The organism is Psychrobacter sp. A3, assembly GCF_028823565.1.
In the GTDB taxonomy this organism is placed as follows: Bacteria; Pseudomonadota; Gammaproteobacteria; order Pseudomonadales; family Moraxellaceae; genus Psychrobacter; species Psychrobacter celer.
In genome coordinates this window covers 1-43,891 of record NZ_JAPEHS010000013.1, presented here as the reverse complement: position 1 = coordinate 43,891, position 43,891 = coordinate 1, and the positions used below count along the sequence as shown (strand labels likewise).

The 43,891-nt window shown below is 46.6% G+C and carries 40 protein-coding genes and 3 pseudogenes; 28 read left to right on the top strand and 15 right to left on the bottom strand.

Annotated elements, in window-relative coordinates; genetic code table 11:
- Positions 1-309 precede the first annotated feature (309 nt).
- The 12 genes from NK638_RS03740 to NK638_RS03685 all read left to right on the top strand — a co-directional run bounded on the left by NK638_RS03740 (position 310) and on the right by NK638_RS03685 (position 11,910).
- Positions 310-708, top strand: coding sequence for an ATP synthase subunit I (locus NK638_RS03740; protein ID WP_274631990.1), 399 nt, complete (start codon positions 310-312; stop codon positions 706-708).
- 718 nt (positions 709-1,426) lie between these two features.
- Complete coding sequence (gene atpB, locus NK638_RS03735; RefSeq protein ID WP_192993458.1) at positions 1,427-2,293, top strand: F0F1 ATP synthase subunit A; 867 nt, start codon at positions 1,427-1,429, stop codon at positions 2,291-2,293.
- Between the two features lie 33 nt (positions 2,294-2,326).
- Entirely contained in the window at positions 2,327-2,575 is a 249-nt protein-coding gene (gene atpE / locus NK638_RS03730) for a F0F1 ATP synthase subunit C (RefSeq protein WP_010197960.1), read from the top strand.
- Positions 2,576-2,692: 117 nt separating this feature from the next.
- On the top strand, positions 2,693-3,163 hold the full coding sequence (locus NK638_RS03725; protein ID WP_274631989.1) for a F0F1 ATP synthase subunit B: 471 nt from the start codon (positions 2,693-2,695) through the stop codon (positions 3,161-3,163).
- A gap of 13 nt (positions 3,164-3,176) precedes the next feature.
- Complete coding sequence (locus NK638_RS03720; protein WP_198336749.1) at positions 3,177-3,800, top strand: F0F1 ATP synthase subunit delta; 624 nt, start codon at positions 3,177-3,179, stop codon at positions 3,798-3,800.
- A 93-nt stretch (positions 3,801-3,893) separates the two neighbouring features.
- Entirely contained in the window at positions 3,894-5,438 is a 1,545-nt protein-coding gene (gene atpA / locus NK638_RS03715) for a F0F1 ATP synthase subunit alpha (protein ID WP_274631988.1), read from the top strand.
- A gap of 210 nt (positions 5,439-5,648) precedes the next feature.
- On the top strand, positions 5,649-6,530 hold the full coding sequence (gene atpG / locus NK638_RS03710) for a F0F1 ATP synthase subunit gamma (protein ID WP_071002802.1): 882 nt from the start codon (positions 5,649-5,651) through the stop codon (positions 6,528-6,530).
- Between the two features lie 38 nt (positions 6,531-6,568).
- Positions 6,569-8,002 carry a F0F1 ATP synthase subunit beta gene (gene atpD, locus NK638_RS03705; RefSeq protein ID WP_105244311.1) on the top strand — a complete coding sequence of 478 codons (1,434 nt, stop codon included), beginning with the start codon at positions 6,569-6,571 and terminating at the stop codon, positions 8,000-8,002.
- 104 nt (positions 8,003-8,106) lie between these two features.
- On the top strand, positions 8,107-8,523 hold the full coding sequence (locus tag NK638_RS03700) for a F0F1 ATP synthase subunit epsilon (protein ID WP_075101883.1): 417 nt from the start codon (positions 8,107-8,109) through the stop codon (positions 8,521-8,523).
- Positions 8,524-9,096: 573 nt separating this feature from the next.
- Entirely contained in the window at positions 9,097-9,813 is a 717-nt protein-coding gene (locus tag NK638_RS03695; RefSeq protein WP_071002805.1) for a response regulator, read from the top strand.
- A gap of 177 nt (positions 9,814-9,990) precedes the next feature.
- Positions 9,991-11,679: an ATP-binding protein gene (locus NK638_RS03690; RefSeq protein WP_274631987.1), complete on the top strand. Its 1,689-nt coding sequence runs from the start codon at positions 9,991-9,993 to the stop codon at positions 11,677-11,679.
- A gap of 51 nt (positions 11,680-11,730) precedes the next feature.
- Positions 11,731-11,910 (top strand): hypothetical protein, encoded by a 180-nt coding sequence (locus NK638_RS03685; RefSeq protein ID WP_198336745.1) that lies wholly within the window; start codon positions 11,731-11,733, stop codon positions 11,908-11,910.
- A 46-nt stretch (positions 11,911-11,956) separates the two neighbouring features.
- Here the strand turns inward: NK638_RS03685 and NK638_RS03680 are convergent, their stop codons facing one another.
- Positions 11,957-13,447: an ATP-binding protein gene (locus tag NK638_RS03680; RefSeq protein ID WP_274631986.1), complete on the bottom strand. Its 1,491-nt coding sequence runs from the start codon at positions 13,445-13,447 to the stop codon at positions 11,957-11,959.
- A gap of 250 nt (positions 13,448-13,697) precedes the next feature.
- Here NK638_RS03680 and rpsP point away from each other — a divergent pair, with 250 nt between their 5' ends.
- From rpsP to rplS, 4 genes are all read left to right on the top strand, one after another.
- The gene (gene rpsP, locus NK638_RS03675; protein ID WP_075101887.1) at positions 13,698-13,967 is read left to right on the top strand and encodes a 30S ribosomal protein S16; all 270 of its coding nucleotides are present in this window, start codon (positions 13,698-13,700) and stop codon (positions 13,965-13,967) included.
- Between the two features lie 190 nt (positions 13,968-14,157).
- Positions 14,158-14,691, top strand: a complete 534-nt coding sequence (gene rimM, locus NK638_RS03670; protein WP_274631985.1) for a ribosome maturation factor RimM — start codon at positions 14,158-14,160, stop codon at positions 14,689-14,691.
- Between the two features lie 120 nt (positions 14,692-14,811).
- A complete protein-coding gene (trmD, locus tag NK638_RS03665) occupies positions 14,812-15,582 on the top strand; it encodes a tRNA (guanosine(37)-N1)-methyltransferase TrmD (protein ID WP_274631984.1) in 771 nt (256 codons plus the stop codon).
- Positions 15,583-15,779: 197 nt separating this feature from the next.
- Positions 15,780-16,202: a 50S ribosomal protein L19 gene (rplS, locus tag NK638_RS03660; RefSeq protein WP_105244305.1), complete on the top strand. Its 423-nt coding sequence runs from the start codon at positions 15,780-15,782 to the stop codon at positions 16,200-16,202.
- Between the two features lie 245 nt (positions 16,203-16,447).
- Here the strand turns inward: rplS and NK638_RS03655 are convergent, their stop codons facing one another.
- Entirely contained in the window at positions 16,448-17,008 is a 561-nt protein-coding gene (locus NK638_RS03655) for a DUF4442 domain-containing protein (RefSeq protein ID WP_105244304.1), read from the bottom strand.
- 440 nt (positions 17,009-17,448) lie between these two features.
- Between NK638_RS03655 and NK638_RS03650 the strand changes: the two genes are divergently transcribed.
- Positions 17,449-18,975, top strand: coding sequence for a DUF3360 family protein (locus tag NK638_RS03650; protein WP_274631983.1), 1,527 nt, complete (start codon positions 17,449-17,451; stop codon positions 18,973-18,975).
- A gap of 142 nt (positions 18,976-19,117) precedes the next feature.
- The gene (gene uvrC, locus NK638_RS03645) at positions 19,118-20,962 is read left to right on the top strand and encodes an excinuclease ABC subunit UvrC (RefSeq protein WP_274631982.1); all 1,845 of its coding nucleotides are present in this window, start codon (positions 19,118-19,120) and stop codon (positions 20,960-20,962) included.
- Positions 20,963-21,060: 98 nt separating this feature from the next.
- On the opposite strand, the gene NK638_RS03640 is transcribed toward uvrC, so the two are convergent.
- From NK638_RS03640 to lgt, 3 genes and pseudogenes are all read right to left on the bottom strand, one after another.
- A complete protein-coding gene (locus tag NK638_RS03640) occupies positions 21,061-21,636 on the bottom strand; it encodes a dihydrofolate reductase (RefSeq protein ID WP_274631981.1) in 576 nt (191 codons plus the stop codon).
- Positions 21,637-21,684: 48 nt separating this feature from the next.
- Positions 21,685-22,551, bottom strand: coding sequence for a thymidylate synthase (locus tag NK638_RS03635; RefSeq protein ID WP_274631980.1), 867 nt, complete (start codon positions 22,549-22,551; stop codon positions 21,685-21,687).
- Positions 22,552-22,632: 81 nt separating this feature from the next.
- Positions 22,633-23,507, bottom strand: a pseudogene (gene lgt, locus NK638_RS03630) (prolipoprotein diacylglyceryl transferase).
- Positions 23,508-23,776: 269 nt separating this feature from the next.
- Here lgt and NK638_RS03625 point away from each other — a divergent pair.
- Both NK638_RS03625 and NK638_RS03620 read left to right on the top strand, forming a co-directional pair.
- Entirely contained in the window at positions 23,777-25,411 is a 1,635-nt protein-coding gene (locus tag NK638_RS03625) for a DUF4139 domain-containing protein (protein WP_274631979.1), read from the top strand.
- A gap of 76 nt (positions 25,412-25,487) precedes the next feature.
- The gene (locus NK638_RS03620; RefSeq protein WP_274631978.1) at positions 25,488-26,315 is read left to right on the top strand and encodes an NRDE family protein; all 828 of its coding nucleotides are present in this window, start codon (positions 25,488-25,490) and stop codon (positions 26,313-26,315) included.
- 99 nt (positions 26,316-26,414) lie between these two features.
- On the opposite strand, the gene NK638_RS03615 is transcribed toward NK638_RS03620, so the two are convergent.
- Positions 26,415-26,933, bottom strand: coding sequence for an RNA pyrophosphohydrolase (locus NK638_RS03615; protein WP_075101928.1), 519 nt, complete (start codon positions 26,931-26,933; stop codon positions 26,415-26,417).
- A 463-nt stretch (positions 26,934-27,396) separates the two neighbouring features.
- Between NK638_RS03615 and NK638_RS03610 the strand changes: the two genes are divergently transcribed.
- Positions 27,397-27,810, top strand: a complete 414-nt coding sequence (locus tag NK638_RS03610; RefSeq protein ID WP_192993195.1) for an OsmC family protein — start codon at positions 27,397-27,399, stop codon at positions 27,808-27,810.
- 14 nt (positions 27,811-27,824) lie between these two features.
- Positions 27,825-28,250, top strand: a complete 426-nt coding sequence (locus tag NK638_RS03605; protein ID WP_274631977.1) for an MAPEG family protein — start codon at positions 27,825-27,827, stop codon at positions 28,248-28,250.
- Positions 28,251-28,330: 80 nt separating this feature from the next.
- Here NK638_RS03605 and NK638_RS03600 read toward each other — a convergent pair whose 3' ends face one another.
- The 7 genes and pseudogenes from NK638_RS03600 to NK638_RS03570 form a co-directional block, all read right to left on the bottom strand.
- Positions 28,331-29,383, bottom strand: coding sequence for a tRNA dihydrouridine synthase (locus tag NK638_RS03600; protein ID WP_274631976.1), 1,053 nt, complete (start codon positions 29,381-29,383; stop codon positions 28,331-28,333).
- Positions 29,384-29,454: 71 nt separating this feature from the next.
- On the bottom strand, positions 29,455-30,954 hold the full coding sequence (locus NK638_RS03595; protein ID WP_274631975.1) for a UvrD-helicase domain-containing protein: 1,500 nt from the start codon (positions 30,952-30,954) through the stop codon (positions 29,455-29,457).
- Between the two features lie 253 nt (positions 30,955-31,207).
- Positions 31,208-32,078: pseudogene (gene tatC / locus NK638_RS03590) on the bottom strand (twin-arginine translocase subunit TatC).
- Complete coding sequence (gene tatB / locus NK638_RS03585; protein ID WP_274631974.1) at positions 32,078-32,722, bottom strand: Sec-independent protein translocase protein TatB; 645 nt, start codon at positions 32,720-32,722, stop codon at positions 32,078-32,080. The pseudogene tatC and the gene tatB overlap by 1 nt, the downstream one beginning before the upstream one ends.
- A gap of 62 nt (positions 32,723-32,784) precedes the next feature.
- Positions 32,785-33,051, bottom strand: coding sequence for a Sec-independent protein translocase subunit TatA (gene tatA / locus NK638_RS03580; RefSeq protein ID WP_274631973.1), 267 nt, complete (start codon positions 33,049-33,051; stop codon positions 32,785-32,787).
- Between the two features lie 399 nt (positions 33,052-33,450).
- Positions 33,451-34,290 carry a bifunctional phosphoribosyl-AMP cyclohydrolase/phosphoribosyl-ATP diphosphatase HisIE gene (gene hisIE / locus NK638_RS03575; protein WP_274631972.1) on the bottom strand — a complete coding sequence of 280 codons (840 nt, stop codon included), beginning with the start codon at positions 34,288-34,290 and terminating at the stop codon, positions 33,451-33,453.
- A gap of 125 nt (positions 34,291-34,415) precedes the next feature.
- Entirely contained in the window at positions 34,416-34,847 is a 432-nt protein-coding gene (locus tag NK638_RS03570) for a thioesterase family protein (RefSeq protein WP_274631971.1), read from the bottom strand.
- 512 nt (positions 34,848-35,359) lie between these two features.
- Between NK638_RS03570 and rpmI the strand changes: the two genes are divergently transcribed.
- The 5 genes and pseudogenes from rpmI (at position 35,360) to NK638_RS03545 (ending at position 40,498) form a co-directional block, all read left to right on the top strand.
- Positions 35,360-35,557, top strand: a complete 198-nt coding sequence (gene rpmI / locus NK638_RS03565; protein WP_011281253.1) for a 50S ribosomal protein L35 — start codon at positions 35,360-35,362, stop codon at positions 35,555-35,557.
- 131 nt (positions 35,558-35,688) lie between these two features.
- Positions 35,689-36,045, top strand: coding sequence for a 50S ribosomal protein L20 (gene rplT / locus NK638_RS03560; protein WP_075101938.1), 357 nt, complete (start codon positions 35,689-35,691; stop codon positions 36,043-36,045).
- 340 nt (positions 36,046-36,385) lie between these two features.
- Positions 36,386-37,433 (top strand): annotated as a pseudogene (gene pheS / locus NK638_RS03555) (phenylalanine--tRNA ligase subunit alpha).
- 101 nt (positions 37,434-37,534) lie between these two features.
- Positions 37,535-39,952, top strand: a complete 2,418-nt coding sequence (gene pheT / locus NK638_RS03550; protein WP_274631970.1) for a phenylalanine--tRNA ligase subunit beta — start codon at positions 37,535-37,537, stop codon at positions 39,950-39,952.
- Positions 39,953-40,198: 246 nt separating this feature from the next.
- Entirely contained in the window at positions 40,199-40,498 is a 300-nt protein-coding gene (locus NK638_RS03545) for an integration host factor subunit alpha (protein ID WP_075101941.1), read from the top strand.
- A gap of 225 nt (positions 40,499-40,723) precedes the next feature.
- On the opposite strand, the gene NK638_RS03540 is transcribed toward NK638_RS03545, so the two are convergent.
- The gene (locus NK638_RS03540) at positions 40,724-41,083 is read right to left on the bottom strand and encodes a hypothetical protein (protein ID WP_075101942.1); all 360 of its coding nucleotides are present in this window, start codon (positions 41,081-41,083) and stop codon (positions 40,724-40,726) included.
- Positions 41,084-41,806: 723 nt separating this feature from the next.
- Between NK638_RS03540 and ypfJ the strand changes: the two genes are divergently transcribed.
- Positions 41,807-42,694, top strand: a complete 888-nt coding sequence (gene ypfJ / locus NK638_RS03535; protein ID WP_274631969.1) for a KPN_02809 family neutral zinc metallopeptidase — start codon at positions 41,807-41,809, stop codon at positions 42,692-42,694.
- A gap of 471 nt (positions 42,695-43,165) precedes the next feature.
- Here the strand turns inward: ypfJ and NK638_RS03530 are convergent, their stop codons facing one another.
- A complete protein-coding gene (locus NK638_RS03530) occupies positions 43,166-43,405 on the bottom strand; it encodes a hypothetical protein (protein WP_075101944.1) in 240 nt (79 codons plus the stop codon).
- Positions 43,406-43,891: the final 486 nt, after the last annotated feature.

Below are 43,891 nucleotides of genomic sequence, written 5' to 3'. Positions count from 1 at the left end.
ATGACATTTTTAGAGTGTATCGACTATAAGATAAACACAGGAGAATGCTGGCATAGCGCTACTCCCTTTATTTAGAATGAATGATAACGGGCGCAGGCTTGCCGCTCTTGATGGCAGCCATGAGCAGTGGTTGGGGTAGGGGAGAGATAAAAGGTAGATTTTGCTTGCTTAACGGCTGCAGGCTCCTTATAATAAGTGGCGTTTTATTTTGGTTAAAAGGTAACACCTGTAGAGTGAGTCATTCACGGATAAAAAGGCTGCGAGTATTTCTGCTGTCTTATCCCAATGCTATAAGGCTATAGGCGTACCATGACCAAACCTGCCAAACGCACCCAAAAAGACAAGATTGGTATTTATATCAAACGCCAAGCCTGGTTGTTATTTATCTTGATCATTGTCGCTTGGATGATAGATATAAGCTGGCTACATAGTCAGCTCATCATCGCAAAGAGCACCGCAATCGGTGCACTACTGAGCTTTATCACACAGGCTGTATTTGCTTTTTTTGTTTTTTGGTACACCGGATATCGCGCGCGCAGACACATTGTCAGCCTGCTATATCGAGGTCAGATGGCCAAATGGCTATTGACTGTTTTTGGTTTCGCACTAATTTTTATTACCGTACAACCCCTATCTGCGCCAGCGCTGTTTATCGGTTTTATGGTAATGCAAATTAGTCACAGTTGGATGTTGTGGCACATACGCTAGTGCTGGTAGCTCATGATGGTATCGATGATGATCTATCTGTGAAGGTTACTGATTAAATAGTACTAGGCAAGTCACCCTGCCGTCCAATTTCTCTATGACTGATTCTATAAAGTCAAAAAATGACATGTGCTTTATTTCTATTGATATGACTTTTATCGATAGGAATATAAAGATAGCGATATAGGCGACGAAGATTCATTGATAAGCGCAAAATGACGATGAAAACAACACAACGTCTTAATAAGCTTTGGGTTTAGTATTAAATATTTCTACCCAGCAAATGAAGCAAACCTATACGACTAAAGGTCAGTGGCCGCTAACTTATTCATACAGTGGATAAAAAAGTCATAATTGACTTTACACGAATACAACGCTGCATTAATATAGGCAGCGAAATATTTTGCTTATAAGCGCCGAATTGAGCGATAGCTACAAAAATGTGGCAGTAAGCAAGCACATATATAATAATTTTGCGTATACATGCAAGGGCTATTACTGAATTATCATAAGCCCTTTTTTGATAGCTAAAATTTAACTTACGCCATCAAACATCGCATCGTAATAGAACTATGGGTTGGATGTTATTGGTTACATGAGTGCTTTGGTTTGTTCTATATATTTGCTTAGTCGCAACATACATAGAAAGACCACACCTCATCAGATGACAACCATATTTTTGGTAGTTGATTAAATCGTTGATTAATAAGAAGCTTACATTATGGCATCCGAGCAAACATCATCAGAATATATCTCTCACCACTTAACGAATTGGACGTACGGTTATCTGCCGGGCGAGGGCTGGAAAGTCGCTCATACTGCTGAAGAGGCAGCGCAAATGGGCTTTAACGCTATCCATCTTGATTCTATGCTATGGTCAATTGGTCTGGGTATTTTATTTTGTGCCATCTTTTGGATGGTTGCCAAAAAAGTCACCTCAGGCGTGCCAAGCAAGACGCAAGCAGCGGTTGAGATGATCGTTGAGTTTGTTGATAACAACGTTCGTGATTCTTATAGTGGTACCTCAAAATTGATCGCGCCTTTGGCGTTGACTATTTTTGTTTGGATCTTCTTGATGAACTTGATGGATTTGATCCCTGTTGATTTCATTCCAGGTCTAGCTGGCCAAGTTGGCGCTGCTATGGGTCATGATCCCCATCATGTTTTCTTTAAGATTGTTCCAACGACTGATCCTAATATCACGCTTGGCATGTCGTTCTCTGTCTTTGCACTGATTATCTTTTACAGCATTAAAGAAAAAGGCGTGGGCGGTTTTATTGGTGAGCTAACGCTACACCCATTTAGTGCCAAAAACCCAATCGTACAAGTGATTTTGATCCCCATCAACTTCATCCTAGAAGCAGTTACTCTGATAGCCAAACCTGTATCACTTGGTTTGCGTCTATTCGGTAACATGTATGCTGGGGAATTGATTTTCATACTGATTGCTCTAATGCCGTTTTGGATTCAATGGGCGTTATCGGTACCGTGGGCTATCTTCCACATCTTAGTTATTACACTTCAAGCGTTCGTATTCATGATGCTGACGATAGTTTATATGTCGCTTGCATCATCAACTGAACATTAATTAGACATTCAATAGGTAAATGAGGATACATCAATGGATCCAGTATTAGGTGGTTACACAGTTATCGCAGTAGCGCTACTTATCGGTCTTGGCGCACTTGGCACAGGTATTGGTTTTGCTATTCTAGGTGGTAAATTCTTAGAAGGCGTTGCACGCCAGCCAGAGCTTGGCTCACAGTTGCAAACTCGTATGTTCATCGTAGCAGGTCTTCTTGATGCTATTCCGATGATCGGTGTTGGTATTGCTATGCTGTTGTTGTTCGCTAACCCTCTAGCAGGTTAATCCGAAAGCTCAGTTGTAAGTGTTTGGTATTCAAAGATTTATTATCCAATATAGTCAAGATTTGACTGCCAAACATGATCAATGAAACTGATTTTTCATTAACAAAGAGGTGATCACGTGAATATCAATTTTACCCTCGTCGGTCAAGCCATTGCTTTTGCAATATTTGTGATTTTTTGCATGAAATTCGTGTGGCCACCACTTATCGGGGCCATTAATGAGCGTCAGCGTAAAATAGCTGAAGGCTTGAATGCCGCAGAAAAAGCAAAAGCAGACTTGGCGACCGCAGAGCAAGATGCCCAGCAGGAGCTTGATCTTGCGAAGACTAAAGCCGCGGCTTTAATCGAGCAAGCCAATAAGAGTGCCAACCAGCTTGTTGAAGATGCAAAAGCGCAAGCGCAAGCAGAAGGTGAGCGCATTCGCCAACAAGCACAAGCATCTATCGACCAAGAAATCAATCAAGCGCGTGAATCATTGCGTGCGCAAGTTGCTGAACTGGCTGTACTTGGTGCTGAGAAGATTTTGCAAGACAAAGTCGATGAGCAAAAACATGCCAGTATGTTAGACCAACTGGCGGCGAAGCTGTAATTGTGAGGATATCATGGCTGACTTATCAACCTTAGCACGACCGTACGCTAAAGCCGCGTTTGACTATGCCAACGAAAATGGTGTGGTAAATGAGTGGGAAAATTTCTTATTTATTGCCAGCCGCGTTGTCAATGACAAGTCGTTCAGTACTTGGCTGGACAATCCAGCTGTTTCTGCTGAGCATAAGTCAGCTGCTTTGGTCGATCTTTATGATACACAAGTAGCGGGTTCTAATGACTCTGCTTTTAAGCAGCTATTAGATAAGAACCGGGGTGCTCAACCAAGCGCTGACACCAGCTATCCTAAAGTATCAGTAGCACTTAGTAACTTCGTTAAACAGTTATCAGAACAAGAGCGTCTGGCGCTGCTTCCTGAAGTTTATGAGCATTATCGCCGTCACAAGGCCATAAGCTTAAAGCAGCTTGACGCATATGTGACCTCTGCCTATCCATTGACCGACGCCCAGCGTGAAACGATTCAAAAACGTCTTGCTGCCTCGTTAAATGCGAGTGTGGTGATTCACGAGTCGGTCGATCCAAGTCTATTGGCAGGCGCTACGATCAAAGTCGGTGACAAAATCATTGATGATTCGATGCGCGGCAAGTTACAACAGTTAAAAACACAGCTAACTGCCTAATGCCACTCAGTAGCGCAGCCAAATAAAATCTGCGTGAGCGTAAGAGCATTTAAGTCAGTGGGCGGGTTATCATAAATTAAAGGAAACAAGGCAATGCAACAATTGAATCCAGCGGAAATCAGTAACCTGATTAAGCAGCGTATTCAAGACCTTGATGCGGGTGCAACTGCAAAGAATGAAGGCACGATTGTCAAAGTATCTGACGGTATCGTGCAGATTCATGGTCTTGAAGATGCCATGTACGGCGAAATGATTGAGTTTGAAGGCGAAATCTATGGAATGGCGCTTAACTTAGAGCGTGATTCTGTCGGCGCGGTAGTACTTGGTGATTACCTAAAGCTGCAAGAAGGTCAAAAAGCCTATTGTACTGGTCGTATCCTTGAAGTACCAGTAGGTCCTGAGCTGCTAGGCCGTGTTGTTGACGCCTTGGGTAATCCTATTGATGGCAAAGGTCCTATCGATGCCAAAATGACTGATAAAGTCGAAAAAATCGCTCCAGGCGTTATCGACCGTCAATCAGTCGATCAGCCAGTGATGACCGGTTATAAAGCCGTTGATACCATGATCCCAATCGGTCGTGGCCAGCGTGAGCTTATCATTGGTGACCGTCAGACGGGTAAAACAGCCATGGCCATCGATGCGATCATCGCCCAGAAAGCTTCTGGCATCAAGTGTGTGTACGTCGCAGTCGGTCAGAAACGCTCTACTATTGCCAACGTCGTACGTAAGCTTGAGCAAACTGGTGCGCTAGAATATACCACTGTTGTAGTCGCTTCGGCATCAGAGCCAGCAGCACTACAGTACCTTGCACCATACTCAGGCTGTACGATGGGTGAGTACTTCCGTGATCGCGGTGAAGACGCCCTAATTGTCTTTGATGACTTATCAAAGCAAGCGGTTGCGTATCGTCAGATTTCACTATTGCTACGTCGTCCGCCAGGTCGTGAAGCATACCCAGGTGATGTATTCTACTTACACTCACGCTTACTTGAGCGTGCATCACGCGTCAACGCTGATTACGTAGAAAAGTTCACTAACGGTGAAGTGAAAGGTAAAACCGGTTCTTTGACCGCTCTACCAATCATCGAAACCCAAGCTGGTGACGTATCTGCATTCGTACCAACCAACGTGATCTCAATCACTGATGGTCAGATCTTCCTAGAGTCTAGCTTATTCGCCTCAGGTATCCGTCCAGCAGTCAACGCTGGTATCTCAGTATCTCGTGTTGGTGGTTCTGCGCAGACTAAGATCATCAAAAAGCTCTCTGGTGGTATTCGTACCGCACTGGCTCAGTATCGTGAACTAGCAGCATTTGCTCAGTTTGCCTCTGATCTTGATGATGCGACTCGTGAACAGCTTGATCATGGTGAGCGCGTGACTGAACTGATGAAACAAAAACAGTATCAGCCAATGTCAATCTCTGAGCAAGCAGCGGTTATCTATGCGTCAAACGAAGGCTTTTTAGCTGATGTGCCAGTTGAAAAGATTGGTGATTTTGAAGAAGCCTACTTACGCTATATGCATGATGAGCAAAGTGAATTGATGCGCGAGATTGATGACACTGCGAACTACAACGATGATATCGCAGGTCGTTTAAAGTCAGCAGTACAGACTTTTAAACAAAATCACAGTTATTAATTTAATGGGTTAAGCCGATCTGGTGATGACTGATCGTTTAAAAAGTGGCGCGTTGTCTGATACGCTTTTTGCTAAGACAAAAGCGCCACTGTCTTAACCACCGTCGGTATTAGATCGCGTTATGCACAAAATATTGCCTTTTTTAAAGGTGAGTGTTTATCAAATGCTGCATGCGCCAATGCTTTTTAACCCTCTTATATTGGAATCATTATGGCAAGCTTAAAAGAGATACGTGCCAAAGTCACCAGTATTAAAAGCACCCAGAAAATCACTCGTGCCATGCAAATGGTAGCAGCGAGTAAGATGCGCCGTGCTCAAGAGCGCATGGAAGTGGGTCGCCCGTATGCTGATAGTATGCGCCGGGTTATTTCACATTTGGTGCATGCCTCATCAGACTACAAACATCCGTATATGGTATCGCGTCCAGTCAATAAGGTTGGCTATATTGTCATCACCTCTGACCGTGGCCTAGCGGGTGGTTTGAATATTAACTTATTCAAAGCTTTAACTAAAAGTATCCAAGATTATCAAGATCAGTCAGTACAAGCTGAGTTTGCAGTCATCGGTGCCAAAGGTGTCAGCTTCTTCAAAAACTTTGGTGGTAATGTTACATCGGCTGTGACCGATTATGGTGACAAACCGACGTTTGAGCAATTAAATGCACCAGTTCAGGCCATGCTTGAGGACTACAGTAACGGTAAACTTGACCGTATTTATGTCGTCTACAACCGATTCGTCAATGCGATGACTCAGAAGCCAACGGTTAATCAGTTGGTGCCTCTACCAGAGCAGTCATTTGATGATGAAGACAGTGGTCTACAGACAGAACTTAGCTGGGATTATATCTACGAGCCTGATATCAAAACATTGATTGATGAATTGCTTGGTCGCTATATCGAGTCGATTGTTTATCAAGCGGTAATGGAAAACATTGCCTCCGAGCAGTCTTCACGTATGGTTGCGATGAAAGCGGCAACAGATAATGCTGGTGACCTTATTAACGATTTACAGTTGGTTTATAACAAGCTGCGTCAAGCGGCGATTACCCGAGAAATCTCGGAAATCGTTGGCGGTGCTGCTGCTGTTTCATAATTGACTACACCTATATATAGAAGTTCAAGGAGAACGCAATGAGTAGCGGTCGTATTGTACAGATTATTGGCGCGGTTCTTGACGTTGAGTTCAACCGTAATGAAGTTCCTCAAATTTTTGATGCCTTGCAAGTAGATGGTACCGAAACCACCCTAGAAGTGCAGCAACAGCTAGGTGATGGTATCGTACGTACTATTGCGATGGGATCAACTGAAGGCCTAAAGCGTAACTTACCTGTTACTAATACTGGTGCACCGATTTCTGTGCCTGTTGGTACTGGTACGCTAGGTCGCATCATGGATGTTCTTGGTCGTCCTATCGATGAAGAAGGTCCTGTTACTGCTGACGAGAAATGGTCTATCCACCGTGAAGCACCAAGTTATGCTGAGCAATCAAACAGCACTGAGCTGCTAGAGACGGGTATTAAAGTTATCGATCTACTTTGCCCGTTTGCTAAAGGTGGTAAAGTTGGTCTGTTCGGTGGTGCTGGTGTTGGTAAAACCGTTAACATGATGGAGCTGATCAACAACATCGCTCTGAAACATTCAGGTTTGTCCGTGTTTGCTGGTGTTGGTGAGCGTACTCGTGAAGGTAATGACTTCTATCACGAAATGCAGGAAGCTGGCGTTGTAAACACCGAAGACTTTAGTAAATCTAAAGTTGCGATGGTATACGGCCAGATGAATGAGCCACCAGGTAACCGTCTACGTGTTGCACTGACGGGTCTGACCATGGCTGAGTACTTCCGTGACACCAAAGATCCTGCCACTGGTAAAGGTCGTGACGTACTGCTATTTGTTGATAACATCTACCGTTATACACTAGCCGGTACTGAAGTATCAGCACTACTTGGTCGTATGCCATCAGCGGTTGGTTATCAGCCAACACTCGCTGAAGAGATGGGTCTGCTGCAAGAGCGTATTACTTCAACGCAATCAGGCTCTATCACTTCAGTGCAAGCCGTCTATGTACCAGCGGATGACTTGACGGATCCATCACCAGCAACGACGTTTGCTCACTTGGATGCGACAGTCGTACTAAGCCGTGACATCGCCTCACAAGGTATCTATCCTGCGGTTGATCCACTAGATTCAACCTCACGTCAGCTAGATCCACAAGTCATCGGTGAAGAGCACTATAACGTCGCTCGCGGTGTGCAAGAAGTGTTGCAGCGCTATAAAGAGCTAAAAGACATCATCGCCATCCTAGGTATGGACGAGTTGTCAGAAGAAGACAAACTGGTTGTTTATCGCGCTCGTAAGATCCAGCGCTTCTTATCTCAGCCATTCCATGTTGCCGAAGTCTTTACTGGTGCGCCTGGTAAATATGTACCACTACGCGATACCATTGCCAGCTTTAAAGCAATCATCGCTGGTGAATACGATGACCTACCAGAGCAAGCGTTCTACATGGCTGGTAGCATCGAAGAAGTAGTGGCCAAAGCAGAAAAAATGAAATCTACTGCAGCGTAAGTTGCGTTAGCAATTGCTAAAAGGCAAGTGGGCTACTATCTGTCTACTTGCCAGTAGATAACGCATCGCAGTTTTGATTGAGTTTTGATCGTAAGGAGTTAAATATGGCAACGTTACAATGTCGCGTCGTAAGTGCTCGTGAGGAGTTGTATTCGGGCGAGATCAGCATGCTAATAGCTACGGGTACCGAAGGCGAGATTGGTGTATTGCCAGGTCACACACCGCTTATTACTTTGCTAAAACCGGGTGCGATGCGCGTGCAAACACCAAACGGTGAAGAAGAAGTGATTTATGTTTCAGGTGGCGTTTTAGAAGTTCAGCCAAAGATGGTCACTGTACTGGCGGATACCGCCATGCGTGCACACAATCTTGATGAAAGTAAAATCATCGAAGCGCGTAAAAAAGCGGAGCAAATGCTGGTCAATCAGTCTGATACGGTTCAGACCAATGCCGCTTTGGCTTCTTTAGCAGAGTCTGTGGCACAGCTACAAACGATTCGTAAATATAAAAACCGCGCGTAAAGCAGAGTTTTGGTTAGATATTTTTAGCTTGGATCTTCAAGCAACAATAAGACAGTCCTTTATGGGCTGTTTTTTTATGTCTGTCATATATTCGGTATCAGCTAAAATCATATGACAAAAGTAATCAATATCGCGGTTTGCTGCTGACTTTATTAACAGAGATAAAAAGACACTGGCGACAATGAGAATATCTGGTTATATTAGAGACGATAATATGTAAATGCTGCGTGAGCGTTGAAAACATGATTGCTATTGTCATAGGTGCTGAGCGACGTGTAAACAGTGATGCGTCAATATCTATGCCAGTATTAAAGCGCTAAAAAAGTCTTTAAACCGTTAATTTGCATGGAAAAGGTGGAGTTTTTGGACGTAAACTAAAGTTTTAATCATTATAGTTTATAGGTTTTGTTACCGACTATAGGCTATAGTATAGGAAGCTGTACGTTTAATAGTATACTGTGCTACCAAGTTGTAACAGCTATACAAACATCAATCGTGCCACAATATGGTGCTATTAATTTTACCGCTCTTACTTTTACCGCTTTTAAATGAGATGTATTAGAGGATATAACAATGACAACGACTGAAGAAGACAACACCCCCCGAATCTTGATTGTTGAAGATGATGAGCGTCTGGCCATGTTGACCCAAGACTACTTGGTCAAAAATGGTCTAGAAGTCGCCATCGAAACCGATGGCAATCGTGCGATTCGCCGTATCGTCAACGAACAGCCTGATATGGTGGTGCTTGATGTCATGCTTCCTGGTAGCGATGGGTTGACAGTGTGCCGTGAAGTACGTCCCCATTACCAAAATCCAATTTTGATGCTGACCGCCCGTACTGAAGATATGGATCAAGTACTCGGCCTTGAGATGGGCGCGGATGATTATGTTGCCAAACCGGCGCAGCCACGCGTCCTACTTGCTCGTATTCGTGCGTTGCTACGTCGCTCAGAAAACGCGCCATCAGAAGATGTGCCACAGCGTTTAGAGTTTGGTGAGTTGGTCATCGATAATGGTGGTCGTTCAGTCACGCTTAGTGATGAGCTGGTAGATTTTACTAGCGCCGAATATGACCTATTATGGTTACTTGCATCGAATGCTGGTCGCATTTTATCGCGTGAAGATATTTTTGAGCGCCTGCGCGGTATTGAATATGATGGTCAAGATCGCTCCATTGATGTGCGTATCTCACGTATCCGTCCAAAAATCGGTGATGATCCAGAAAACCCAAAACGTATCAAGACTGTCCGTAGTAAAGGTTATCTGTTTGTTAAAGAAGGCAACTAATCAGCTCACATCTGAGTGAAGACAGATTGTCTCGCATTCTCACAAAAAAACCTCCGCTAAATTTTAATTTTTAAACTTAAATACAGCGTTATGTGGTTTAATTAAGCCATCATAATGTAGCAGCACTATGCTGGGTACTATCAGCGGATTTTATTTACTAAGTTGGTCACGGCACGTATGTCATTAGTTTCTTCTTTAAAACACAGTATTTTCGTTCGGATTTATGCCGGGCTGCTTATCGTTTGTTTATGCGTGGCCTTGTTCGCGCAGTTATTGATGGACACTATCAATAAAGAGCGGGTGCAGTCCTATCGAGAAACCATGGCCAAGGGGGCGTTTCATTTGGTCAGTGAAGGAATTGCGCATCAGGACAATGAGCAGCAGCGAGCGTATTGGTTATCAGATGCCAGTAGCTTGTTTGGCTCGACATTTAGTGTCATACCGATTGATAAAGTGGACTTCACCGCCAGCGAGCTACGCCGTCTTGAAAATGACAATACCGTGGTTCGTTATAACAATCAGCCGGTATATGCAGATGTTTATTATCGTCTGCCCGACAGCCAGAGCATCTTGACCGCGAGGGTATCACAGGTGACCGAACAGCAAGTGCGTGCTATTGCTGTGTTTTTGTTAGATGATTTGTCTTATCACATGACTTTATCGGATAAGCGTGCACGCCTCGCTGAGCTAGAAGACAAGTTTTCTTTTCCGCTTGCGTTTCAGGCGGTCAACACCCTCGATCTGGATTCTGATCAGATAGCGCGTTTGCGCCGTGATGAGGTGGTCATCTCTTTGCAGGATACCAACAGTAGTAAGAGCAACTCAGCGATCAGAGTGATAGTGCCCTCCGAAATCAATGACATGGCTATCTTGATCGGCCCGATTCCTTTGTTTAACTGGTTTCCGCTCAATCTGATCATCAGTATGATTTTGATCAGTATGTTCCTTATTAGTTTGGGTGTGTATGCGCTGATTTTTCCGCTTGAGCGTAAGCTACAACTGATACAAGTGGGCGTCAACGAAGTCAGTAAAGGCAATCTAGATATCCAAGTACAGGTCATTGGCCAAGATGAGATTGCGCGTTTGGCAGCGACATTTAACGCCATGACCTCACATATCAAGCGTTTGATTGAGTCACAGCGTGAGCTGACACGCGCGGTCTCGCATGAGCTGCGTACGCCTGTTGCCCGTATAAGGTTTGCCGTCGATATGCTGGCCGATACTGATGATGAGGACTCGCGATTTATGCAGCGTGACTATATCGATGAAGATATTGAGTCGCTAAATGGTTTGATTGACGAGATTTTGACGTACGCCAAGCTAGAAGAAGGCTCGCCAAAGCTTGATCTAGAGCCTGTCAATCTTCGAGAGCTGCTAGAGCAGGTCGAGCGCGAAACCAACGCGCTAGGTAAACCCATCAAGATAGTCACCAACTTGCCAAATGCAAAGGTGACCGCAATTGCCGATCGTCGCTATTTGCACCGCGTGATTCAGAACCTGGCAGGCAACGCTCTACGCTATGCAGAAACCACCATTATCATTAGTGCTGGCGTTAAAAAGGGCAATGCCTTTGTCAGTGTCGAAGATGACGGTCATGGCATCCCAGAAGAAGACCGCGAAAAGGTGTTTATCCCATTTTCGCGCTTGGATGACAGTCGCACCCGTGCATCGGGTGGCTATGGACTTGGTCTATCTATCGTTTCGCGCATTGCTTTTTGGTTTAACGGTAGTATGAAGGTAGATGAAAGCCGTGAGCTTGGCGGCGCAAGGTTTGTCATGACTTGGCCGATTAAGCCCTTGACACAGATATTGGCGGCAGATGAGTTGACGCAAGAAAGAAGTGAGCGTGATATTGAAAACCAATGATAAGCAAAGACAGCCAGTGATCAGCAGAGCAATAGTAGAGGAGGGCAAAGGATGCCATACTTATTTGGTGGGTTGGTGATAGTAAATGCGATTACCTTGGGGTATTATTTATTTGTGCAGCAGCCGAGTAGCACTCAGACCGTAGAGGCGGCCAAAGCGGAGATTACCCAGCCGCTGGCCTTTACCAATAGTGCTAAGCACATCCCGCCGGTGATTGGTAGCAAAGACTGAGATTTAAGACCAAGGGCCGGCTTGAGTCTGCCCCGAACCCTAACTTTTAAGGGTTAGGCGGCTTGTCTGTGGCCTGTTTCTCATCAGATGGCTCTGAGGTAGTGGGCGTATCGGCGGCTAAGGTTTCATCGCCAGCCACCTTAGAGAGTAGCGGGATACGTACGCACACTTGTAAACCGCCATCAGGGTGATTGATGGCCTCAACCGTACCATGATGTAACCCTGCAATACGGCTGACGATGGCTAAGCCTAGACCACTGCCTTGTGTGGTACGTGCCGTCTCGCCGCGCTCAAATGGTTGCATGATTCGCTCTAATTGGTCTTCTGCCACGCCATCGCCGCAATCGCGCACACAGATTACCAATTGTTCTTGTGCTTCTTGGTTTACTACGTTTTCCGTCACCACATCGGTTTCTTCATCTACAGCGGTTTCGACAAAGGTCGGTATGACGGTTGCCGATAGATAAATGGGCGGTTTGCCGTAGCGATTGGCATTATTTATAAGGTTGATAATCAAACGTTTGATAGAAAGCGGCCTGACGGGTACCACTTTATGGCACTCAGATTGATAGATAAACTCCATTGGCGCAAATTGCACCATGATTTCATTAAATATGGTGTCCAGATTGGTTAGGCTCACAGGCTCATCGGAGCCATCTTTCATAAACGAGATAAACTGCTCCAAAATCGCATCCATATCTTCAATATCATAAATCAGCCCTTCACGAAAAAAATCATCCGGCAGCATCTCAGCGGTCAACCGCATTCGGGTCAGCGGCGTCCGCAAATCATGTGAGATACCGGCAAGCATGATGGTACGCTCTTTTTGCGCTTGGCTGAGCGTGGTAAATAGGCGATTAAAGGCCATATTGACCTGACGTATCTCTGTTGGGCCTTTTTGAGTGGGCAGGGTGGTGGCGTGACCAAGACGAATGTAATTGGTCGCGGCGCGCTGCAGATAGCGCAGCGGGCGGTTTAATTGTCGCGCTAGTAAAACAATGGTGAGCAAGGACAAGATAGGTAAACCAATCAAAAATAACACTAGCAGACTTGGGCTATACTGTGAGTAATACACCACAGGCTCACGAATCCAAAAACTGTCGTCACGGCTGTCTTGTACCCATAATTGCGGTGTGGGCTTAAATTTAAAATACACCTCAACAGGTCGCCCTAATTGAGCGCCAATCTCTCGCTGCAACACGTTGGTAAAGATACCGACAAAGGCTTTATCAGCTACCTCCGGAAAGTCGCTTGGATTATCCACCACCACCACATGTGAGTGCCGATAAATCCACTGGCGTACCTCAGGACGCGCTTGCCAGTCTTTATTGGCGCTATTCATCAGCTTTAGCTCGCTGGTCAAATAACGCGCATGATTTTTGAGCTCTGGCAAATACAGACTGCGCCAAAAAAACAAAATCGATAAACTGACACTGATCAGCACGATAAAGGCGACCATCAAAGTCGTCAGCCAAGTGTTGGAGTAAGAGCGCGCAAGCCAGCCTTTGCGACGGGTTGGTAGATTTGATGGAGTCATAACAATCCAGTAGGTTACATGAGGCGTTATAAAGTATAGCGTTATTTGGTCTAGAAAGGATGTCATCCACCAAAAATAACGGCGCAATAGCAGAGGATTGCCATATGCAAATCCTAGAAGGATTTTACATCGATAGCCATTTAAGCTATTGTTAATAAATAATTAAATAAGCACAGTTTATGTTTTCAATAAATCAAGACTGTGATATAATTATGCCCTTTTTGGTATACCTGCGAAAGAGAGAATTCACATGGTTGTTATTCGTTTAGCACGGGGCGGTGCCAAGAAACGCCCATTTTATCAAGTAGTTGTTGCTGATCAACGTCGCGCGCGTGACGGTCGCTATATTGAAAACATCGGCTTTTTTAACCCACTCGCTAAAGAGTCTGAAGAAGCAGTACGCCTAAACATGGAAGCGTACAATGCGTGGATCGCCAAAGGTGCCCAGCCTTCAGATCGCGTTGCTTCATTAGCAAAAGCTTATAGCAAGTCTGCCGCTCAAACTGAAGCCACTGCTTAAGTTTGTTGGTCGCTGAGGTGCCTATAGTTTGACTATGGCAGTCTCAATAGACTTGAGAACACATAGCGTAACTGGTCTGACCAGGGTGCGCCATTAACTGTTTATCGCTTTTAACGCAGTTTTCAATGATTGTTGCTTTAATCGTGATTGTTTTACTTACTGTTTGTTAGTCATTACTAGGTTAGCCGTTATGTCATCTGCTCCAGACGCTAGTACCCTTATGAAAATCGGTCAGCTTAAAAAGCCTTATGGTATTAAAGGCTGGCTGTGGGTATTTAGTGATACAGAGGATCGGACGGCGATATTTGACATGCAGCCGTGGTGGATGAAAACTGCCACTGGCATGAAGCCTTTGACGGTGAAAGCATGGCGTCAACAAGGCACAGGAATCGTCGCTCAGTTTGAGCAGGTACCTGATCGCAATGTTGCGGAGACGATGAACGGTGTGACCGTTTGGATCGAGCAAGACGTCTTGCCAGAAACGGCTGAGGATGAATATTATTGGTCAGACTTGATCGACTTGCGCGTGATAAACGAGCAAGAAGAGTATCTGGGCGATATCACCGAAATGTTTGAAACTGGCGCGCATGACATCATGCGCGTGAAAGCAAACTCAGACAGCTTGGATGGTGAAGAGCGCCTGATTCCATGGCACAAACAAACCGTCATTGAGGTCGATATGACTGAAAAAACGGTGCTGGTGGCATGGCCAAGTGACTATTAATTAAATAGATATTAGTCAAATATCTATTAATCAAGTAGCTAATAACTAGTAATAGTACGAGTAAGACAATTTTTGGCGTTAGCGCCAGTATGATCACTGCGTCAATTAAGTAGATATCAGATGTATTTTGCCGTCATTAGTATTTTTCCTGAGATGTTTGCCACGATTTGTGATTTTGGTATCACAGGAAGGGCAGTCGCTGGAGAGCACGTGACGATTGAGTGCATTAATCCACGTGATTATACCACCGATAACTACCGCCGCATTGATGAGCGCCCGTATGGTGGCGGTCCTGGCATGGTAATGATGGCCGAGCCATTATCAAAAGCCATAGAGGATGCGCGCTTGCGAGCGAGTCAGCACGGCTGCCGTGTCGATAGTGAGCACTGTCCGGTGATTTATATGTCGCCACAAGGACAGACGCTCAGTGAGAGTAGTGTGGTCAGCATGGCTGAGTACGATGGCATGATTATATTGTGCGGTCGTTACGAGGGTATTGATGAGCGCTTACTATCACGATATGTCGATAGGGAAGTGTCATTGGGGGATTATGTGCTGACAGGCGGTGAGCTGCCTGCCATGGTATTGATGGATAGTGTGATACGTCGTTTGCCTGATATCATGGGCGATGATCAGTCCGCTGAGCAAGACTCGTTTGTCGATGGTTTGCTTGATTGTCCGCATTATACCAAGCCGCATGAGTTTGCAGGTATGAGCGTCCCTGAGGTATTACTCTCAGGTCATCATGCCAATATTGCTAAGTGGCGTTTTGCTCAGCAAGTCAGTCGCACGCAAGCGCGTCGGCCAGACTTATGGCAGGCGTTTACCCCAACGGCAGAGCAAGCGAAGTGGCTAAAGGCACTGGTAAAAACAGATAAAAATAGGGGTTAACCTTTCGTTTTATCGTTTTTGAATTTGATAAACAGTTAAACAATAAAATTTTGAGCAATAATAAAACGAGTCATCATATTGTGGCCGTTGGTTATAACCCATTTACGTTGCGTCTTTTCATAATAAGATGCAATTCATTATTACAAACAGGTGATATGCGTGAAGCCTCTATTATCTAATGTGAGGAGATAACTCTCATGAGCAACAAGCATCCATTGGTTCAGGTCATCGAAAACGCTCAATTGCGTGAACACCCAAGCTTTGCACCCGGTGATACCATTGTCGTACAAGTAAAAGTACGTGAAGGTGAGCGTGAGCGTCTACAGGCTTTTGAAGGTGTGGTCATCGCTAAGCGTAACCGCGGTTTAAACTCAGCATTTACCGTACGTAAAATCTCAAGCGGCGTCGGTGTTGAGCGTGCATTCCAGTTGCATTCACCACTGATCGATAGCATCGAAGTGAAACGCCGTGGTGCAGTTCGTCGTGCGAAACTATACTACTTACGTGAGCGCTCTGGTAAATCAGCACGTATCCGCGAAAAGCTTGGTGCTCGTCCAACAGCTCAGAAAAAAACTGACGCTGGTGTTCCTGATGCGGTTGAAACAGCGCCAGGTATCTAAGCACAAGTTACGTGAGCACATACGTGATCATAAGTATCTAAGCGCTGCTCTGAGTCTTTGTTAGTCTGTGATTATCACCGCCAGCAAAGGCTCGGACAAGCATAGATACCAGCCCTTATTCATAGGTTTATTTATAAATAAGCGGGCCATACCAAAAAGACAAAACCCCAATCTATGCGATAGCTGGATTGGGGTTTTTGTATGGGCGCAAATACATGTGTGCCTATGAATGCAGATGCATGAGATTAGGCGCTATCAGCGGTGTCGATGCGTATGCTTTGATCCTTTGATTTGCTGTGCTTACGCAAACGGATATACAGTGTCTTGGTGACAGTGGCCACAACTTTTTGCTGCTCATCGACGATATCGACACTGTAGTCGCGAAATACCGCCCCTCCATCTTTGGCCAGCTCTTGAATGGTAATGATCTCAGCGCTCGGTATCTTCATCCTTGCAGTGACTTTGCTATGGCCTGGCGCGACAAAGTCGATATGTGAGCTTTTGTCCCATACCACATAATGACTGCCCAATTGATGCATCAGCATGAGCATATAAAACGGATCGACCATAGAGTAGAGGCTGCCACCGAACTGGGTGCCGACGATGTTTTTATTTAAGCTATTCAAACCCATACTGACCACACATAAACCTTGATCGAGGCTGATATGCTCGATTTTGATGCCAGCTCCGACGTAAGGCGCGTAGGTGTTGATACGCAGTTTGAGTAAATGCGGTGTCAACAATGGCATGATGCTTTGTTTGGCGCGACGCTTTAAGGTCTCAAGGTTGGTGGGTAGTAAGCTCATAAAGGAATCCTGTTACTTCTTTTCGATTTTTAATTATTAAGTCAAATAGCTGACACCTGTTGCAGGGTATCTAGCGTGAAAGCTATTTATCATAAGTAAAAATCGTCTTTACCGCTAGGTTTAAAGCGTAAGTATGCCTCATTATAAATAAGATAAATGATGAATATATGAGGCAGCACGTCGCCCTGAGCACGGTCATCGCTAAGCAATCTGTGGTTGTTTTTCTAAAATAAATGATTGATAAGTTTGCAAAAATGATAACTTAAAACTTTAAGTTATCAATCAAACCGAGACGCATAGTATCTTTATATGGTTCCGCGCTCGCATTTCACTGTCCTGTGACATACAATAGCCTGCAATTTGTACTGCCCTGTGATTTTATCAAGTCACGTCAGTGCACTGCCCGTCCATCGAAGCCTCAGTCGACATAAGGAAATGTGATGAGTAACACTCAGATCCCTGCCTCAGGGTCTAATCCGCCACCATCGAATCCATCCAATTACGACAGCGAACCACAAGGCAGCTACCTTGATCTACACAAGCCCAGCTCAAGCTTTGAGAGTCGTGACGCCTATCTAAATCATGAACTACAAATCATGCAGCCCAAGCGCTGGCGGGTAAACTTGCCGTTTCGTGATTATCGTTTTGAGTATGAAGATACCATCCCTGCGATGGCCGCAACGATCGGTAAGGTGGTGATGGTAGGTGCTATTGCCGCTACGTTTGCAGGGCCGCTTGGGCTAAGCGATGCCTTTGTATTAGAAAACGTGCGCTATGAGCTGTTAATTGTCGCTTTCTTTGTGATTTTATTCTCAGGCTTTCTGCTACCGACGGCCAACCTTGCTGGTACGCACGGGCCACTGATTCCACTGATTCCTATCGTCGTTGCTGCTGGTGGTCACCCGATGGCCTTTGGCTTGCTCATCGGTGCTTTTGGGCTATTACTAGCCATTAGTAAAGGAGGCAGTCTGCTGGCAAACTTGACCAGTAAAGGCGTGTGTGGCGGTCTGCTGCTTTATTTGGGTTTTATTGGCACCCTCTCGCAGGTCAAAAATCTTTTTGCATGGGCCGAAGGTATCGGCATGGCGCATATCGCCTTTGTGGTGATTTTGCTGACCATCATCCTGTACGCGGTGTTAGAAAACTTTCAAAAGCGCTGGCTGGCTGTACCGTTAAGCTGCTTGTTAGGTGGCGGTGTGGCCTTTGCCATGGGCGCGCCTTTTGCCTTTGAGACAGCGCCTGGCCTGCCAAATATGAACCCGATGTACTGGTGGGGGGAGGACACGGGCTGGATGCTAGGCTTACCGACGATTGAAAGCTTTGTGGTGGTATTGCCATTTGCGGTATTGGCCGTCGCTATGTGGTCACCGGATTTTTTGGGTCATCAGGTCTTTCAAAAGATCAGCTACCCAAAGCGTACCGAGCGCGTGTTGATGGATATCGATGACACGATGACCAGTGCCTCTATCCGTCAGGTCGCAGGATCTATCCTTGGCGGCGCAAACTTTGCGTCATCATGGGGTACGTATATCGTACCAGCTGCGATTGCCAAACGCCCGATTCCAGCGGGTGCGGTACTCACAGGACTGTTTTGTGTGATCGCTGCTATCTGGGGCTATCCGATGGATTTGGCGATTTGGGAGCCGGTGATGTGTGTGGCGCTGATCGTCGGGGTCTTTATTCCGCTGCTTGAGGCGGGGATGGAGATGACGCGCGAAGGTAAAACCACGCAGTCTGCTGCGATTGTGGTCTTTGCCTCGGCATTGGTCAACCCAGCCTTTGGCTGGTCGATTACCTTGGTGCTTGATAACCTAGGTTTGATTGGCTCAAAGGAGCGTAGTGCGAGCCTATCAAAGATGAGCCGCTGGATTATTCCTGTCATTACCTTTGTGATATTGACTGGTGTCATGGCGGTGGTTGGGATGTTGCCGGGCATTCCTGCACTATTACCGAACTTCCGTCATTAGAAATTTTGCCTACCACAAAAAAAGAAAAGCCAGCCTCGTGCTGGTTTTTTTGTGTGTAAGCGGATAAGTTTGATGGCTTGTAAAACGTAGGCTGCCGCCCCATAAATAGCTGTATATCAGTGTCTTAAGAGCAATAAATTTTATGGTTAATGTCTCAGAGTCGAGTCCCGTCGAGGATAAAAAAGCCCGCCTCAAACATCTAATTCAGCGCCTGCCAAACTTGCCAGGGGTCTATAAAATGCTGGGTAAAAACAGTGATATTTTATATGTGGGCAAGGCAAAATCGTTAAAAAGTCGCGTCAATAGCTACTTCGCTAAGACCATTGACCATCCAAAGACGCGGGCACTGGTGGCACGGATTCACGATATCGAGACCATCATTACCCGTAGTGAGACCGAGGCATTGCTGCTTGAGCAAAACCTGATTAAAGAATACCGTCCCCCTTATAACGTCCTACTGCGTGATGATAAATCTTATCTGTATGTGTTTATCTCAGCGGATAAGCCTTATCCAAGATTGGCTTATGGCCGCGGCAAAGGCAATCACCAAAAAGGTCGGTTTTTTGGGCCTTTTCCTTCTGCTCATGCGGCCAAAGAAACCTTGGTGCTCATGCAAAAGATGTTTCAGATGCGCCAGTGTACCAATACGTTTTTTAAGCAGCGTAAGCGTCCGTGCCTTGAGTATCAAATCAAGCGTTGCCGTGCGCCCTGTGTGGGCTTGGTGTCGCCAGAAGAATATGCAGAAGATGTGAATAACACCATTCGTTTTCTCAAAGGCGACTCAAGTGACATACACAGTGCGCTAATTGAAAAGATGGAAAGTGCTGCTGAAGCGTTAGATTTTGAAAAAGCAGTCTTTTATCGGGATCAGCTCTCTATGCTGCGCGAAGTACAAGCGCGGCAGGCCGTCTATACGGTGCAAGGCGAGGCCGATGTGATTGCGATTGCCAGTCAGGCAGGCATGACTTGTGTCAATGTGCTGACGGTGCGCGGCGGCCGCGTACTCGGTGGCAAAAACTACTTCCCTGATGTCGATAGCAGTGAGTCGCTCGCGGATAATTTGTCCGCCTTTATTACCTCGTTTTATTTTCAGGTGACCGACGACTTGCCAAGTGAGATTATTCTCAGTCATGCGCTACCTGACCAACAAGCAATCAGCGAAGCATTGGCCACCCACTTTGAGAGCAAAGTCGTTATCAAAACCAATGTGCGCGAGCACCGCTCAGAGTGGATGGACTTGGCCAAACTGAATACCAACAATGCACTAAAAACCAAACTGGGCGACTATCTAGAGCTGCATGCGCGCTTTGGTGCGCTAAAGGACGTACTGGCTGATGTCACTGATCGCGCCATAGACCGTATCGAGTGCTTTGATATCTCACACACTATGGGGGAGGCGACCATCGGTAGCTGTGTGGTGTTCGATCAAGGAGGCTCACGCCGCCGTGATTACCGTCAGTATGCGATTCATGATATCCAAGGCGGTGACGATTATGCGGCGATGCAGCAAGTGCTGACGCGGCGCTATAAAAAACAGCCACTGCCTGATCTGTTGCTGATTGATGGCGGCAAAGGTCAGCTTAATATCGCCAAAGACGTCTTGACCGAGCTGGGTATTTTAAATGAAACGCTGCTTGTGAGTGTGGCAAAAGGAGAAGGGCGCAAGGCGGGTTTAGAAGTATTACATTTTATCGATCATGAGCCGCTGGATCTGCCCATGGACAGCAAGGCGCTGCATTTATTGATGCATATTCGCGATGAGGCGCATCGTTTTGCCATCACAGCGCACCGTAAAAAGCGCGATAAACGCCGTTCGTCGTCGGTGCTGGAGGTGATACCGGGGCTGGGAGAAAAGCGCCGCCGCGACTTGCTCAACCACTTTGGCGGGATGCAGCAACTGCTAGGGGCTTCGCAGCAAGAGCTGTCGGGTGTACAGGGCATCGGTCCAGTATTGGCCAAGACCATTTATAAAGTGCTGCATGAGTAGGCTATATATGGGTAAAGGTTCGCTGTGCGTATAGAAAACGGGGCTGCTCTAGATAAAGAAACAGCCCCATTTTTGAGTCATTGATGAAGAGTACGTTTTTATGATTCAGTAGCCTGTTTTAGGTAAGTCACAAATCTAAAATCCAATCCGCTTTTTTCATCATGCATCGACTCAGACGCTTCTGCGACTGCAAAGTCGCTCGGCAATTCAGGATAAAACGCCTCGCCGTCAGGGATCTCGGTATCGACGTGTGTCAGTTCAATACGATCGGTGTACATAAAGGCATCACGAAATACCCGCTCGCCGCCGATGACCCAAATCGTATCTAAGTGAGCACCATGGGCGAGACTGGCAGCTTGCGTTAAAGCATCATCCAAATTATGTACCACATACGCATTGTCTTTGCCTACTAGGCCGCTCTTTTTGGCGTAGTCCATTTGACTGCTGATAATAAAGCTGACACGTTTTGGCAACGGCTTGCTGCCCATTGATTCAAAGGTCTTGCGCCCCATGATGACGATACCTTGAACCGCACCGCCTGTTGCTTTGGTGGTCATTTGTTTGAAATGCTGCAAATCTGCTGAGATATGCCACGGCAGCTCATTGTCCTTGCCGATACAGCGATTGCTACTGATAGCAGCGATTTGGGCGACTTGGGTATTGGCATAACTCATAATATGTCCTTATTGTTTTCGTCAGTCAGATGAAGTAAAAAACAGTCTTTATACCGCGACTTTTGCTTTGATAGCGGGATGTGATGCATAACCGTTTACGCTAATATCCTCAAAACGAAATGCAAAAATATCATCGACATTAGGGTTGAGCGTCAATGTCGGTAGTGCATAACACTCACGCGTCAGTTGCAGCTCGACTTGCTCGCGGTGGTTTTGATAAATATGACAGTCGCCGCCGGTCCAGATAAACTCGCCCACACCCAGCCCACAAACCTGCGCAATCATGTGAGTCAGTAGGGCATAGCTGGCGATATTGAACGGCACACCTAGGAACAAATCCGCTGAGCGCTGGTAAAGCTGGCAGGAGAGTTTGTTGTCCGCGACAAAAAACTGAAACAGCGTATGACAAGGCGGCAGGGCGACTTGCTCGGCTTCACCTGGGTTCCAGCCAGAGACAATCAAGCGTCTGGAGTTGGGATTGGTCTTGATTTGCTCCACGACTTGGGCGATTTGATCGACACCGTCATTGTTATAGCCGCCATTCTCGTCTTTGGTCGCGCCGTAGTTGCGCCATTGGTGACCGTATACTGGCCCTAAATCGCCCGCAGGACGATTGAAGCGCGCCGTCTGTTCCGCTGTGGCCCATTCGTTCCAGATACGCACGCCGTTTTCTTGTAGATAATCGACATGAGTGCTACCGCTCAAAAACCACAATAGCTCATACACGATGGATTTAAAGTGGACTTTTTTGGTGGTCAGTAACGGGAAGCCGTCTGATAAGTCAAAACGCATCTGCGCGCCGAAGTGGCTTAGCGTACCTGTGCCCGTACGATCGCCTTTTTCAGTGCCTTCACTCATGACGTGACGCAGCAAGTCCAAATAAGCCTGCTCGTTTTTACTACTGTAACTGCTCATAATATTGCTCTTCTACGCTATCAAAGCGCGTCATTAAATAAGTCTTAATCTGTTTTTTGGATATTTATAGTGCCAGCGCGCTTAATAGGCCGCTTGCTTACCCCAGTCATAGATACCGCGTTTATAGGCATAAACCAACAGTACAAAGCCGATGATAATCATTGGTGTGCTCAGTATTTGGCCTTTGGTCATCCAGCCGAGTAAAATAAAACCTTGATCGGCATCTGGCTGACGGAAAAACTCGATGATAAAGCGGCTGATACCGTAACCTAATAAGAATATCGCCGATGCCGCCATACGTGGACGCGGCTTGGCAGAGTACCACCACAAAAACAAGAATAGCAGCAGACCTTCAGCAAAGGCCTCATAGAGCTGTGATGGGTGGCGGGGCAGTAAATACTGGCCGTTGACCTCCATCATCAACTCCTGTAATTGAGGATTGGCTTGCAATTGCTGCATATCAAAAGCCGCGGCCTGCGGGAAGTAGGTCACCCGCCATCAGAGACGCGCCCCCACAGTTCACCGTTGATATAGTTGCCGATACGACCAAACAATAATCCCGTCGGTACACACGGCACGATAAAATCCAGCACTTGAAAAGGCGTTTTTTTGTACTTACGGGCAAAATACAACATGCCGAGTAAAACCCCAATCATGCCGCCGTGGAACGACATACCGCCTTCCCACACCTTAAATAAATAGGCGGGGTTTTGTAGCAGCTCACCAAATTGATAAAATAGCACATAGCCGATACGGCCACCCAAAATGACACCGAGCGCGCCATAAAAAACAAGGTCTGACACCATGTCAGTGGTCCAGCTCTCACGCTGGCCACTGCGGTACCATGCCAGACCAAACGCGGCGGCAAATGCCAGCAGATACATCAAGCCATACCAATGTACTTCTACAGGGCCCAAGGACAGCGCTACGGGATCGTACTGAGGATGAATCATCATAAGAATATCATAATTATTGATAATAGAATGGGGGTCATAATAGCAAAAATAGCTTGGCAGGCATACCAAATTACGGTTAGACAATTGCATCACAGAGACTGCAGAAATGTGATTTGCGCCTGCCAGCCGCTAGAAACCACGATAGAAAACCGCTAAGATATAAAAAAGCTGCTAATGATAAATACCTCAATATTTTCAGAAGCATGAGCGGATATGGGCTGGCGCTGATAGACCGTATGAATGGATAAACCGTATTTTAAGGATAGATTATGCAAGCTGATGTATCAAAAGTAGCAACAGCCACTGAGTACCGTTGGGCAAAAAAAGGCCTAATCTTGCTCAGTCTACCCAGTCTGCTGGCACTATCCCTGATGCCTGCATATGCAGCAAGTAGCAGTATCGAGCAAGTCACCATTTATCAAGGCTTGGCCAGTGTCACCCGCGCGCTACCTGTCAAGGGTAATGGAGAGCAGACGCTGGTGTTTTCTTGCTTGTCTCCTTATATCGACAAAGACAGCGTGAGCGTGCAGGCCGTCACAGGCGTCAATCTCGGTGAAGTCAGTATCGAGACGCTAAGCGGTGAGCAAGCAGCGCAGTGTCAGTATGAGGGCGATGCCAATGTACAATCGCAACAAGCCGCGCTTGCTAAAATCAATGCCGAGCTAGAAGCTGCCAATCTGGCAAAAGCCTATCTACAAAACCTCACCAAGGTCAGTCAAATCAGTACAGAGGGCACAGTGGCCAATAACGCCCGTGATATAGAAACACAAGCGGTAAGTATCAATAAACGCATATGGGATATCAAGCAGCGGCAAGCGCGGGCACAGGCTGCGCTTAATCAATCGATGGCGGGCAGTAGCACATCGACGCAAAATCGCGTGACACAGGTCAGTGTCCGTACTGCCAGCCGCAAGCCCGCCGCGGTAAAGCTCCATTATCAAGTGCGCGGCGCAGGTTGGCAGCCGACTTATCAGGCGCGTCTGGATACCAATACCGAGCAGCTTAGCATTACCGCATCAGCCATCATCGCTCAGCAAACCGGAGAGAATTGGCAAAACGTCCCTGTCGTACTCAGCTCAGTCAACCCCAATCAACGCACCACAGGCCAGCTGCCAAATGTGGCGCGCCTGTCATTATATGAAAAAGAGCAAGCATCACGTGCTAGGGTTGCATCATCCATGATGGAGCCTTCTCCCATCGTCGTCTCAGAAAGAAGTAGCGATGACAGGGAGGCGTCGGCACCGACGATGGCACCGCTACCGAGCTTTAGCGTGAGTCGTCAAAACAAAAACGGCATCATCGAGTACCGGTTGCCGCAGCGCGTGAGCTTGCCAAGTGACGGTAGGCACGTGCGTACGATCATCGATGAGCAGTCTGGGCGTAGCAAGCTTTGGATCCGCAGTACGCCAAGTGTTGAGCAAACGGCTTATTGGTATGCATCGGCACCATTTTTGACACCTGCTTGGGCCGATGGAGCGCTTCAGCTCTACCGTGATGATAATTATATTGGTCAAGCGCGCTATCAGTATCAAACGCTCAAAGAGCAGGGTATCGGCTTTGGCGTTGATCCAAATATCCTCATTAAACAAATAACCGACGAAGATAAGCAAGGCGATAAGGGCGCGTTTAATCGTAAGCAAACCTTAAGTAGTACCGAAGCTTATCAATTGACCAATCAGCATAGCCGCACCAGACGTTTGCAGGTACTGAGCAGTGAGCCTATCAGCCGTGATGACAGTATTAAAGTAACCACAGTGCACAACCCGCCCGTCACTGAACGCGACTGGAATGACAATACCGGCATGGTCGCTTGGGAGTTTGATTTGCCAAGTAAACAATCAAAAGTGATTCGATCGACCACACAGATTAGCTATCCTGCTGATAAAAAGCTCCGCACCAATTGATATAAAAATAGAAAGATGCAGGCCATTTTAAAACACGACCAGTCCCATAAACTACCAATCCCATAAAAGGAAAACTATGTGTATCGTCGCCATCGCTTGGCAGTTGTTTGATGAGGTGCCGCTGGTACTCTTATCCAACCGAGATGAGTTTTTGCAGCGTCCGACTGAGCCGCTGCACCAGTGGCCTGATAAGCCGATTTATGCAGGTCGCGATCAGCAAAGTGGCGGTACCTGGCTGGGTATTCACCAAGTCATGCACGACGGTCTTTATGAGCAAAATGGACGCTGGGCGGCGGTGCTAAACTTTCGTGATGGGGTGCAGGCAGGGGCAGATGAGCGCTCGCGTGGGGCACTGGTTACAGATTTTTTGACCAGTGATAGAAGCCCGATGGACTTTGCTCGGCAAATTGAGTTGCAAGACTATGCAGGTTTTAACCTGATCATTGGCGATGCGCTGCAAGCAGTGATGGTCAATAATCGCGGCCATGCGCCTACGCCACTGTATGCAGGGTTGCATGTGGTCTCAAACGGTCAGCCAGACGACGGTTGGTTCAAAACCGAAAAACTGCGTGGTAGGCTGCGTCAAGAAGTGCTGCCACTTATCGCCGAAGACAGCTCGCCTGCTTACTGGCAGGACGCTGCCTATGCGGTGCTATCTGACAACCGACAAGCCCCCGCCGATCAGCTACCCGATACCGGCATGAGTAGGGAGATTGAGCAGATGCTGTCCTCTGTCTATATCGAGCCTGTAGCATTTGATCAGCGGCAGGCCCCTCTCCCTACTTATGGTACCCGTACTCAAAGCATCTTAACCTTGCGCCAAGACAAGCATAAAGGGGCAAGTAGTAAAACCACTGCCACGCTCGTTAGCCGCGAGGCAAGCGCGTCTGCAACCGGCGCATAAAAATGCTCACGGTGATTCCATAACAGTATCACAGTGAGCATATGTAGTTAATTAGCGATGCCAAAATCACACCAAAACTATGTCAAAACTCTATCAAAGTCATGCCAGCAAATGGTTGTCCTGTTCCGGAAGGATCAGCTCTTGTTTTAGGGGAAGCTCGCGCACCAGCTCTTGCAAGGCGCGGCGATATACCCCACGTTTAAAATGAATCACTTGTCCTAGAGGATACCAATAACTGACCCATTGCCAGTGGTCAAATTCTGGTTTACCTTCATCAAAACGAATGTGTTGAGTATTTGGCTCATCTAAGCGCAGCAAAAACCATTTTTGTTTTTGCCCAATACACAAAGGGTGCTGTCCATGGCGTACATAACGCTTAGGCAGACGATAGCGCAGCCAGTCTTGAGTGACTGCCAATAAGTCTACATGACGCGGATGTAGGCCGACCTCTTCCCAGAGCTCGCGATACATCGCATCCATCGGCGTCTCCCCGCGGTCGATGCCGCCTTGAGGAAACTGCCAAGCGTTGTGACCAATACGTTTTGCCCACAGTACTTGCCCTTGTGTATTTGCCAAGATGATGCCGACATTGGCGCGAAAGCCGTCTGCATCTATCATGACTAACCCTTTTAATTTGTTTAAAAATAGCTTATTTCAAACCGATACCATGATGACTATCTTAATTATTATAAGTCGACTGTCACCTATATCTGGCCAAAATAAGATTCATTACCGTTATTAAACCAAGAAACAAGCAAAATGTGTAACAGTATTTTGCTATAAAATGTTTCACGAGTTTTACCTATTAAAATCAATATCTTATAAACAGACTTTTGTAAGCTAGTTTCTTAAGGTCATCTTGATAAACATGAGCAAACACAGGTTGAGTTTGTTAACTATTGCTTAACAACAAGGTATGTAAGGTTATGATGGTGCGTTGCCGTCAAATAAATACAGATGGCTGCTGCTTTATCAGGTCTTTATAAAATCTGGTTTTGGCTTGTGCTACACTAACCTTATCGCGTGTATTATTGAAAATAATAATCAGGTTATCTGCCAATCAAAATAAGGAAAAACGAACATGTCAGAATCAAAAGCAAGTGTCACGTGGCAAGAGAAAAAAGCCTTTTTGGGCGTGTCACCCTCAGGGCATAATGTGCAAATCGACGCCGACAAAGAAAATGGCGCAAGCCCGATGGAGCTGATCTTACTCGGCTTGGGCGGCTGTGCCAGCTATGATGTGGTGTCTATCTTACAAAAATCACGTCAAGAGGTCACGGATGTACGTTGTGAGCTGACCGCAAACCGCGCTGAGACCGTCCCTGCTGTCTATACCGACATTCATATGCACTTCATCGTGACCGGTCAAGACATCAAGGATAAGCAGGTCGAAAAAGCGGTGAACCTATCAGCAGAAAAATACTGCTCGGCCAGTCGTATGCTGGTACAGGGTGGAGTGAATATCACGCATGATTTTGAAGTGGTTGCAGGGTAGGGGCGAGAGCGCGCATGAATGTATTTTTTGGGTTGATTCCTGATACCGCCGCATCCGCGATTTGGGCGATGGTGGTGGCAAGCTTGTTGCCACTCGTGATGGCGCTGAGTGCAAAAGCCCTTGGTGGCTTTCGGCTGGCTGACAACGCCCATCCGCGCCGTTTTTTGCAAGAGACAACGGGCGCCGCTGCGCGCGCCAATGCCGCTCAGCAAAACAGCTATGAGACGTTGCCGGTATTTTTGGCAGCAGTGCTGGTGGCGATGTTGTTTTTTGTGCCTCAGCTGATTGTCAACGTGTTGGCTTGGTTGTACGTACTGATTCGTATTGGCTTTTGCATCGCTTATATCAGTAATTTAGCGACGTTTCGTTCGATACTGTGGACGCTGTCGATGGCGTGTCCATTCATGCTGTTTTATTTAGCAATACGTGTGAGCGTCTAGCGCTAGGGCTTATGAACAATTAGCCGCCGCAGCGAGCTTCTGTTTTATGATAAAAGACGAGCCGTTATTGTCTTTGCTGTTTATGCCATCGCTGATGAGACGCTGGTGATAAGAGCATCGATGATGACGGCTTTGTCTTTTTCACGCTTGATGTGTTCCCACACCGGATGCGCCTCATCATAGCCTTTGGTTAGCATCCCCAGCCACTGTTTGTAGCGGCCCACCAGTACCACATCGTTTTTTGCTGCCCCTTCCAAAAACTTAATTTGATGCGGTATGAGCGCGTGCCATGTCAAGGTCTTGTTATTTGCTCTAACGCTGGCCGCCGCCCTCTCATCATCATGGCTACTATCGACACGGGCAATCAAGTCAGGACGGGTCACAGCGCCGCGTCCTAGCATCAGGTGCGGTGTGCCTGCCTGCCTCATGCATTGCTGTGCTTGCTCACTATTCCAAATCTCGCCATTGGCAATCACTGGGATATTCAGCTTATTAAAATTTTGGATTTTGTCCCAATAAGCGGGCGGCTTGTAGCCTTGGGTTTTGGTGCGGGCATGAATGGTCAACCAGTCTGCGCCACTTGCCCCAATCGCACCTCGGATATCGTCCATACGGCTGGTATCTGTGTAGCCCAAGCGAATCTTCGCTGAGACGGCAATATGGGCAGGCACTGCGCGGCGTACGGTACTAATAATATCATACATGACCTCTGGCTCATCGAGCAGTACCGAGCCGCCGCGGTGGCTATTGACGGTCTTGGCAGGGCAGCCAAAGTTGATATCGATGGCAGGCGCGCCAAGCTCACAGGCGTACGCGGCGTTTTCTGCCATCAGGCTAGCATCACTACCGAGCAGCTGGATATGTATGGGCGTGCCAGCAGTCGTTTTGGTGTCTTGATGTAGCTCTGGCACATATTTATAAAACACATGCGCGGGCAGCAGCGTTTGAGTCACCCGTATAAACTCACTGACTGACCAATCATAAGGACGGCCTAAGTCTGCGGCAATCTGTGTTAAGATTTGCCGCATTAACGGATCGGTTAGCCCCTCCATGGGAGCGAGTAGGCGTACAGGATGGGCAAATAGTTGCTGCAGGGTGCGCTGGCGTATTTCGAGGGATGAATGTTGAGTCATGATTAAGGCTTAGTATCTAAATGAAAGGCGATATGAAGGGCGATAACGTGATCGAATAGAGCGGAGCGGTGTTAGGTATTGCTAAAGATGACCTTTTTCCCCGTTTGTAATCCGATGATCAAGTCTTTGATATGATGAATGTCGAGATTGCTCTGCGCGCGTGTGCAGGCAACATAGAGCAAGCGCAGCTCCTCTGGGCTGATCTTGACTGCATTGGTGGTCACGTCGTAATAAAAATCGTCATCGAGCTGTACGCGCCCCCATTCAAGCCCTTTGGCTTTGTGCGCGGTAGAGATGACATAATCGGCGTTATCGATGCTGGTCAAACTATTGACCGCTTGACTTAAGACGTTGGTACCGTGATCATCAACCAGCTTGACCAATGTTTTAAGATCGCTGCCTTCATTGGTTTCAGAGTACTCTTGCACATCGCCCCAATTATAAAAATACGCCAGCTCTGGTACGCCATAAGCCGATTTGCCGTTTTTTAGGTTCTCAGCTGCTTGACAGAATTTCAGCATACGATCGGTATCGGCTTGCAGTGCCACACGGTGTCCAAGCTTGAGTCCCGTCAATAGCTGCGCCATCGCAGCAGCATTGGTGCGACAGAGAATGGCGTCTTTTTTACTATGGACCATGCCTTTATCGGTAGAGGACTGCTTGGCAGGATTGCCCTTTAGCGGTACTTCTTCTTGTAAGGCTTTGAGTAGAGTGTTGGCCACCTCAGCGATCGGCTCTCCAAAGCGAAACGACTGTGTCAATAGGGTTTGTGGTAGTGGTAGCTTTTTCATCGCATTCACCGCGCCGCGCCATTCATAAATCTGCTGATGAGCGTCGCCCACATAGATGACTTGCCGTGGCTGCTGGGTCAAAATCCCCATCATCAGAGGATCGGCATCCTGCGCTTCATCAAACAAGATAAAATCCGCTGGGATACTGGGCTTGGAGAGTGCCCATAATTTGAGATAAATATCATGACCGATACCAGCAGGATGGCGGGCATCGATAGACTGTAGCCAGCGCTGCTCGACGGCAGGGTAGAGCATCTCACGCAGCTGCTCGCTATCTGCCGCATCGAGCCAGCTGGGAAACAATAAATGCCTAGGCGCAGGGTAGCTGGCATGGGTACTACAAAAATGACTGACCGCATCGCTGACAAATCGCGCAAGGCGGGCTGGGGTCAAAGTGATGTATTTATTTATCCCATCCATTTGCCGACGTACTTGCACCGCTTGTAGCCCCAAATCATCGCCCAAACGTTTGGGTGAAAACCGTGGTAAGGACAATTTGGCAGTGATATCACGCGCGACATGGCGATAAGCAAGTGAGTGAAACGTACGGCAGTCCACGTGACTGGGGAATTTTTGCCGAGCATCATTGGCGATCGCTTTGTTGAAAGCCAAATACAAGCCGCGCCCCCGCAGACGCTCGCCGATTAGCTTGAGCGTTGTGGTTTTACCCGCGCCAGCATACGCCACCACTTTAAACGACTTGTGATCCATCGCCATATTTAGCGCATTTAGCTGCTCATCGGTGGGGTCGCTCATATAAGCGGGCATAGATGCGGACATAAAAGCTACCTAAAATACTAACGGTGTCAACATCTGCTGACACGATGGATGAGTAAAAAATGGTCTAACAATCTGCGGACAAACAAGACAGGACAACAACCATAAGGGCAAAGCCATAGGGTCAAAAACCATAAAGGCAAAAAAAGCCACTGCATAAACAATGGCTGGCGATGAGGTCAATGGCGCTTGTCAAATACCGATAGTTGTCAGGGGCGTAGCTTATCATCAACGGCGTTGTTTGTTGCCTAAGGTATTACTTTTTATCAAGTTGACTCTCATTTGCCAAAGCAGGGCGGCGCTCTTCTTTAATCAAAATCTTCGCCAAAAACAGCCCCAGCTCAAACAACAGCCACATCGGAAAAGCCAGCATCAACATCGACACACCATCCGGCGGTGTCACCACGGCCGCGATTGCAAAGCAACCAACGATGATATAACGGCGTTTATCCTCTAAGCTGTCAATGGAGACGATACCGGCCAATATCAACAGCAAGGTGACGACTGGTATCTCAAAGGTCAAGCCAAATACCATAAACAGCTTTAGGGCAAAGCTCAAATAACTGTCGATATCTGTCATGGGTAAGACGTTTTGCGGTGCAAAGGTAATAAAGAATTTCAGAACCCCTTTGAGCACAATAAAATAAGCACGCCACCCCAGCATAAAACAATACGATAGAAGACATCAGCACTGGAATGGCGATTTTTTTTTCTTTTTTGTACAGACCTGGGGCGACAAATGACCAAATTTGATACAAGATATAAGGCATGGCCACAAAGGCGGCGACAAAGATACTCAAGCGTATCGGCGCCATAAAGTTTGAGGTGATATCGGTGGCAATCATTGTCGAGTTGGCAGGCAACTGCGCGACCAATGGGTCCGATAACAGGTTATAAAGCTCGCGTGAAAACCCAACCAAGGCCAAAAATACCACCAGCACCGCCACGCATATTTTGATCAGATGACGGCGTAAATCAATGAGATGCTCAGTGATGGGCATATCGCCAAGTGAGCTTAACATATCTCCATCATCGCTATCATAGGCCATATCGGCTGAGCGGGTTTTTTCTGGCCCTGTATCGCCGATTTTTTCTTGTCGGCTTTTTTTGCGTTTAAACAAATCCATCAGTCGGCCTCCTGCATCTGGGCAGACGCTTGTGAGGCGATAGGATTGGTAGGTGCGTTATTTAATAAGATGTCTGCTTGATAATTGGGGAGATAGGGGGCAGCGGGTAGGCGGCGTGCTTTATCATAATCACCGAGGCGAAACCACATGTTTTCCCAAGGTTTGGTCATGGTGGGCGGCGCTGTTTGCTGATCGATGCCGTCAGAGGGCTGATTATGCTCATAGGCGTGTGCAAATGCCGTTGCCACCTCAGGCTGCTCATTTACGGTATTGCGCGCAGTATCAGCCTTGTGACGCGCTGTGTCATCGTTAATCACAGGCTGATGCTCTGCATGCGGATCGGCTGTTAGGGCGCGGTTCTGTGACGACTCAAACTCTTGCATACTGCCGCGCATCTCTGCCATTTCACGTCTCATCTCCGCCTCTGTCTGACGGATTTTTGCCAGCTCTTTTTGCATTTGTTGCCGAGTCTCGGCCAAGTCGAGCTCAGCCTCTATCTCCGATTGTAAGGTGGAGACAGTGCGGCGAATTTTGGCATACCACTGCCCAGCCGTGCGCGCCGCTTGCGGCAGCTTTTCGGGGCCCAAGACGATCAAAGCAATCACGCCAAAGAGCAGTAATTCAGAAAACCCAATATCAAACATAATGGTGGATTGTCACTATCTGGATGCTAGCGGCATTATACCTAGCATGGTATTTGCTATGATCAATGATGCTTATCGTCAGTAGGGAGCGTGCTGCTATGCTCATCGACTCTATTAGATGCTTGGCGCTCTGCTGGATGAGCTGCGCCGTCGTGATCGAGTACCACTTGCTTTTTGGCATGCTCAGCATTTTCGTCTTTGACTGCGTCTTTAAAGCCTTTGACCGCACCGCCCAAGTCTTTGCCGGCATTTCTAAGCTTTGAGGTGCCAAATACCACCACCACCACCACCAGTAATATCAGCCAATGCGTAATAGAAAAACTGCCCATAATGATATCCTTAATGTCTGAGACCTCATGTCTGAGATTTCTGAGTGTGAATGCTGCTCTTTAGTTGTTGACATCAGTATTGCCGCCACCGCGCTACTGTTATTTTATAGAATATTGATCTATTTGACAAAAATACAGACATAACACTGACGTAAAAATACTATTATACCTTGCCGTTATGACAAAAAGGTGAAAGTCGCAACAATCACACAGAGTAAATAGGTAATGGCACTTTTGTTTTCGACATATAGTCGGTCCTAAATAAAACAGATACATTATATATCAACGTGCAACTGGTCTAAATTTTCCTTTCGTGCTGTGCCTACGCAGATAGAGGCTGCGAAAAACTTGTTCCAGTCCCACTGTATCGTTTTTATACTGAACTCACTATATGATAGGTTATCTCGACGCTTTCTCATCGATGCCTGAGAGACCAAAGCGTCGGCCCAGCTCGTTTAAGATGGCGTCTGACTCGATATCAAACCATGCCAGACCAACCAACGTATGAAACCAGACATCAGCCACTTCATAAATAAACTCATAACGCGCGGCATCAAAGGCTTCTTTATCTAGTTGCGCATCACTATGGGCCAAGTCTTTGGCCGCAATAATGCTCTCGGTCGCCTCTTCGCCTACTTTTTCTAATATCTTGTTAAGACCTTTTGCGTAAAGGCTTGCCACATAAGAGCTATCGCTATCTGCTTGCTTGCGGGCGCTGAGGACTTGATCGAGCTGCTGTAAAATGGAGTCTTCAGCTTGCAGGCTTTGATGATTCTCTTCAGCCAAGTTAGTGTTTGTTTTACTCGTAGTTTCTGTAGCTTCAGGGCTTTGAGAGTTAGTGCTATAGATATCGGCAGGGTCTTTTAATACCGGTTCCACTGTTTGCCAAGTGGGCTCTGAGCCCGATAAGTCTAAACGCTGATAAAAGCAGGACTCACGGCCAGTATGACAGGCGATGCCGCCCGCTTGTGTCACGCTCAGCACAATCACATCTGCATCGCAGTCTAAGCGGATATCATGGACTGTCTGGGTGTGACCTGACGACTCTCCTTTGTGCCACAACTGACCACGCGAGCGCGAAAAATACACCGCTGTCTTTGTCTCGGCGGTGAGCTGGAGGGCCTCGCTATTCATCCATGCCATCATGAGGATACGCCCAGATTCATGATCTTGAGCAATAGCGGGAATCAAACCATCAGCATTAAATTTTATGGCGGCAAGCCAAGCAGGTAAAGTCATAATATGTCTGTCTTGTGATGAGAAATAGGAAATAGATAGTTAGAGGGACTGTGCTCGACCCTCTATGTGACATTTTGGCCTAATGATGGTAGGGGCTCAGAGCGTCAAGGGCATCACAGCCTAAATCAATGCGGATATAGCGCCGCTTTTGTGTCTTTATCCAAGGCGGCGGGTTTGTTGAGGCGAAAATCGTAGCTGATAAAATGGATCCGCGCCTTTGCCACCACCTCGCCACCATGCATACGTGATATTTTGATGATCATATTGCCGCCGTTATCATACAGTGGCTCGACCCCCACTTCAAAAAACAGCTCTTCGCGCGCTCGTACACGGCTATTGGTGGTTAGCTGTATGCCATCGATGATCAGTCCTCGATGGTCCGCATTGATATCTTGTATACCTTTTGCATGCAAAAACTGATACCGCGCCTCACAAAGCAAAGCGGTCAACGCTTCAAACGAGATATGCTGACTCCTATCGATTTCAGTATGACGCACTCGCATCACTGTCTCAAATACAAATAGGCTGTCATCAAAGTCTAACTCTTGATTTGACACGTTATCTCCTAGAGTGATGGCAGGCAATGATGGGGGTTGCCAATCATGTTATAGGTGTACAGCGTCAGGACGGATTATGGTCATAAAACGGATGAGCACAATACCGAGTCAATGGCTATCGTTACTGGCATACAATTCGTGCACGATAAGCAATCAAGCCCAACCTCTACTTAAGCACAGCTTTGCCTCACATTCAATCTATTTGCAAAAAAAATTCCCGACTTTATGACCTGGTTTTATGACCCGACCTTATAAAGTGTATCGCCGTCTTTGTGGCGGGCTATTTGGCGGAGTGTAGGGGAGCCATAGTGATATGCGCTTACTAAAAGCGCTGGCTATATAAACAGCTGAGCGCTTGGGCGAAAATTCACTTGGCAAAACAGGGCGCTATCTGCTAAAATAGCGCCTCCCACCTCGAGGCAAATAACAGTTTAGTGGTTGTTTTTAAAGCCACTATTTATGACTGACGATTTGACGACCAGGTTCTATCAAAGACAAAGAGGCAACTCATCATGAAAGTTAAGATGAAAACCAGAAGCGGTGCCGCTAAACGCTTCAAAAAAACAGCGAATGGCTTTAAGCGTAAGCAAGCCTTCAAAAGCCATATCTTGACCAAGAAATCAGCTAAGCGTATTCGCCAGTTGCGCGGTCTAAAGATGGTGGACAAGTCTGACGAAGCAGCAGTTCGTCGTATGTGCCCATACATCTAATAGCCTATGGTCACTTAGCTTTAATGTATTAAAGGTATTTGACTTTGCAATCTGATAACGATGTCTGGTATTCACTTATATAACGACATCGTGATTCGTTTAATAATGATTAAAAAATCTTGGAGTAATTTATGGCCCGTGTAAAACGTGGTGTACAGGCAAATCGCCGTCACAAAAAAATCTTAAAGCGTGCTAAAGGCTACTACGGTGCCCGTTCACGTGTTTACCGCGTAGCGGTACAGGCAGTGACCAAAGCTGGTCAATATGCTTATCGTGACCGTCGCAACAAAAAACGTACTTTCCGTCGCCTTTGGATCGCACGTATCAATGCTGGTGCTCGCATCAACGGCTTAAGCTATAGCCGCTTTATCAATGGCTTGAAAAAAGCAAACATCGCAATCGATCGTCGCGTCTTAGCTGACATCGCTATGCATGATGCAGCTACTTTCACCGCATTGGTCGAAAAAGCAAAAGCGGAATTGGCCTAAATATTACCCTTTCCGTTAGGTGGCTTGCTTTTTTAGCAAATACCTAGATGGATCGGACTAATATTGATTAATAGTACGATATTAATAAAAGCTACCGCTGGTCGGTGGCTTTTTTTATAGTAAATTATTTTGGCGTCATCACTATTGCGGTTAAACACACGCGTTTTTGCTAAATATCTATTTGGCTAGATATATATGTCCACATATTCAAGCCATTAGCATCACTCATGGTCATCGTGAGATAACCGAGCAAATGGTTTGCAATATTTGGTCAAATCCCTACAATTACCAAGCACTATACTTACTTAATAGTCCGTTTAAATCAGGAATAATGCGTCTTATGACTACCCCTGCTGCTATCACCGATTTGTCGGCGCTACCGACCTTGTCCTCAGAGCTTAATGAGCTAAATGAAGCACAGCTCAATGAGTTTGCCAGTGCTGCTGAAGCGCTAATTTTGCAAGTAAACGACGCGCGTACGCTACAAGACTTGCGTGTACAGCTAACGGGCAAAAAAAGCTCGCTTACCGGCTGGTCAAAACAGATGGGTAAGCTTGGTAGCGATGACAAAAAAATCTACGGCGGCTGGTTGCACAGTGTGCGTAGCCGTATCGGACAGGCGCTCACCGAGCAGCAGCAGCAGCTAGAAGTCGCTGCATTGAATGCCAAGCTTGCAAGCGAGAGTATCGATATCACCCTGCCGGCGCGCGGCGGCCAAAAAGGCCATTTGCATCCAGTGACGATGGTGACCCAGCGTATGCAGCAGTACTTTGTGCAGGCAGGTTTTAACGTCGCGACAGGCCCTGAAGTTGAGAGTGACTACTATAACTTTGAAGCGCTTAATATCCCATCGCATCACCCTGCGCGCGCGATGCATGATACGTTTTATTTTGATGCGCACTACTTGCTGCGTACGCACACCAGTCCGGTACAGATTCGCACCATGGAAAAGAACGAGCCGCCGATTCGTATCATTTGCCCAGGCCGCGTCTATCGTAACGACTCAGACCAAACGCATTCGCCGATGTTTCACCAGCTAGAAGGGCTGATGGTGACCGAGTCGAGCACCTTTGCTGAGCTAAAGGGCTTGATCAGTGAGTTTTTAGAGGCGTGTTTCGTTGACTGTACGTTTTCGTCCGTCATTTTTCCCATTTACCGAGCCTTCAGCTGAAGTGGATATCCTCGATGACAATGGCAAATGGTTAGAGGTGATGGGCTGCGGCATGGTGCATCCGCAGGTGCTGACTAACTGCGGTATCGATAGCGACAAATACACTGGCTTCGCCTTTGGTATGGGTATTGAGCGCTTTGCCATGTTGTATTATGGCATCGATGACTTGCGTTTGTTTTTCCAAAATGACGTGCGCTTTTTAAAGCAATTTGGCTAGAGTGCTTTTTTATATAAAAAGCGCGCCTTGTTGATACAACAAGTGTATGTGCCAAGCTTTACTCCAACATCTTTATTACAAAATTCTGATCCGAGATATTTATGAAAATTAGCGAACAGTGGCTACGTCAATGGGTGAACCCCAATAATACCAGCGAGCAATTGGCCGAACAGCTGACCATGGCAGGGCTTGAGATTGATGATCGCTTTGCCGTTGCCCGTGCATTTAACGGTGTGGTGGTCGGTGAGGTCATCAGTGTCGAACCGCATCCTGATGCCGATAAGCTGCGCGTCACGCAGGTAAATATTGGTGAGTCTGAGCCATTACAAATCGTCTGCGGCGCGCCGAATGTGACGGTCGGTATGAAAGCGCCCGTGGCAATCGTTGGAGCGATACTGCCAAGTGATGATGCCAGTAATGGTAAATCGGGCTTTAAGATTAAAAAAAGTAAACTACGCGGCGTGGCCTCAAACGGTATGCTGTGCGGTGCCTCCGAGATCGATCTGGTTGACGACATAGATGGCCTACTTGAGCTACCTGCAGATGCACCCATTGGCACTGATATCCGTGACTATCTAGGTTTAGACAATCAAATACTCGATATCTCTATCACGCCAAACCGTGGCGACTGCTTTAGCGTGCGCGGTATTGCCCGTGAGATATCAGTGATTAATGATCTGCCGATGCAGCAGCCGGAGATTGTCACTGATGTAGCGGTAACGAACAATGATGCAACGCCTGCGGTCACCATTAGTGCCAATGAAGCGTGCCCACGCTATCTCTTACAATCAATCAGCAGTATTGATCGTAGTATCGATACGCCAAAATGGATGGCTGATGCTTTGGTTCAGTCAGGACTACGCTCGCATAACTTTTTGGTGGATGTGACCAACTATGTATTGATGGAGCTTGGTCAGCCATTACATGCGTTTGATGCCGATACCATTCAAGGTGATATCGTGGTGCGTTTGGCGCAGCCTGCAGAGACATTAACGCTACTGAATGAGCAAACCATTGCTCTAACTGGTGATGAGCTGGTGATTGCCGATGATGAGGGCGTGCTTGCCCTAGCGGGAATCATGGGCGGTAAGCGCAGTAGCGTCACCGATAGCACCACCAATATTATTTTAGAAAGTGCGTTTTTTAATCCGCTGGCTATCGCGGCACGCGCGCGTCGTTTTGGCTTGCATACCGATGCCTCGCAGCGCTTTGAGCGCGGGGTAGACTTTGCGCTGCCAGCACTTGCTTTGGCGCGTGCTGTTGATTTGATTACTAGTGTCACAAGCGGGCAAGCTGGGCAAATAGTAAAAGTAGAAAATAGCGAGCACTTACCAGCCCGTACGCCGATTACCTTGCCAATCAGCAAAGTCCGTGAGGTCGTTGGTATCGAGATAGAGCCTGCGGTCATGGTGCGTATCTTAACCCAGCTGGGCTTTGAGGTCGCGCAGCAAGCGGAGAGTCTGATCTGTACGCCGCCGTCGTATCGTTTTGATATGAGTATTAAAGAAGACCTTATCGAAGAGATCGCCCGTATCTACGGTTATGACAATATTCCAAGCGTCCTGCCGCATCTGCAAGTCAGTATGGATTATGACGATACGGCTGATTTGACGCATGAGATGAAGCTGGCACTCGTCAATAATGGCTATATGGAAGCGATTAGTTTTAGCTTTAGTGATGCCAAACTTGAGACGCTACTTGATGATGAAGCGTTAGGTGAAGTGTTGGCATTGGCCAATCCGATCTCAAGCGATCTGGCGGTCATGCGCCGTACATTGCTCTCAAGCTTGTTGCCTTGTGTACAATATAACCTCAATCGTCAGCAGCCGCGTGTACGTTTTTTTGAAACAGGTCTGAGCTTTGTCGGTCAAAGTGTCAGTGACTTGGTGCAGACGCCGAGCATGGCGCTGGTCGCAGTTGGCGATATTTGGGATGAGCAAGCTTATCAAAACCGAGCTTTAGATTTTTATGATCTCAAGCACGATATCGAGCAGCTACTTCCAGCCCAAATCGATCGTGCGCGCGTACGCTACGAGCGCAGTCAGCTAGCATTTTTGCACCCTGGTCAAAGCGCCAAGCTGTATATCGATGATATCTATGTCGGCTGGTTGGGTCAGCTGCATCCGAGCACCGCAAAACAGCTGGATCTGCCTGCCACTTGGGTTGCCCAGTTATCGCTTGCGCCGCTGCTTAACTTGGCCCGCGAGCAGCATGACATCACCACGCCAAGTAAGTTTCCACAAGTGCGCCGTGATATCGCCATCTTGGTAGATACCGAGATTAGCCTACAGACGCTAGAGTCGACGGTGCGCCGTGCTGCTGGAGCCTTGTTGAGTGATATGTGGTTATTTGATATCTATCAAGGTGATAAAGTACCGACAGGTCAGCGCTCGCTTGCATTTGCTCTGATATGGCAAGATGTGTCACAAACCCTATCTGACGAGGCAGTAAAAACTGCCACTGATAAAGTCGTTCAAGCTTTGATTGAGCAGCATTCAGTACAGCTGCGTGACAGCTAACCTCTACACCCGAAAACTGATAACGCATCATGGCCTTTTTTAATTAAAAGGCTGTGGTGCCTTATTTGTCAAAAAAATTATGATCGAGACGTTTTTTTGTCTAAAAAATGGTAAGTGGTTATTAATAAAAGAGATTTTATAACGTCTATATTAAAAAGACCACAAAAAACCTTTATAATAACTGCTATCCCCTCATACCGCTAAACCATGATATTCGACATCACGACATAGCATAGGAGTCGTACTGTGAGCACTTTAACCAAATCTGACATGATTGAGCACTTGATGAGCCACCTAAACCTAACGCGCCAAGATAGCCGCTGTTTGGTAGAGCGCTTTTTTGAGGAATTGTCAGAGAGTTTGATTGATGGCAAAGAAGTCAAGCTTTCAGGCTTTGGCAACTTTGAGCTAAAAGACAAAAATAGCCGCCCTGGTCGCAATCCAAAGACAGGGGAGCCCGTTGCCGTATCTGCGCGCCGAGTGGTGACCTTTAAGACAGGTCAAAAATTTCGCCAGCAGGTTGATGAGCGTTTGTTTGATGCTTAGTCTGTGTCTATACATATAGGCGCTGCTCAGAGGAAAAAGAACCAAAGATAACGCTGTTTAATAGGGACTTTTTTGGGTATGTCTTATCTACTAGCTTAGCGCAAACAATCAGTGTCCATCTAGTTGGCAGGCTATCCTACTATCATCTTGCTTCAATAGCAGGCATAAAAAAAGAGAGCATAGGCTCTCTTTTTTACTACAGTGTTTATTGTATGACCAATAAAATTACTGAGCTTCTTCAACAACCACTTCGTCAGCTGCATCAACAGCTGCAGTGTCAGTTTCGCTAGCTACATCAACGCTAGTAGTAGTACCGTCTACAGGTACTTCAGCGTCCATTTCGTCAGTTGCAGTTGCAGCTTGTGCATCAGCGATGTCAGCTTCAGCTTCAGCAGCGGCAGCTTCTGCGTCAGCAGGTACAGCTTCGCCGTCAGCAGCAGCTTCGTTTAGCTCTTCTTGAGCGTCTTGTACTTCTTCTTGTGCGTCAGATAGATCTTCAGCAGCGTTTTCAGTGTTGCTGTCACAGGCAGTTAGGCCCATAGATGCAGTCATGATACCAGCTAGAGCAAGTAATTTAAGGTTCATAGTAGTTTCTCCGAAAAAATGAAATGAGCAGTAGTAGTAACAAAAGCCAAAAAAAGGTCGAAATCTGATGTTTTTCAGAGTTCAACTAATCTTAGTTACAACTACTCAGCTTTCACGCATTCTATATGTTTTCTTTCTGAATGGAAAGAGGCTGTACAATTCAGTAACAATAAAATTGTAAATGTAATTTTACATCTTAAACCTCTTATCTTCTCTTGAAGAGTAACACCAAATAATATGCGTATAATCAATAAGATCGGCTTATTATAAAAGCATATTTGCTGTCTTGATATTCTTTAACTGTTGGTGTTGTGTAGTGCTTTCATTGAATATGGCTGGTATTCGGTAATTGGCGTATTGTGGTCAGTAAATTTTACGATAACGTAATCAATTTCGGCGTTGTTTTTGTACTGTATCTGCTAAAGGCTACTGATAGGCATATAGTATATTCAATTTAAAAATGTTATAGCGCTACTGGTATAAAATTTCCTTGCGTGCTGTATACAAAGAGTCTACGCAAAATTCATCCCAGTAGCGCTTTGGAACTTATGACATTTTTATTTTCAACTGACTATTTAAAAGTCATAAAACATAATAAGCAAAAAGCTTGGAGATACCGTAAAAGCTAGGTGCGACAATCAGTCAGACAATCAAGAACTAAAAATACTTGTATAAATGGTCGATAGTATGATGGTATAAATCATATATTTAAGGAGAGATGGTATGAAGTGGCAAGGTAGGCGAGGCAGCTCAAACGTGCGCAGCAGTCGCGGCGGCGGTAAGATGATAGGGGGTGGTATCGGCGGTATTATTATCGCGGGTATTTTGTGGTTGGTTTTTGGGGTCAACCCCATGACGGCATTACAGACAGGGCAAGTGGTGGCAGGCGGTGGCGGCAGTACGGCAAGTGAGCCTGCCACCAGTGACGACCGCGATACGCAGTTTGTCAAAGTCGTATTGGCCGATACAGAAGACGTTTGGCATCAGATATTTAATGAAGCGGGCAGTACGTATCAAGAGCCGTCGCTCATATTGTTTAACGGTCAAGTCAGCTCTGCTTGTGGGAGTGCCAGCGCTGCAACAGGGCCATTTTATTGTCCGGGGGATCAAACCATTTATCTGGACACGTCGTTTTTTGTGGAAATGCGTCAAAACCTAGGTATCGCAGGCGATCAGCAAGGCTCAGGGGATCAAGATAACCAAGGTAAGGCAGGCGACTTTGCGCAAGCCTATGTGATATCGCACGAGGTGGGCCATCACGTGCAGACGTTGCTTGGCATCACTCAGCAGGTGAATGAGGCTGGTCGTCAAGTCAGCCGTGCACAGGCCAATAAGCTATCGGTCATGCAAGAGTTACAAGCGGACTGTTTTGCTGGGGTATGGGCGCAGCGCAATCAGGAGCGCGTACAGTTCTTAGAAGCAGGTGATATTGATGAGGCCATCAATGCTGCAGGCCAAATCGGTGATGATCGTCTCGCTCGTGCAAGCGGCGGCGCGGTTGTACCAGATAATTTTACGCATGGTACCAGCCAACAACGTGTGCAATGGTTTACTCGCGGTCTGCAGAGTGGCAATGTACAGGCATGTGATACCTTTAGTGGCGCTCTATAATGTGGATAGATTAGAGTCGATGCACTCTAAAAAGGACATAGCGTTACGGGTATAAGTATTCCTTGCGTGCTGGCTCGTCTACGCTGGCAGTAGTGGTGCAACCTACACTTAAAGACAGCATCCGAGTCGCGCACTTAACGGTATCGTCATTTTATTTTGAGTTGACTATACTTAATTGAGCGATTTTTTAGCCACATATTTGATGTATTCTGATTTGACCGTTGTTTAAGTTTGAAATAAAAATACACGCCTGCTAATCGCAAAAGGCCTGCAATGCTTGCAGGCCCTTTATTTATCTCTACATACTATTTAGACAGCTTATGAGAAAGTTCACATCAGTGTCTTTTAAGCTCAAAGCGTCTTTACTTATCTAAGCTTAAAATACTCAGAAGGTATGTCTTTAAAAAGACTTATCTAACCAAACTGCTTGAAGTGTTATCTAGAAGTGTTGTCTATCCGTTATAAACCAAATTATCTGGTTTGGTCTAGGATGTAAGCGCCAGCGCCACCAACAGCAGCACCGCCCAATGCCCCGCGAGCGATATCTTTACTGTCGCCGCCACTTCTGATCAACGCGCCCGCTGCTGCGCCTGCTGCTGCACCTTTAGCGGTATTGCTCAAGCCAGAGTTGTAGCCATTGGTCGCACAGCCGCCCATGATTAAAGCAGAGCTAGTAATGGCAGTCATTGCGATAGTTTTAGCAAATTTCATAATATCACCTATCAAATTATCAAGTTGGGTCAAAAAAAGAATACGAGATTTTTAGTGCTATGTGTTTGATATAGATAAACCGTACCAAGCGAATCCAGCAATTGTCTTAGAATAATCTGTATTGCTATCGCAAGACATAGGATTATATTAAGGGTTTTCAATATTTCAATACGTGTACTGCTATCGCACCTGATAGCAGAGTATATCTATGCTAACGTTTATATTAACCCATCAATTCGTCTCTAGGCGTAGTAAAAGCGCTAAGCTTTGCAAGCAAGCTGTAAAAGATGTTTCCCCACTGTATCCTTGGTATGGATTTTGCTTAGTGGCATTGTATTTGTATTGATAATACGCTAATTGTTTTTGTCACTGCTAGCGCTATCTGTTTGTAAAGAAATAGGGTCTTATATAGTTAGCTGAATGTAAAACTGTTACGGATTTAAATGCGCTACTGGTATAAATTTTACTTGCGTGCTGCGTTCCCAG

What these genes read in the sequence shown, in the direction of transcription:
- NK638_RS03635 (WP_274631980.1), bottom strand. Translation starts at nt 22,551, where the DNA reads ATGAGCAGTTACAGTAGTAAAAACGAGCAGGCTTATTTGGACTTGCTG.
- hisIE (WP_274631972.1), bottom strand. Translation starts at nt 34,290, where the DNA reads ATGACTTTACCTGCTTGGCTTGCCGCCATAAAATTTAATGCTGATGGT.
- rplT (WP_075101938.1), top strand. Translation starts at nt 35,689, where the DNA reads ATGGCCCGTGTAAAACGTGGTGTACAGGCAAATCGCCGTCACAAAAAA.
- atpG (WP_071002802.1), top strand. Translation starts at nt 5,649, where the DNA reads ATGGCAAGCTTAAAAGAGATACGTGCCAAAGTCACCAGTATTAAAAGC.
- NK638_RS03685 (WP_198336745.1), top strand. Translation starts at nt 11,731, where the DNA reads ATGCCATACTTATTTGGTGGGTTGGTGATAGTAAATGCGATTACCTTG.
- rimM (WP_274631985.1), top strand. Translation starts at nt 14,158, where the DNA reads ATGTCATCTGCTCCAGACGCTAGTACCCTTATGAAAATCGGTCAGCTT.
- ypfJ (WP_274631969.1), top strand. Translation starts at nt 41,807, where the DNA reads ATGAAGTGGCAAGGTAGGCGAGGCAGCTCAAACGTGCGCAGCAGTCGC.
- NK638_RS03700 (WP_075101883.1), top strand. Translation starts at nt 8,107, where the DNA reads ATGGCAACGTTACAATGTCGCGTCGTAAGTGCTCGTGAGGAGTTGTAT.
- atpA (WP_274631988.1), top strand. Translation starts at nt 3,894, where the DNA reads ATGCAACAATTGAATCCAGCGGAAATCAGTAACCTGATTAAGCAGCGT.
- rpmI (WP_011281253.1), top strand. Translation starts at nt 35,360, where the DNA reads ATGAAAGTTAAGATGAAAACCAGAAGCGGTGCCGCTAAACGCTTCAAA.
- NK638_RS03690 (WP_274631987.1), top strand. Translation starts at nt 9,991, where the DNA reads ATGTCATTAGTTTCTTCTTTAAAACACAGTATTTTCGTTCGGATTTAT.
- uvrC (WP_274631982.1), top strand. Translation starts at nt 19,118, where the DNA reads ATGGTTAATGTCTCAGAGTCGAGTCCCGTCGAGGATAAAAAAGCCCGC.
- NK638_RS03620 (WP_274631978.1), top strand. Translation starts at nt 25,488, where the DNA reads ATGTGTATCGTCGCCATCGCTTGGCAGTTGTTTGATGAGGTGCCGCTG.
- NK638_RS03530 (WP_075101944.1), bottom strand. Translation starts at nt 43,405, where the DNA reads ATGAAATTTGCTAAAACTATCGCAATGACTGCCATTACTAGCTCTGCT.
- tatA (WP_274631973.1), bottom strand. Translation starts at nt 33,051, where the DNA reads ATGGGCAGTTTTTCTATTACGCATTGGCTGATATTACTGGTGGTGGTG.
- NK638_RS03595 (WP_274631975.1), bottom strand. Translation starts at nt 30,954, where the DNA reads ATGTCCGCATCTATGCCCGCTTATATGAGCGACCCCACCGATGAGCAG.
- NK638_RS03740 (WP_274631990.1), top strand. Translation starts at nt 310, where the DNA reads ATGACCAAACCTGCCAAACGCACCCAAAAAGACAAGATTGGTATTTAT.
- NK638_RS03605 (WP_274631977.1), top strand. Translation starts at nt 27,825, where the DNA reads ATGAATGTATTTTTTGGGTTGATTCCTGATACCGCCGCATCCGCGATT.
- rplS (WP_105244305.1), top strand. Translation starts at nt 15,780, where the DNA reads ATGAGCAACAAGCATCCATTGGTTCAGGTCATCGAAAACGCTCAATTG.
- tatB (WP_274631974.1), bottom strand. Translation starts at nt 32,722, where the DNA reads ATGTTTGATATTGGGTTTTCTGAATTACTGCTCTTTGGCGTGATTGCT.
- NK638_RS03615 (WP_075101928.1), bottom strand. Translation starts at nt 26,933, where the DNA reads ATGATAGATGCAGACGGCTTTCGCGCCAATGTCGGCATCATCTTGGCA.
- NK638_RS03720 (WP_198336749.1), top strand. Translation starts at nt 3,177, where the DNA reads ATGGCTGACTTATCAACCTTAGCACGACCGTACGCTAAAGCCGCGTTT.
- NK638_RS03600 (WP_274631976.1), bottom strand. Translation starts at nt 29,383, where the DNA reads ATGACTCAACATTCATCCCTCGAAATACGCCAGCGCACCCTGCAGCAA.
- NK638_RS03680 (WP_274631986.1), bottom strand. Translation starts at nt 13,447, where the DNA reads ATGACTCCATCAAATCTACCAACCCGTCGCAAAGGCTGGCTTGCGCGC.
- rpsP (WP_075101887.1), top strand. Translation starts at nt 13,698, where the DNA reads ATGGTTGTTATTCGTTTAGCACGGGGCGGTGCCAAGAAACGCCCATTT.
- trmD (WP_274631984.1), top strand. Translation starts at nt 14,812, where the DNA reads ATGTATTTTGCCGTCATTAGTATTTTTCCTGAGATGTTTGCCACGATT.
- atpE (WP_010197960.1), top strand. Translation starts at nt 2,327, where the DNA reads ATGGATCCAGTATTAGGTGGTTACACAGTTATCGCAGTAGCGCTACTT.
- NK638_RS03695 (WP_071002805.1), top strand. Translation starts at nt 9,097, where the DNA reads ATGACAACGACTGAAGAAGACAACACCCCCCGAATCTTGATTGTTGAA.
- atpB (WP_192993458.1), top strand. Translation starts at nt 1,427, where the DNA reads ATGGCATCCGAGCAAACATCATCAGAATATATCTCTCACCACTTAACG.
- NK638_RS03655 (WP_105244304.1), bottom strand. Translation starts at nt 17,008, where the DNA reads ATGAGCTTACTACCCACCAACCTTGAGACCTTAAAGCGTCGCGCCAAA.
- NK638_RS03640 (WP_274631981.1), bottom strand. Translation starts at nt 21,636, where the DNA reads ATGAGTTATGCCAATACCCAAGTCGCCCAAATCGCTGCTATCAGTAGC.
- NK638_RS03540 (WP_075101942.1), bottom strand. Translation starts at nt 41,083, where the DNA reads ATGAACCTTAAATTACTTGCTCTAGCTGGTATCATGACTGCATCTATG.
- NK638_RS03650 (WP_274631983.1), top strand. Translation starts at nt 17,449, where the DNA reads ATGAGTAACACTCAGATCCCTGCCTCAGGGTCTAATCCGCCACCATCG.
- NK638_RS03625 (WP_274631979.1), top strand. Translation starts at nt 23,777, where the DNA reads ATGCAAGCTGATGTATCAAAAGTAGCAACAGCCACTGAGTACCGTTGG.
- atpD (WP_105244311.1), top strand. Translation starts at nt 6,569, where the DNA reads ATGAGTAGCGGTCGTATTGTACAGATTATTGGCGCGGTTCTTGACGTT.
- NK638_RS03610 (WP_192993195.1), top strand. Translation starts at nt 27,397, where the DNA reads ATGTCAGAATCAAAAGCAAGTGTCACGTGGCAAGAGAAAAAAGCCTTT.
- pheT (WP_274631970.1), top strand. Translation starts at nt 37,535, where the DNA reads ATGAAAATTAGCGAACAGTGGCTACGTCAATGGGTGAACCCCAATAAT.